At 29.7% G+C, this 43,408-nt stretch carries 59 protein-coding genes and 1 riboswitch (1 of these 60 cut by a window edge); of the genes, 2 read left to right on the top strand and 57 right to left on the bottom strand.

The window, feature by feature from the left end; translation table 11 throughout:
• From ACYUDJ_RS12780 to cdaA, 7 genes are all read right to left on the bottom strand, one after another.
• A protein-coding gene (locus ACYUDJ_RS12780) for a nucleotide-binding protein (protein WP_042384105.1) crosses the window boundary here: on the bottom strand, positions 1 to 70 show its beginning. The gene continues 593 nt to the left of window position 1, outside the view; only the first 70 of its 663 coding nucleotides appear in the window; its start codon is at positions 68 to 70; its stop codon lies off the left edge, out of view.
• 264 nt (positions 71 to 334) lie between these two features.
• Entirely contained in the window at positions 335 to 1,405 is a 1,071-nt protein-coding gene (gene buk / locus ACYUDJ_RS12785; protein WP_003483003.1) for a butyrate kinase, read from the bottom strand.
• A gap of 28 nt (positions 1,406 to 1,433) precedes the next feature.
• The gene (gene ptb, locus ACYUDJ_RS12790; RefSeq protein WP_003483001.1) at positions 1,434 to 2,345 is read right to left on the bottom strand and encodes a phosphate butyryltransferase; all 912 of its coding nucleotides are present in this window, start codon (positions 2,343 to 2,345) and stop codon (positions 1,434 to 1,436) included.
• Positions 2,338 to 3,432, bottom strand: a complete 1,095-nt coding sequence (gene buk / locus ACYUDJ_RS12795; protein ID WP_003482999.1) for a butyrate kinase — start codon at positions 3,430 to 3,432, stop codon at positions 2,338 to 2,340. Before buk (ACYUDJ_RS12795) ends, ptb begins: the two co-directional genes overlap by 8 nt.
• Positions 3,433 to 3,531: 99 nt before the next feature.
• Entirely contained in the window at positions 3,532 to 5,130 is a 1,599-nt protein-coding gene (locus ACYUDJ_RS12800) for an NAD(P)/FAD-dependent oxidoreductase (protein ID WP_043032588.1), read from the bottom strand.
• 1 nt (position 5,131) lies between these two features.
• Positions 5,132 to 6,418, bottom strand: coding sequence for a CdaR family protein (locus tag ACYUDJ_RS12805; protein WP_043032589.1), 1,287 nt, complete (start codon positions 6,416 to 6,418; stop codon positions 5,132 to 5,134).
• On the bottom strand, positions 6,388 to 7,236 hold the full coding sequence (gene cdaA, locus ACYUDJ_RS12810) for a diadenylate cyclase CdaA (RefSeq protein ID WP_043032590.1): 849 nt from the start codon (positions 7,234 to 7,236) through the stop codon (positions 6,388 to 6,390). The genes ACYUDJ_RS12805 and cdaA overlap by 31 nt, the downstream gene beginning before the upstream one ends.
• Positions 7,237 to 7,365: 129 nt before the next feature.
• A riboswitch (cyclic di-AMP (ydaO/yuaA leader) is annotated at positions 7,366 to 7,492 on the top strand.
• On the opposite strand from cdaA, the gene ACYUDJ_RS12815 reads away from it, so the two are divergent.
• Positions 7,491 to 8,024: a cell wall hydrolase gene (locus ACYUDJ_RS12815; protein WP_003482991.1), complete on the top strand. Its 534-nt coding sequence runs from the start codon at positions 7,491 to 7,493 to the stop codon at positions 8,022 to 8,024. It overlaps the preceding riboswitch by 2 nt.
• A 294-nt stretch (positions 8,025 to 8,318) precedes the next feature.
• Here ACYUDJ_RS12815 and ACYUDJ_RS12820 read toward each other — a convergent pair whose 3' ends face one another.
• From ACYUDJ_RS12820 to ptsP, 6 genes are all read right to left on the bottom strand, one after another.
• A complete protein-coding gene (locus ACYUDJ_RS12820; RefSeq protein WP_042384099.1) occupies positions 8,319 to 9,182 on the bottom strand; it encodes an NAD(P)/FAD-dependent oxidoreductase in 864 nt (287 codons plus the stop codon).
• 65 nt (positions 9,183 to 9,247) lie between these two features.
• A complete protein-coding gene (gene trxA, locus ACYUDJ_RS12825) occupies positions 9,248 to 9,565 on the bottom strand; it encodes a thioredoxin (protein WP_003482989.1) in 318 nt (105 codons plus the stop codon).
• A 108-nt stretch (positions 9,566 to 9,673) separates the two neighbouring features.
• On the bottom strand, positions 9,674 to 10,849 hold the full coding sequence (gene iadA, locus ACYUDJ_RS12830; protein ID WP_043032591.1) for a beta-aspartyl-peptidase: 1,176 nt from the start codon (positions 10,847 to 10,849) through the stop codon (positions 9,674 to 9,676).
• 74 nt (positions 10,850 to 10,923) lie between these two features.
• On the bottom strand, positions 10,924 to 12,177 hold the full coding sequence (locus ACYUDJ_RS12835) for a tetratricopeptide repeat protein (RefSeq protein WP_003482985.1): 1,254 nt from the start codon (positions 12,175 to 12,177) through the stop codon (positions 10,924 to 10,926).
• 27 nt (positions 12,178 to 12,204) lie between these two features.
• Positions 12,205 to 12,960: a DUF4652 domain-containing protein gene (locus tag ACYUDJ_RS12840; protein ID WP_043032592.1), complete on the bottom strand. Its 756-nt coding sequence runs from the start codon at positions 12,958 to 12,960 to the stop codon at positions 12,205 to 12,207.
• A 110-nt stretch (positions 12,961 to 13,070) separates the two neighbouring features.
• Positions 13,071 to 14,690 (bottom strand): phosphoenolpyruvate--protein phosphotransferase, encoded by a 1,620-nt coding sequence (gene ptsP / locus ACYUDJ_RS12845; RefSeq protein WP_080333665.1) that lies wholly within the window; start codon positions 14,688 to 14,690, stop codon positions 13,071 to 13,073.
• A gap of 317 nt (positions 14,691 to 15,007) precedes the next feature.
• Here ptsP and ACYUDJ_RS12850 point away from each other — a divergent pair, with 317 nt between their 5' ends.
• Complete coding sequence (locus tag ACYUDJ_RS12850; RefSeq protein WP_003482982.1) at positions 15,008 to 17,017, top strand: sigma 54-interacting transcriptional regulator; 2,010 nt, start codon at positions 15,008 to 15,010, stop codon at positions 17,015 to 17,017.
• 316 nt (positions 17,018 to 17,333) lie between these two features.
• Here the strand turns inward: ACYUDJ_RS12850 and ACYUDJ_RS12855 are convergent, their stop codons facing one another.
• From ACYUDJ_RS12855 to ACYUDJ_RS13070, 44 genes are all read right to left on the bottom strand, one after another.
• Positions 17,334 to 18,047 carry a tetratricopeptide repeat protein gene (locus ACYUDJ_RS12855; protein WP_043032594.1) on the bottom strand — a complete coding sequence of 238 codons (714 nt, stop codon included), beginning with the start codon at positions 18,045 to 18,047 and terminating at the stop codon, positions 17,334 to 17,336.
• A 69-nt stretch (positions 18,048 to 18,116) separates the two neighbouring features.
• Complete coding sequence (locus ACYUDJ_RS12860; RefSeq protein WP_003482979.1) at positions 18,117 to 18,671, bottom strand: Fe-S-containing hydro-lyase; 555 nt, start codon at positions 18,669 to 18,671, stop codon at positions 18,117 to 18,119.
• Between the two features lie 105 nt (positions 18,672 to 18,776).
• A complete protein-coding gene (locus ACYUDJ_RS12865) occupies positions 18,777 to 19,619 on the bottom strand; it encodes a fumarate hydratase (protein WP_043032595.1) in 843 nt (280 codons plus the stop codon).
• Between the two features lie 140 nt (positions 19,620 to 19,759).
• Positions 19,760 to 20,464, bottom strand: a complete 705-nt coding sequence (cwlD, locus tag ACYUDJ_RS12870) for an N-acetylmuramoyl-L-alanine amidase CwlD (protein ID WP_043032596.1) — start codon at positions 20,462 to 20,464, stop codon at positions 19,760 to 19,762.
• 255 nt (positions 20,465 to 20,719) lie between these two features.
• Positions 20,720 to 22,336 (bottom strand): Na/Pi cotransporter family protein, encoded by a 1,617-nt coding sequence (locus tag ACYUDJ_RS12875; protein ID WP_003482973.1) that lies wholly within the window; start codon positions 22,334 to 22,336, stop codon positions 20,720 to 20,722.
• A 303-nt stretch (positions 22,337 to 22,639) separates the two neighbouring features.
• Positions 22,640 to 23,032 carry a 30S ribosomal protein S9 gene (rpsI, locus tag ACYUDJ_RS12880; RefSeq protein ID WP_003482971.1) on the bottom strand — a complete coding sequence of 131 codons (393 nt, stop codon included), beginning with the start codon at positions 23,030 to 23,032 and terminating at the stop codon, positions 22,640 to 22,642.
• A gap of 25 nt (positions 23,033 to 23,057) precedes the next feature.
• Positions 23,058 to 23,492, bottom strand: a complete 435-nt coding sequence (gene rplM, locus ACYUDJ_RS12885; RefSeq protein ID WP_030037224.1) for a 50S ribosomal protein L13 — start codon at positions 23,490 to 23,492, stop codon at positions 23,058 to 23,060.
• Between the two features lie 123 nt (positions 23,493 to 23,615).
• The gene (gene truA / locus ACYUDJ_RS12890) at positions 23,616 to 24,356 is read right to left on the bottom strand and encodes a tRNA pseudouridine(38-40) synthase TruA (protein ID WP_003482967.1); all 741 of its coding nucleotides are present in this window, start codon (positions 24,354 to 24,356) and stop codon (positions 23,616 to 23,618) included.
• A complete protein-coding gene (locus ACYUDJ_RS12895) occupies positions 24,356 to 25,159 on the bottom strand; it encodes an energy-coupling factor transporter transmembrane component T family protein (RefSeq protein WP_003482964.1) in 804 nt (267 codons plus the stop codon). Before ACYUDJ_RS12895 ends, truA begins: the two co-directional genes overlap by 1 nt.
• On the bottom strand, positions 25,156 to 26,022 hold the full coding sequence (locus ACYUDJ_RS12900) for an energy-coupling factor transporter ATPase (protein ID WP_003482962.1): 867 nt from the start codon (positions 26,020 to 26,022) through the stop codon (positions 25,156 to 25,158). Before ACYUDJ_RS12900 ends, ACYUDJ_RS12895 begins: the two co-directional genes overlap by 4 nt.
• A complete protein-coding gene (locus tag ACYUDJ_RS12905) occupies positions 26,007 to 26,855 on the bottom strand; it encodes an energy-coupling factor transporter ATPase (RefSeq protein ID WP_030037230.1) in 849 nt (282 codons plus the stop codon). The genes ACYUDJ_RS12900 and ACYUDJ_RS12905 overlap by 16 nt, the downstream gene beginning before the upstream one ends.
• Before the next feature lie 90 nt (positions 26,856 to 26,945).
• Positions 26,946 to 27,287 carry a 50S ribosomal protein L17 gene (rplQ, locus tag ACYUDJ_RS12910; protein WP_003482958.1) on the bottom strand — a complete coding sequence of 114 codons (342 nt, stop codon included), beginning with the start codon at positions 27,285 to 27,287 and terminating at the stop codon, positions 26,946 to 26,948.
• A gap of 43 nt (positions 27,288 to 27,330) precedes the next feature.
• Entirely contained in the window at positions 27,331 to 28,278 is a 948-nt protein-coding gene (locus ACYUDJ_RS12915; RefSeq protein WP_043032597.1) for a DNA-directed RNA polymerase subunit alpha, read from the bottom strand.
• A gap of 67 nt (positions 28,279 to 28,345) precedes the next feature.
• Positions 28,346 to 28,966, bottom strand: coding sequence for a 30S ribosomal protein S4 (gene rpsD, locus ACYUDJ_RS12920; RefSeq protein WP_003482956.1), 621 nt, complete (start codon positions 28,964 to 28,966; stop codon positions 28,346 to 28,348).
• A gap of 34 nt (positions 28,967 to 29,000) precedes the next feature.
• Positions 29,001 to 29,399 carry a 30S ribosomal protein S11 gene (rpsK, locus tag ACYUDJ_RS12925; protein WP_003482954.1) on the bottom strand — a complete coding sequence of 133 codons (399 nt, stop codon included), beginning with the start codon at positions 29,397 to 29,399 and terminating at the stop codon, positions 29,001 to 29,003.
• A 17-nt stretch (positions 29,400 to 29,416) separates the two neighbouring features.
• Positions 29,417 to 29,788, bottom strand: coding sequence for a 30S ribosomal protein S13 (gene rpsM, locus ACYUDJ_RS12930; RefSeq protein ID WP_003357564.1), 372 nt, complete (start codon positions 29,786 to 29,788; stop codon positions 29,417 to 29,419).
• A gap of 107 nt (positions 29,789 to 29,895) precedes the next feature.
• Entirely contained in the window at positions 29,896 to 30,009 is a 114-nt protein-coding gene (gene rpmJ, locus ACYUDJ_RS12935) for a 50S ribosomal protein L36 (protein ID WP_002509257.1), read from the bottom strand.
• 16 nt (positions 30,010 to 30,025) lie between these two features.
• The gene (gene infA, locus ACYUDJ_RS12940; protein WP_003357316.1) at positions 30,026 to 30,244 is read right to left on the bottom strand and encodes a translation initiation factor IF-1; all 219 of its coding nucleotides are present in this window, start codon (positions 30,242 to 30,244) and stop codon (positions 30,026 to 30,028) included.
• A gap of 7 nt (positions 30,245 to 30,251) precedes the next feature.
• Positions 30,252 to 30,533, bottom strand: a complete 282-nt coding sequence (locus ACYUDJ_RS12945; protein WP_003494919.1) for a KOW domain-containing RNA-binding protein — start codon at positions 30,531 to 30,533, stop codon at positions 30,252 to 30,254.
• Positions 30,534 to 30,547: 14 nt separating this feature from the next.
• Complete coding sequence (map, locus tag ACYUDJ_RS12950; RefSeq protein ID WP_003482951.1) at positions 30,548 to 31,297, bottom strand: type I methionyl aminopeptidase; 750 nt, start codon at positions 31,295 to 31,297, stop codon at positions 30,548 to 30,550.
• Positions 31,297 to 31,947 carry an adenylate kinase gene (locus ACYUDJ_RS12955; RefSeq protein WP_003482949.1) on the bottom strand — a complete coding sequence of 217 codons (651 nt, stop codon included), beginning with the start codon at positions 31,945 to 31,947 and terminating at the stop codon, positions 31,297 to 31,299. The genes map and ACYUDJ_RS12955 overlap by 1 nt, the downstream gene beginning before the upstream one ends.
• 23 nt (positions 31,948 to 31,970) lie before the next feature.
• Positions 31,971 to 33,248, bottom strand: coding sequence for a preprotein translocase subunit SecY (secY, locus tag ACYUDJ_RS12960; protein WP_003482948.1), 1,278 nt, complete (start codon positions 33,246 to 33,248; stop codon positions 31,971 to 31,973).
• Positions 33,249 to 33,689 carry a 50S ribosomal protein L15 gene (gene rplO, locus ACYUDJ_RS12965; protein ID WP_012101129.1) on the bottom strand — a complete coding sequence of 147 codons (441 nt, stop codon included), beginning with the start codon at positions 33,687 to 33,689 and terminating at the stop codon, positions 33,249 to 33,251.
• A 19-nt stretch (positions 33,690 to 33,708) separates the two neighbouring features.
• Positions 33,709 to 33,888 (bottom strand): 50S ribosomal protein L30, encoded by a 180-nt coding sequence (gene rpmD / locus ACYUDJ_RS12970; protein ID WP_003357637.1) that lies wholly within the window; start codon positions 33,886 to 33,888, stop codon positions 33,709 to 33,711.
• Positions 33,889 to 33,901: 13 nt separating this feature from the next.
• The gene (rpsE, locus tag ACYUDJ_RS12975; RefSeq protein WP_003357254.1) at positions 33,902 to 34,399 is read right to left on the bottom strand and encodes a 30S ribosomal protein S5; all 498 of its coding nucleotides are present in this window, start codon (positions 34,397 to 34,399) and stop codon (positions 33,902 to 33,904) included.
• Between the two features lie 17 nt (positions 34,400 to 34,416).
• Entirely contained in the window at positions 34,417 to 34,776 is a 360-nt protein-coding gene (gene rplR, locus ACYUDJ_RS12980) for a 50S ribosomal protein L18 (RefSeq protein ID WP_042384078.1), read from the bottom strand.
• Positions 34,777 to 34,794: 18 nt separating this feature from the next.
• Positions 34,795 to 35,337, bottom strand: coding sequence for a 50S ribosomal protein L6 (gene rplF, locus ACYUDJ_RS12985; RefSeq protein ID WP_043032598.1), 543 nt, complete (start codon positions 35,335 to 35,337; stop codon positions 34,795 to 34,797).
• A 23-nt stretch (positions 35,338 to 35,360) separates the two neighbouring features.
• Positions 35,361 to 35,759, bottom strand: coding sequence for a 30S ribosomal protein S8 (gene rpsH / locus ACYUDJ_RS12990; protein WP_003360201.1), 399 nt, complete (start codon positions 35,757 to 35,759; stop codon positions 35,361 to 35,363).
• A 29-nt stretch (positions 35,760 to 35,788) separates the two neighbouring features.
• On the bottom strand, positions 35,789 to 35,974 hold the full coding sequence (locus ACYUDJ_RS12995) for a type Z 30S ribosomal protein S14 (RefSeq protein ID WP_003357636.1): 186 nt from the start codon (positions 35,972 to 35,974) through the stop codon (positions 35,789 to 35,791).
• 16 nt (positions 35,975 to 35,990) lie between these two features.
• Positions 35,991 to 36,533 (bottom strand): 50S ribosomal protein L5, encoded by a 543-nt coding sequence (gene rplE / locus ACYUDJ_RS13000; protein WP_003357534.1) that lies wholly within the window; start codon positions 36,531 to 36,533, stop codon positions 35,991 to 35,993.
• A gap of 22 nt (positions 36,534 to 36,555) precedes the next feature.
• Complete coding sequence (rplX, locus tag ACYUDJ_RS13005; protein WP_003360199.1) at positions 36,556 to 36,873, bottom strand: 50S ribosomal protein L24; 318 nt, start codon at positions 36,871 to 36,873, stop codon at positions 36,556 to 36,558.
• Positions 36,874 to 36,896: 23 nt separating this feature from the next.
• Complete coding sequence (gene rplN / locus ACYUDJ_RS13010; RefSeq protein ID WP_003357295.1) at positions 36,897 to 37,265, bottom strand: 50S ribosomal protein L14; 369 nt, start codon at positions 37,263 to 37,265, stop codon at positions 36,897 to 36,899.
• A 34-nt stretch (positions 37,266 to 37,299) separates the two neighbouring features.
• Positions 37,300 to 37,554 carry a 30S ribosomal protein S17 gene (gene rpsQ / locus ACYUDJ_RS13015; protein ID WP_003494934.1) on the bottom strand — a complete coding sequence of 85 codons (255 nt, stop codon included), beginning with the start codon at positions 37,552 to 37,554 and terminating at the stop codon, positions 37,300 to 37,302.
• A 21-nt stretch (positions 37,555 to 37,575) separates the two neighbouring features.
• Complete coding sequence (rpmC, locus tag ACYUDJ_RS13020) at positions 37,576 to 37,788, bottom strand: 50S ribosomal protein L29 (RefSeq protein WP_003357691.1); 213 nt, start codon at positions 37,786 to 37,788, stop codon at positions 37,576 to 37,578.
• Positions 37,778 to 38,221 (bottom strand): 50S ribosomal protein L16, encoded by a 444-nt coding sequence (gene rplP / locus ACYUDJ_RS13025; RefSeq protein ID WP_003357619.1) that lies wholly within the window; start codon positions 38,219 to 38,221, stop codon positions 37,778 to 37,780. The genes rpmC and rplP overlap by 11 nt, the downstream gene beginning before the upstream one ends.
• A gap of 17 nt (positions 38,222 to 38,238) precedes the next feature.
• Positions 38,239 to 38,910, bottom strand: a complete 672-nt coding sequence (gene rpsC, locus ACYUDJ_RS13030; protein ID WP_003482933.1) for a 30S ribosomal protein S3 — start codon at positions 38,908 to 38,910, stop codon at positions 38,239 to 38,241.
• Positions 38,911 to 38,927: 17 nt separating this feature from the next.
• Positions 38,928 to 39,263, bottom strand: a complete 336-nt coding sequence (gene rplV, locus ACYUDJ_RS13035) for a 50S ribosomal protein L22 (RefSeq protein WP_003482930.1) — start codon at positions 39,261 to 39,263, stop codon at positions 38,928 to 38,930.
• A 21-nt stretch (positions 39,264 to 39,284) separates the two neighbouring features.
• Positions 39,285 to 39,569: a 30S ribosomal protein S19 gene (gene rpsS, locus ACYUDJ_RS13040; protein ID WP_003494941.1), complete on the bottom strand. Its 285-nt coding sequence runs from the start codon at positions 39,567 to 39,569 to the stop codon at positions 39,285 to 39,287.
• Between the two features lie 68 nt (positions 39,570 to 39,637).
• The gene (gene rplB / locus ACYUDJ_RS13045; RefSeq protein WP_003482926.1) at positions 39,638 to 40,471 is read right to left on the bottom strand and encodes a 50S ribosomal protein L2; all 834 of its coding nucleotides are present in this window, start codon (positions 40,469 to 40,471) and stop codon (positions 39,638 to 39,640) included.
• Positions 40,472 to 40,525: 54 nt separating this feature from the next.
• A complete protein-coding gene (gene rplW, locus ACYUDJ_RS13050; RefSeq protein WP_003482924.1) occupies positions 40,526 to 40,819 on the bottom strand; it encodes a 50S ribosomal protein L23 in 294 nt (97 codons plus the stop codon).
• Entirely contained in the window at positions 40,819 to 41,439 is a 621-nt protein-coding gene (rplD, locus tag ACYUDJ_RS13055) for a 50S ribosomal protein L4 (RefSeq protein ID WP_003482922.1), read from the bottom strand. Before rplD ends, rplW begins: the two co-directional genes overlap by 1 nt.
• A gap of 24 nt (positions 41,440 to 41,463) precedes the next feature.
• Positions 41,464 to 42,093 carry a 50S ribosomal protein L3 gene (gene rplC, locus ACYUDJ_RS13060; protein WP_042384070.1) on the bottom strand — a complete coding sequence of 210 codons (630 nt, stop codon included), beginning with the start codon at positions 42,091 to 42,093 and terminating at the stop codon, positions 41,464 to 41,466.
• A gap of 89 nt (positions 42,094 to 42,182) precedes the next feature.
• Positions 42,183 to 42,491 carry a 30S ribosomal protein S10 gene (gene rpsJ / locus ACYUDJ_RS13065; RefSeq protein ID WP_003357250.1) on the bottom strand — a complete coding sequence of 103 codons (309 nt, stop codon included), beginning with the start codon at positions 42,489 to 42,491 and terminating at the stop codon, positions 42,183 to 42,185.
• Positions 42,492 to 42,892: 401 nt separating this feature from the next.
• A partial coding sequence (locus ACYUDJ_RS13070; RefSeq protein WP_460289644.1) for an EF-Tu C-terminal domain-related protein occupies positions 42,893 to 43,408 on the bottom strand: 516 nt, incomplete at its 5' end.

Here is a 43,408-nt window from a genome sequence, read left to right on the forward strand (position 1 = left end):
TAGCATAATTTATGGCAATTTCTGTTTTTCCACTACCAAAATGTCCTGTAAAGATATTTATTCTACTCATTTTAATCACTCCAAAACAGAGCATTTCTATAGAATGAAACCCTTTTCACATATAGCAAAAAATTTTTTCACACTACATGAAGTAGCTCTTTCATTTTTCATCTTTAAGTAAATTTATAGATGAATTTGTAACTTCATTATATCACAAAAATCCTTATAGTTGTAAAGTAATTTTCTCTTTTTTTTAATTGTTATAATTTTATCATAAAAAAAATTTCTTTATTTTACTAATTATTCTATTTATATCATATATTAAAGTTCTATATTATTTATATTCTTTAGCCTCTTCTTCTCCTTTTAATACTCTTAATCCTCCTTGAGTTAATGCTAATAACTCATCTTCTCCTGGGAATCTAACTACTGGCGCTATAAAAGATACCATTTCTTTTATACCTTCACATATAACTTTACTATATGCTATTCCTCCTGTTAATAATATTGCGTCTACTTTTCCACATAAAACAGCGGCATTTTTTCCTATTTCTTTTGCTATTTGAAATATAAATGCATCAACAATTAATTTTGCATCTTTATCTCCTTTTTCAGCTCTTTCTTCAACTTCTCTAAAATCATTTGTATTTAAATATGCTACTACTCCGCCTTTGCCGCTTATCTTCTTCTTCATTTCTTCATAAGTGTACTTACCACTGTAGCATAATTTCACTAAATCCCCTACTGGAAGACCGCCTGTTCTTTCTGGTGAAAATGGTCCTTCTCCATCTAAAGCATTATTTACATCTACTACCTTTCCTTTTTCGTGAGTTCCTACGGAAGCTCCTCCACCCATGTGTGTGACTATTAAATTAAGCTCCTCATATTTTTTATTGTTTTCTTTTGCATATCTTTTAGCAACTGCCTTTTGATTTAATGCATGAAATATACTTTTTCTTTTTATTTCAGGCATACCTGATATTCTTGCTATATCCTTCATTTCATCAACAACTACAGGATCTACTATAAATGCAGGTATGTTAAGATTTTTTCCTATTTCATTAGCTATTATTCCTCCAAGATTAGATGCATGTTGTCCTTGAACTCCCATTTTTAAATCTTCAATCATGGCGTCATTTACTCTGTATGTTCCACCCTCAATAGGTTTCAAAAGTCCACCTCTACCTACAATAGCATCTAATTCATTTACATCAAAATTTTTCTCTTTCAAAACATTTAATATAACTTCTTTTCTAAATTCAAATTGATCAAATATAGTTTTATAACTTTCAATTTCTTGTGAAGAATGTCTTAATGTTTCTTCTAGTATTTGATTCTCATCTTCATATACTCCTATTTTAGTTGATGTTGATCCGGGATTAATTATTAGCAATTTGTAACCCATTTTGAATTCCTCCCTAAATTTAAGATATTTATTTTTTTAGTTGGCTAGCAACTAATGCTGCTAAAGCTATTGCATTTAGTTTTGATTCATGACTATCACTTCTTGAAGTTAATACAACTGGTGCTGATGTTCCTACTAATAATCCACCATTCTTGCAATCTGCTGCATAAGTTAATGTCTTATACATCACATTTCCTGCTTCTATATTTGGCATTAAAAATATGTTAGCATTACCTGCTACTGGGCTATCTATTCCTTTATGAGCTGCAGCTTCTTCTGATATAGCATTATCTAAAGCTAATGGTCCATCAATTATGCATCCCTTTATTTGTCCTCTATCATTCATTTTAGAAAGTGTAGCTGCATCTAGTGTAGCTGGCATTTTAGGATTAACCACCTCTACTGCACAAATAGGAGCAACTTTTGGATTTTCAATACCAATTGCGTGTGCTACCGTAACTGCATTTTTAACTATATCAATTTTTTCTTCCAATCCTGGATACATATTAAAAGCTGAATCTGTAATCATTACTAATTTTTCTAATTTTTTTACCTCAAATACTGCAATATGAGACATTATTTTTCCTGTTCTTAATCCTATCTCTTTGTTTAAAACAGCTCTTAAAAAATTTGCTGTATCTATTAAACCTTTCATAACCATATCTGCTTTTCCTGATGAAACTATTTCAACAGCTTTTAAAGCAGCTTTCCTGTCATCGTTTTCACTTACTATCTCATAATCTGCTAAATCCATTCCTATTTCTTTTGCTATTTCTTTGATTTTTTCTAAATTTCCTACAAGTATTGCATTAACAAGACCTTGTTCTTTAGCATCTTTTATAGCTTCTAATACATGCTTATCTTGAGCCACCGCTACAGATACGGTTCTTTTTTCTTGGCTCTTAGCCTTTTGTAGTATTTCATCAAAACTTTTAATCATTAAAACACACCTCTTCTTCGTAAATTTTAGCACTTTCTTCTTTATTTAAAATTCTTATTGCCCCTTCAACTAAAGCTAACATCTCCTCTTCTCCAGGTACCAATTCAATTGGAGATATAAATTCAACTCTTTCTTTTATCCAAGTAGTTAATCTTTTATTATAAGCTAATCCCCCTGTAAGAATTATGGCGTCTACATTGCCTTTTAATACTGTAGCCATAGAGCCTATTTCTTTGGCAATTTGATAAGCCATAGCTTCTAAAATAAGCTCAGCTTTTTTATTACCTTCCTCAATTATTCTATCTACAACTCTTCCATCATTTGTATCTAGATATGCTATTAGTCCACCTTTACCCATAATTTTTTTCTTTAACTCTTTGTAAGTATACTTACTACTATAAGCCATTTTTATTAAATCTCCTACAGGTAAACTCCCTGTCCTTTCTGGAGAAAATGGACCTTCTTCATTAGCATTATTTACATCTAATATTTTCCCATTTTTGATTGGGCATACTGATATACCTCCACCCAAGTGTGCTACTACAAAGGAACTATTGAAAAAATCCTTATCAATCTTGTTACAAACTTTTCTTGTTACAGCCTTTATATTCAAAGCATGAACTAAAGATCTCCTTTTTATTTCAGGCATGCCAGATATCCTAGCCTCCTCTAATATTTCATCTACTGCCACCGGATCCACTATAAATGAAGGTATATTTAATTTTTCAGAAATATCATAGGCTATAATTCCTCCAAGATTAGAAGCATGTTGTCCTTGATAACCTATCTTTAAATCTTCCATCATTTTTTTTGTTACCTTGTAAGTACCACCTGGCATAGGGCGTAGTAGTCCGCCTCTTCCTACTATAGCAACAAGTCTATTTAAATCTACACCCTTTTCTTCCAGCCATTCCATTATTATTTTTTCTCTCATACCTTTTTGTTCATATATTGAATCATACTTATTTATTTCCTCTAGTGAATGAAATAAATTATCTGTAATTATAGGATTTTCTTTATTAAATAAAGCAATTTTAGTAGATGTAGATCCTGGATTAATTACTAATATAAGATCATTACCACTCATTTTAAATCTCCCATATTTATATTATTCTTTAGCTTATACTATTCTTTAACTTATATTTTATCAAAATTTATGAACAACGCAATATTTTTTTAAAAGTTTTTATTTTAACGAACTATATGTCTTTATTATATTTTCAGCAACCTTCACTCCATCTACCGCTGCAGAGATTATGCCTCCCGCATATCCAGCACCTTCTCCCGCTGGATATAACCCTTTCAAAGATATGCTTTCTAAATTTTCATTTCTAGTAATTCTCACTGGAGCTGATGTTCTAGTTTCTATTCCTGTTAAAATAGCATCATTGCTAGCAAATCCTTTTATTTTATTATCAAAGCTAGAAAAACCTTCTTTTAATGAATCTACTACATAATTTGGTAAACATTCTGATATATTCTTAAATTCATATCCTGGTTTGTAGGATGGTTTTACTGCTCCTAATTTAGATGAATTTTTATCCTTTAAAAAATCTTCTACCAACTGTACTGGAGCATTATAATTTTCTCCACCTAATTTATAAGCTAGTCTTTCATAGCGTCTTTGGAACTCCATTCCCTTTAAAGGTGTGTTCCCTTCAAAGTCTTCAGGTGTTACAGATACAACTATAGCTGAATTTGAGTTATCTTTGTCTCTTGAATAATAGCTCATACCATTGGTAACTAACAGGCCCTCTTCAGAAGCTGCCGCAACTACCTCACCGCCAGGACACATACAAAAACTATACACTGATCTATTACTATTTTTAGTTGTATAAGTTAATCTATAATCTGCCGCTTTAAGTCTAGGATGACCTGCATATTTTCCATATTGATTTTTATCTATCATTTCCCTTAGATGCTCTACTCTAACTCCTATGGCAAAAGCCTTACTTTCCATAAAAATATTGTTTTTATAAAGCATTTCATAAGTATCTCTAGAACTATGCCCTATAGCTAATATTAAATTTTCACAAGGAATCTCTTCTTTATTTACTATAATAGCATTTACCTTTCCATCTTCAATTATTACATTTTCTAATTTACTATTAAATCTTATTTCTCCTCCTAGAGAATTTATAGTATTCCTTATATTTTTAACTACATTTTTTAATATATCTGTTCCAATATGAGGTTTACCAGAATATATTATTTCCTTGGGAGCTCCTGCTTTAACCATTTCTTCTAATATAAAAGAGCATCTTTTATCCTTTATTCTAGTAGTTAACTTTCCATCAGAAAAAGTACCTGCCCCCCCTTCTCCAAATTGTACATTAGATTCTATATTTAAAACTCCTGTGTTCCAAAATCTCTCTACGGTTTTACTTCTTTCTTCTATAGCTTCTCCTCTTTCTATAACTATAGGCCTGTATCCATTTTTAGCTAGCATAAGACCGGCAAACATGCCTGCTGGTCCCATACCTACTATAACTGGTCTTTCCTTCATCTTTTTAGTTCCAAATACTATTTTTTCTTCATATTCAGCATCTTGAAAAGTTATACTTTTATCTTTTATATTTTTCATTATTCTTTTCTCATCTTCACAGAACACTTCAACCGAATAATTAAACTTTATAGAATTTCTTCTAGCATCTATTGATTCTCTTAATATTTTAAAGTCTTTTATATACTTTGAAGATATATTTAATTTTTCACAAATTTTATTTCTTAATAAACTTAAATCTTCATCTATTTCTAAAGTCACATTATTAATTCTTAATGGCATGCTATTCCTCCTGTTTTTCCTTTACTGTTACTTTTATACTGTCTAAATTAACACTATAATCTATTTTATTATCTCCCATATCTACAATAACTTTTATTATATTTTCTCCTAAATTAACATTTTTTAAATCTACATAGCACTTTATATTATCTACATTTATCTTATCTATAACATCTTTATTGCCTTTCATGTTTATAGTTACATTAGATTGGCTCAATAAAACTTCTTTATCCTTAGGCTCATTTATAATGTTAATATCTTTTGTAGCCTTCTTCTCAATTATTTTATCTTCTTTATTTTCTTCTTTATCTTTATCTTTATTCTTTTCATCTTCCTTTTTGTCTTCTATAACTTTAAATTTAACTTTAAGTTTTATAGTATTATTACCGCTTACTAGTATAGCTCCTTTTGGTACTACTAAATTACTTTCTATATTTTCCTGTCCTATTTTTATAGAATTAATATTTATCATCTCTGTATCTATATATTTTATATTTTGTATAACTTCTTCTTCTCCGGAAATTTCAACTTCACTTTGTAATGGCGTTATAGATTCTATATTTTTATTATTTGATATATCTTCACTAAGTCTCATATTTACTGGTACTCTTTTAATTCTTGTTAAAGGTATCTTTACATACACTTTGGATGGTTCTACTGAAACCTCATTTATTATATCTCCGTCATATGTTTTTGCTTGAAGGGATATATTAGTTTTTATTTCTGAAGATTTTCCATCTATGTTACACTTTCCTACTACCTCTTTTACTTTGTTAATATAAGTCTCTGTCCCATAGATAGTAGCTGTTTCTTCCTTTATGATTGGATTTAAAGCTGCATATCCATCTTTAGGAGTACCTGTTACTTTTATTTTAATTGGTACTGTGTTAGATTTTAACTTATCTAAAGTAATTTTAGTCCATAAATTTTCCTCATTTACTATCTTAATGCTACCAGGACTTTTCTTTACCTTAACAGGTATTTTATTTTCACCTTTCTTTAGCCCAAAAGAATTTAAGTCTGCTTCTACTTTAAAGTCTTCTGCTTTTACGGAATAAATGTCTTTTACATTTCCTTTTATTATCAATGTAACTGTATTAACCTCTTTTGGCATCAAAGCTAATTCAAGTTCATTCATACTTTCCTTATTTACTATATTAACGGGAACTGTTATTTTTTGTTCTTTTATTGGATTTTCTATATTAAATATATATAACCACAAAGCAAAAGAAGCTATTATACAACAAATTTTCACTATTATATTTTCTGTTTTACTTTTTTTGCCCATTCTACCACCTGCCCCCTAAAAGTACTGTCTTCATCAAAGCCTTTTTTTATGATTTTTATCATAATATCCTTTAATTTTTCTTTATCATATCCTCTTGTTAATTGCCCATTAACAGCTAAAGAAATCATTCCTGTTTCTTCAGACACTACTATAGTTATAGAATCTGAATTCTCTGATATACCTATAGCGGCTCTATGCCTCGTGCCTAATTTTTTATTTATGTCTGTATTTTGGGTTAAGGGTAGAAAACATCCTGCAGATATTATTCTATCATTTCTTATAATTGTAGCTCCATCATGTAATGGAGTATTTACAACAAATATATTTTCTAATAGTGCTGATGATACCATAGCATCTAATTTAGTTCCTGTATTTATTATTTCTCCTAATCCAGTAAATTGTTCAATAACTATTAATGCTCCTGTCCTACTTTTTGAAAGATTATCTACTGCTACTATAATACTATCTATGACTTTACCCATTATTTCTTCATCCTGTAGCAAATGTTTGTCCGTAAATGCGCTTCTTCCTATATGTTCAAGAGCTCTTCGTATTTCTGGCTGAAAAATTATAACAAAAGATAATACCCCTATAGTTAGTGTTTTTGTTAATATCCAACTTAACATAGTTAGATGTAACAAACTACTTATGGGTATTAATATTATTATAAGTATTATACCTTTTAATAATTGTTCTGCTCTAGTTTCTTTTATTAACACATAACTTTTATAAAAAATATATGATACTACTAATATATCTAATATAGAATATAAACTAATATTTTTTATAGAATTAACTATCATATCCAAAAATTCCAATTATAAGTCACCCCTTAAAATAACTATATATCTCAATTATACACTATTAAATTATTTTTATATCATAGTTAAAATAATTTTATTATTTTTTTTATATTTTTTTAAGTATTAAAAAATAATTTGGGGTTATACTACTATTAGCCTAAGTTTATTAAAACACGGGGAAACCAAATTTTGGGGTGAATCGTAAAATTACGTAGGTTATACCTTTTCCGAACCCGTCAGCTAACCTCGTAGGCAAAAGGAGTGAGAAAATGAAAAAATATTTTTTATTGAATGTAATTATAGTTTTAACTATAATTATTTTTAGTTCATCTTGGAATAAATCCATAGCTGCTTTTTCTTGTACGCATAATTACAATATTGATAACTCTGAAGATGTTCAGGTTATAAACTATACAAATAAAAAAATATATCTTACAAAAGATGATATATACTTAATGGCTCAAGTAGTTCAAGCTGAAAGTGAATCTGAACCTTTTGAAGGTAAAATAGCAGTAGCTTCTGTGATTTTAAACAGAACTGTAACACCTGGTTTTCCTAAAACTGTAGATAGTGTTATAAAACAAAAAAATGCCTTTTCTTGTTTAAATAAAAATGGATCAATATCCAAAATACCAGACAAAACAAGTTTTGAAGCAGTAGAACAGGCTTTAAAAGGAAAAGATCCTACAAATAACGCTCTTTATTTTTATAACCCTAAAATATCTACCTGTAATTGGATGAACAATGTGTCTAAAAATAATAAAAAAATAATAGGTAATCATGTATTTTTTAAAACTAATTAAAAATTAAATACTTTATATTTTATAAAAAAATCAAAAGGATTTAGTACATAAACAAAATTCGAATTATGTGCTAAATCCTATTTTATTGATTTGTAAAATATATTTATACTTAGTTAGGTGCAAATTTTATTTGAATATAATAAAAAGCTCCCTATTATTTTTGTCTATGAATTAATTTTATCCGATGACTACCCGCTCTAATACTCCCATCTTCTTCAAAGTGGGAGTAAAGAGCGGCTACGTCCCTGGATAACGATTTCTAAGCTCTAGTGGGAGTAAAAACTCCCTCTAAAGCTAAGAACTCTGTTTATCTAAATAAGAAACCGCGCTTAATGCTGCAATTTGGCCTTCTCCTGCAGACTTTATATATTGATATGGTTTTCCAGTACAATCCCCCGCAGCAAAGCATCCTGATATATTAGTTTGCATTTTTCTATCAACTTTTATATGTTCATCTTCCATTTCTAAACCTGGTACTAATTGTGAAGGAGATACACTATCTTTTAAAACAAAAATACCATCTGCTTCTATTTGTGAACCTTTAAGAATTAATTTTTTCACATGTTGTTCTCCTACTATTTCTACAGGTTTATCATTAATAACTTCTACTTTTTCACTTAATTCATAATCTGATCTATACATAGGAATGTAATAAAGTTTTGATGCTAATTCACTTACAAAATTAGCTTCTTCCTCAGCTTCTTTATTATACCCTATTATAGCAACTGTTTTATTTTTATAAAGTGGCGCATCACAAGTAGCACAATATCCTACACCTTTACCTAAAAATTCCTCTTCACCTTTTAATGCTTTGCCATACTCTACCCCAGTAGATAATATAACTGTTTTAGCTTCATACATTTTTTCATTGACCATTAGAGCAAAATATTCTCCCATAGCATAAACATTATTTATTCTCTCAAAAGTTATTTCTATTCCCATTTTATCTATATGATCTACAAACTTATCTTTTAATTCATTACCTGAAACATTATAAAAACCAAGATAATTATTTATTTTAGGAGCTTTTACAAGTTTTGAACTTAACTCCTTATTACCAAATATTATTATGTCCTTATTTCTTATTTTAGCATTTATTGCTGCTTCCAACCCTGCGGGCCCACTACCTATTATAGCTATATCATATCTTTTCCCCATAATATCTCCTCCTAAAAAATGTAAAATTGAGAATAACATTAATGTTATTCTCAATTTATTTTATATTAAATATGCTTTTCTACTGCTGATTTTATAGCTTCTTTTGGTCTAAATCCAACTAATGTTTCTACTGCTTTACCTGCTTTAAATGTCATAAGCGTTGGTATACTAGCTATTTTATATTGTGTTGATATAACTGGATTTTCATCTACATTAACTTTAACAAATTTTACTTTTTGTCCTAATTCTTGAGATATTTCTTCCACTACAGGGGCAAGCATTTTACAAGGTCCGCACCATGTTGCCCAAAAATCTACTACTACAGGAACCTCTGAATTTAATACTTCTTCACCAAATACGTTTTCATTTATTTCTTTAACCATAATTAATCACCCTCCGATATACCCTAATAGGGTATGTGTTTATTTATATTTTAATATATAGCCCTATATTAGTCAATAGTTTTAAAATGTATTATAAAAAATTATTATTTATCCTTCAAACGTACCTTTCTTTAAAACTTTGCCATCTTTAACTAAGTGTTTACCTTTGCAAATAACATGTAATATATCTAAATTTTCCTTATCTAATATTACTATATCTGCATCTTTTTCTTTTTCTATATATCCCTTATTATTTAGCTTCAAATGATCTGCTACATTTGATGTAACTACTTTTAATGCATCTTCTATTTCTATTTTTTCTTTTATAACACAATCTTTAAATTCTCTATATAATGATTGCACTGAACCTATACCTAAACCTACATACTCTCTTTTTTTATTAAATATAGGCAAACTTCCCTGTCCATCTGAAGAAAAGTGAACTCTTTCTGGATCTAAACCACTATCTAATATTCTTTTAAATCCTGAACTAGCTTTTATTTCTCCTTCTTCTAAAAAATTAGGATCGGAACTTGTTGTTAAATCTATAACTCCACCTTTTTTCATATATTCTATCCCCTGATTAAATAAATCTTCATTTCTCCCCATATGAGTAGGTATAATTTGAGATGCAGGTATTTCTGTATCTTTTATTACTTTAAACAAGTAATCTATTCCTCTTTTGCCACTACCAATGTGAACATGAATGATTCCAGGCTTATTAGCTAATAAACCACCTACTCTTCCCTCTGCACAAATTTTTACAAAATCCTCATAACTAGGTTGGGAAGATCTATGATCCGACAAAGCTATTTCGCCTACACCTATAACCTTATCTATTAGCATAATATCAGACTTTGAACAGCCTGTTATATTATTAACTGGTATACTATATGATCCAGTGTATATGTATGTAGTTATACCCTCTTCTTCTAATCCCTTAGCTTTAGCTAGTAATGATTCCATACTTCTACATATACCATCTGTTCCTAAGCAACCTACTACAGTAGTTATACCAGAACTTATTATATGTGATAATTGTATTTCAGGTGTTCTAGTGCTAAATCCACCCTCACCACCGCCACCTATTAAATGAACGTGAGAATCTATAAATCCTGGTATAACTATATTTTCCTTAGCATCTATAACTTTTATTTCACCAAATTCCTTTGGTATATCTAAGTTATCATATACCCCTTCTATATTGCTAGAAACTATTAAAACATCTTTTTTCCCTAAAAATTTAGGGGAATATACATATCCATTTTTTATAATTGTTATCATCTTTATTCTCTCCTGTAAAACAACATTAATACTAATATTATTGTTTTACATTATAAATAAAATATTCTAAAATATTAGTTGTTATTTATAATTCTCTTTATATTAGAATTATTGTACATAGACTGAGGGTATATTTGTGATAACTTTTTAGCATAGTTCTTAGATTTAACATCATCTATTTTTTCATTTAATGTTGCAAGTTTGTATAATACCAAATCTCCATAATCACTTTTCACAAAGCTATTAACATATATTTCATAATATCTTATAGCTTCACTTATATTATTTAATACTTCATAATTTGTAGCTAATAAATATATTATATGTGGGTATAAATAATTCACATTACCTAAACTATATGCTTTTAAGAGAAAATCATTACTTTCTTTATATTTTTTATTATTAGCATTTACCATAGCAGTATTATAAAAATATTCTATACCTTCTTCTTTTAACAGTTTTTCTGCTTTTACTAATGCACTTTTGCTATTAACATCCAAATTTTTATTTTTATAATTTGAATATATATTATATAATTGAATGTAATTTTTCTTTTCTATATAATTATTTAAATTTTGTATATCTATTTTTTCTTCCTTTTTTATTTCTTGTTTTTTTCTCTCTGCTTTTTTTACTTCTTCTTTTTTAGGTATATTGGAATTATTTTTATTTTCTTTTGATGTTATTTTATTATTTTTTATTTCACCAATATTTTTCGGTTTATTAAATTTATTAAATAAATATATAGAAGCCAAAGATACAATGCTAATGACTAATATCGATATTAATATTTTTTTACCTTTGTGCTTTTTTATTAGACCCTTTTTATATAATTCCTTTTTTATATTTATAGATATATCATTATTCTTATCTATAGATAAGGCCTTTTGATAATATTCTAAAGCATTATTATATTTACCTAATTTAATATAACACATAGCTAAATTATTACATACATTTATACGATTAAAATCCGTTTTTTCACATTGCTTTAATAAATCTTTAGCTCCTTCTATATCATTATTTTTAATTAATGCAATAGCATTTGCATATTTTTTTAAAAATTGTTCATCTAATTTGGCATCTTGTAAATATTTATAAGATACCGCATCTTTATTTGTATGATAATTCATTTTCCATAAATTTTTACAACTTATTAAATCACCTTTTAAATAATACAATAACCCCTTCAAATTTATGGCAGAATTATTTTTTAAATCCATTGATATACTTTTTTCACACAAATCTAGAGCCTTATCTATATTTCCATTATTAAAATTGTCTAAAGCCTTAGCGTATATTTTTCTAGATTTAGCTTCATTATTCATTTGAATTTCCTCTCTTAGCTATAGTTCTTATTTAATAAATTCTTTTACTTTATCATTAGAAATAGTAATTTTTTCTTTATGTGATTTAATAAAATTATCATCTTCATATACATTTAATGTTAATATTAAGCTTCTTTCTCCTGAATTATCCTTTACCTTTTCTACAGATACTACTTCATGTTTATCATCTTTTGCTTCATATACTGGAGTAATAGTATCATTCTTTACATTTATACAATATAAATTTCCACCTTTAGAAACTGTTCCATAGCCATGACCAATAATAACTAATAAATTTTCATTATCTACCCAATATAAAAATTTAGGGCTCTTTTGATCTTTTATTTCATTGATTTTTAACAACCATAATTTATTAGTATTGTTTTCTTTTAAATAGATTTTGCCTATGCCTTCTTCTTCCCCATTATTCCCTTTACCTTCTACAATAGCTGAGTATTTTTTTTGCTCACTCTCTTTCCATTCAGTATTATTTTCCCCTTGAAATTTTTTATCTACTATCTCTTGTTTTTCTATCTTAGAAAACTTTGTTTTTTCTGAAACCTCTTTTTCATCTTTTTTTTCATCTTTTTTTTCTTCATTTTTAGTTTCAGTATTATCTTTCTTATCTTTCTCTTCTTTATCATTATTATTATTAGATTCTACCTTTTGTTCTTCTTGCTTAGTATTTTCAACTGAGGATTTATTCTCCTTAGTACATCCTATTGAAAAACTAAAAATTATTAGGGTAATTAGTATTAGTCCTATCTTCTTATTTTTTAACATATTATCCCCTCCATAAAAAAATATAGATATATATCTAATTATATCTAAAAATATCAGTTGTGTAAAAAAAAACTCCATGAAAACATAAAGTTAACATGAAGTTTTTTTTATTAAGAATTCATAATTATTTTTTTGGCTGTTAAGATAGAAGATGCACTCATAGAATACTCATCTAATCCATATTCTACAAGAGTTGCTATAGCATTTTCATCTCCAGCCATTTCTCCGCACATTCCACACCATTTTCCTTCTTTGTGTGCTGCATCTATAGTCATCTTTATTAATCTTAATACTGCTGGATGCATTGGATCATAAAGATATGATATTTTTTCATTCATTCTATCTGCAGCTAATGTATATTGTATTAAATCATTAGTACCTATACTAAAGAAATCTACATGTTTAGCAAGTTCATCTGCACATATAGCAGCTGCTGGTATTTCTACCATTATACCGGTTTCTAGATTTTCATTAAATTCTTTTCCCTCTGCTTTTAACTCATTCATACATTCTTTTAACAATTCTTTAGCAGCCTTAAATTCAGATAAAGATGATATCATTGGAAACATTATTTTTAAATTTCCAAAAGCTGATGCTCTAAGTAATGCTCTTAATTGAACTTTAAATAGCTCTTTTCTGTCAAGGCATAATCTTATAGCTCTATATCCTAAGAAAGGATTCATCTCTTCTGGCATTTCTAAATATGGAAGTTTTTTATCTCCACCTATATCTAAAGTTCTTATAACTACAGGTTTTCCTTCCATTTTTTCTACTGCATATTTATAAGATTCAAATTGTTCATCTTCTGATGGCATATTATCTCTATCCATATATAAAAATTCTGTTCTAAAAAGGCCTACACCTTCTCCTCCATTTTCTAATACTTGATGAACATCTTGAGGTTTTCCTATATTTCCACAAACTTCTACTCTTTTTCCTGCTTTAGTAACTGTTTCAACATTTATAAGTTTCTTTAATTCTTCTTTTTCTCTTAAGAAAGATTCTTTACTTTTTTCATACTCTTCTATAGTTTCTTTATCTGGATTTATTATTACTACACCTTCAGTTCCATCAACTATTACTACATCATCATTCTTAACAGATTCAGTTATATCTTTCATACCAACTATAGCTGGTATTTCTAATGTTCTAGCCATTATAGCACTATGAGAAGTCCTTCCACCTATATTAGTTAAAAAAGCTATTACTTTGTCTTTATCTAATTGAGCAGTATCAGATGGAGTTAAATCTTGGGCTACTATTATGGTATCTTTATCTAAATCGTCCATACTATTTACCGATTTCCCCATAATATTTAGCATTATTCTCTTACCTACGTCCTTTATGTCTGCTCCTCTTTCTCTCATGTATTCGTCTTCCATAGAAGCAAATATAGAACTATACATATCAATTACTTCTTGAAGTGCTTTTTCTGAATTAACTTTATTAGATTCTATATTCATTTCTACAGCTCCAGCAAATTCTGGATCATCTAATAACATAATATGACTATCAAAAACTGCTGCTTTTTCTGCTCCTACTTCCTTTTGCGCCTTATCCTTTATTCTTTCAAGTTGCTCTCTGGTATTGCTTAAGGCACTTTTAAATCTTTCTTTTTCTTTCTCTGTGTCATCTATACTCTTTTCTACAACTTCTATATTTATGTCTTCCTTAATAAAAATCTTTCCTATAGCATATCCCTTTGAAGCAGCTATACCTTTTTTCATCATTTTTCCTCCTTATTAATAACCAATACATATAATTTTTTTATTTAAAATATAACCATATAATAATTTAATTAGCAAAAACCATGCCATAAAAATATAAATTTTTTGTGTATTCTTCATAATTATTTCTAATATACTATCAATTATAGTATGCTCTTTTTTATATTTTTTAGATATTCATAAAATCATTGATATTTTTTATCAACTTAAACAGCTGTATATTTATTATATTTTATAGTATATAATTATAGTGTTAATAAGTTGATATTTTTTAGCATATTATAATATTTTTTGATATTTTTTATCAAGGAGATGTTTTCATGTATAAAAACAATATAGTAGTTCCTATTAATAATGGCATACATACAAGAATAGCTGCTATGATAGTTCATAAAGCCACAGAAATAAAAAACAAATATGGCCTAGACCTCTATATAAAAAGAATGGATTCTAGAGAACCTTTAGCTATTAGTATGTTAGCTTTGATTTCTTTAAAAATAAAGAAACATGAAATAATAGAAATATCCTGTAATAGTACTTCTTCTAAAGCTGAAAGTGCAGTTTTAGAATTATGTGATTTTATTAATTATGATATATCAAAGGAAAACCCTACATCAAAGCTAGATGATATTATAGAAGAAAATACTATAGCCTATGATCAAATATTTACTAATATTCCTATAGGCATATTAGTAATAGATAAAAATAGTAAAATTACTATGGCTAATGACTATTCTTTAAAAATTATAGGTTATTCTTTAAAAGATATATTAGGTAAAAATATCAAGGATATAATACCAAGTTCTGAGTTACCTGATATAATTAAAAATAAATGCTATCATAAAGGTAAAACCCAATACATGGACAATAGAATATTGATAACTAATAGATCTCCTATATATTTTAACGATAAAATTTTAGGTGCTATAAGTGTATTTCAGGATATTTCTGAGCTTGTAGGCATAAAAGAGTTAAACGAAAAATTCAAAAAAATATTAGAAGCTTCCCACGACTTAATTTGTTTTGTAGATGAGAACGGTAAAATAATATATGTTAATCCTTCTTACAAAAAACATTTTTCTATAAATTCTAAAGACATTATTGGTAAAGATATAAAAGAGTCTTCACCAAACAGTCTTATAATGGAAGTATTTAATACTAAAAAGCCAAAGGAAAATGTAATCTATAATAAAGATAATATAAATATTATATCTACTATAGAACCTATTTTTATTGATAATGAATTTAAAGGTGTAATCTCTATATCGAAAACTGTAGATGAGTTAAGAGATCTGACATTAAAACTAACAGAATCTGAAGAGAAACTTATGTACTATAAAAATGAATTAACCCGACATCTACCCTTAAGTTCTTCCTTTAAGTCTATAATAGGCTGGAATAGCTCTCTAAAAGATTGTTTATCTATAGCAGAAAAAGCCTCTAAATCAACTTCTACTGTTCTTGTTAGAGGGGAAAGTGGTACCGGCAAAGAAATCATAGCTAATGCTATACATGATAATAGTTCTAGAAAAAATAAACCTTTTGTTAGAGTAAACTGCGCAGCCATACCGGAAAATCTTTTAGAAAGTGAACTTTTTGGTTTTGAAAAGGGAGCCTTTACAGGGGCCATAAAAAAGAAACCTGGTAAATTTAATATTGCAGATGGAGGTACAATTTTTTTAGATGAAATAGGTGATCTACCTATTTCCATGCAAGTAAAACTATTAAGAGTTCTTCAAGAAAAAGAGTTTGAAAGTGTGGGAGGAATTAAAACTCAAAAGGTAGATGTTAGAATAATTGCTGCTACTAATAGGAATTTAGAAGATATGATTAAAGATAATACCTTCAGAGAAGATCTTTATTACAGACTAAATGTTTTAAATATATCTTTGCCACCTCTTCGTCATAGAAAGCAAGATATAAATCTTTTGGTAGAACACTTTATAAATAAAATTAATCCTAAACTTAATAAAAACATAGCAGGTATAAATAAGGGCGCTCTTTTAAAACTACAACAATACGATTGGCCTGGAAATATCCGTGAATTAGAAAACATCGTGGAAAGGGCTATGAATATGTGTGATAAATCCATAATAACTGTTAAAGATTTACCCTTTTATATATCCAATAACTCTTTTGATGATAGTTATAACTTTACTATAAATGAAGACAACTTAAAAACACTAGAAGAATATGAAAAAGAAATCATTAATTTAGCTATGAAAAAATATAAAAGTTTTAATAAGGCAGGTAAAGCCTTAGGTATAACTCACAGAACAGTGTCTCTAAAATGTAAAAAGTATAATATAAACCCGGAAATTTATAAATAGCATTCTTATCATAAAAGTGAGCTTTCTCAAAATAGATTTAATCTTAATATAGTAAAGATAAAAAATGCCTGTAATAAGCTTTAATAGTTCTAACTCTAGCGAAATGAATTAATTTATGAAATTTATTTTTTATCTTTGCGGTGTTAAAATTAAATCTATTTTATTTTGAGACATACTACATTATGTTCTATTAAATAATAAGTTTTTTATAAAAACACTTAAAATAAATTTTAAATTTATTAATTTTTAAACCCAACTATATCTTTATACTAATAAAATTTTAAATAATACTTGATTTAACTATTAAAAGTTCAGACTATTTTATTAAAGCTTTAAATTCCTCGGAATTTTTTACTGGTTCAAAATCTTCTTCATGTTTAGCTTCTTCTTTTACTCCTGGAGAAATCTCTATAGCTTTTTTCAAGCATTCAACTGTATTCTTTACGTCCCCTCTTCTTCCATAAATACTTGCTTTGCCATAATAACTCCATTCATATTTTTCTATGTCTAAAGCTTTATCATACCATTTTAAAGCTTCGTCAAACCTTTCATATAATTCATAAGCTAAAGCTTTATTAAACCTAGCATATCCATAATCAGGATTTATATCTAATGATTTATCTATATTTTTCATACCTTCTTCAAAATTTCCACTATAACATAATGCTATCCCTTTTATGTTATATGCCTTATAAAAATTACTGTCTTCTTTTATAACTTCATCTTGAACTTTTATAGCTTCATCATATTTTTTATCAAAAAATAGTTTCTTACCTTTTTCACATTTTTCCTCTAATTCTTTATTAATTTTACTTTTACTATCTTTATTATTTTTTTTATCTTTACTTTCTAATTTTATAGAAGTGTTATTCTCTGTGTTTTTATTAATATTATTATTTTGAGATTGTTTTAAATTATTGTAATAAATACTAAATATAGCTACTATAGATAATATTATAAATATACTTAATTTAGTCTTTGTTGAGAATTTACTCCAAAAACCCTTTCCAAATTTATTGTCTTTTCTCATTACATTCCCCTCTATTCTATATTTGAAAAGTAAATATTTAATATTATTAATCTTTAAATTTCTATACTATTATAAACTTTTTAAATAATTTTCTACCCCGGCTTCATATAAATTATTTCCTTTAGAATCTATTATAACAGTAACGGGTAAATTTTCTACTTCTAACTTTCTAATAGCTTCTGAATCTAAGTCTTCATAAGCTATAACTTCTGATTTTTTTATACTTTTAGATATTAAAGCTGCTGCTCCACCTATTGCTCCAAAATACACTGCTTTATTTTTTACTATAGATTCTATAACCTGTTTAGACCTTTTACCTTTACCTATCATACCTTTTAATCCTAAATTCAATAGTTTGGGCGTATATGTATCCATCCTATAACTTGTAGTTGGTCCTGCTGCTCCTATTTCCATACCAGGCTTAGCTGGAGTAGGCCCAACATAATATATTATTGAATTTTTCACTTCGAAGGGTAAATTCTTCCCTTCTTCTAAAGCACTAACTAATCTTTTATGTGCTGCATCTCTAGCTGTATATATTGTACCTGTAATTAAGACCATATCTCCTGCTTTTAAGCCTTTGATTTTATCCTCAGTTAATGGAGTATTTATTTTTATTTTCATTAAAATCACCTGCTCTTTATATCTCCCTTAGAATATACTAAAGGGACTTATATTTACTTATTTTATACATAGAATATATAAACGATATAATATAAACTATAATTTTTATATTATTTCCTCTTTATGTCTAGTAACATGACAGCTTACATTTACTGCTACTGGTAAACCTGCTATATGAGTTGGGAAAGTTTCTATATTAACTGCCAATGCTGTAGTTTTTCCACCAAAACCTTGAGGCCCTATACCTAAACTATTAATTTTTTCTAACAATTCTTCCTCTAAATCCTTATAAAATTTATTTTTATTTCTTGAATCTATAGGTCTTAAAAGTGCCTTTTTAGACAAATAAGCACATTTGTCAAAAGTTCCTCCTATGCCAACTCCTACAACTATAGGTGGACATGGATTAGGGCCTGCTTCTTTAACCACATCTAAAATAAAATTTTTTATACCTTCTAATCCATCTGCTGGTTTTAACATAGCTATCTTACTCATATTTTCTGATCCAAATCCCTTTGGAGCTACGGTTATTTTTATTTTATCCCCTTGAACTATATTATAATATATTACTGCTGGAGTATTATCTCCTGTATTTATTCTTTCTATAGGGTCACTAACTACAGATTTTCTTAAATATCCTTCCTTGTACCCTTCTGCTATACCTTCATTAATAGAATCTTGTAGAGACCCTCCAATTATATGAACATCTTGCCCTATTTCAATAAATATACATGCCATACCCGTATCCTGGCATAAAGGTATATTTTCTTCTTTAGCTATATGTATATTTTCTTCTATAGTTTGTAAAACTTCTCTAGATATATTCCAAGTTTCTTCTTCTCTACATTGTACTATTTTGTCACTTACATCTTTAGGCAAATAATAATTAGCTTCTATACATAATTTTTTCACTACTTTTTTTATAGTATTTACTGATATTTCCCTCATTTTATCCTCCAAAATACAATATTTTAAAACACGTACTTATGAATATTATAGTTTAATTATATGCTTTTTTCTACATCAATTTACAGGAATATTTATAAAAATAGGCTCATATATTTCCTTGGAAATATATGAGCCTATTTTTACTCTTTATCATTGAAATAATCATCTACCGATTTAACTATAGCTTTTGATATCTTCTTTTGATAATCGGTACTTTTCAATTTATCTAATTCCATAGAATTAGATAAAAAACCACATTCTACAATAACTGAAGGCATTTCATCATTATTCCTTAATATTTTATAACTATTTTTTGCTGCTTTTTCTTTTCTTTTATTGTTTTCGTCTAATTCTTTCCTTAAATTATTTTGTAGTATATGTGCAAATCTTTTACTATCCTCATTATTTGAATACCATACTTGAGCCCCATAATATTGTCTTTGATCAAACATATTTAAATGTATGCTTATAAACATGTCACACTCACTAGTTTTTTTAAGTTCACATCTTTTATTCAAGTCCTCTATTTTTTTCTGTCTAACTCTTTGTCCTTTATCTTCTGAATATAGACCGCTATCATCTTCTCTTGTCATTACAACCTTATAACCTTCTTTTTTAAGATTTTTCTTTAATATTTTACTTATCTCTAAATTTATTTCCTTCTCTAAAGTACCATCTCTAGCTACTGCTCCTCCATCCATTCCACCATGACCTGGATCTATAAGAATAATCTTTTTTTCTTTAATACCATTTAAGCTGCTAAAAGCATTAATCCTTATTATAAAACCAAGACTTATAAATATTATAAGGGTTGCTAATACTAATTTCTTATTATAAATCTTCAAAGTTTCCTCCTTATATATTAGTATTTCATTTAATATTATGCTATATGATTGAAATTTATAATAGGATTAATATAGTTTTATATTAAGCTTATAAAAAATTATTTCAATATCTCTAAATAGAAGTGTAAAAATTTCATTTTAAATTATTAATTATTATCATAAAAAACTCCACCTAATTAGGCAGAGTTTTTTACAATCTAATGTTAACCTTAAACTAATATTTTTAATGTAACTTTTTAATTGAATTATTATATATTATCTGTTTATAACAGTTTGTGCTATATTTGTACAATGATCTCCAACTCTTTCAAAATTGTTTATAATATCTAAAAATATAGCACTAGCATTGGCATTACAAGTTCCCTTGTTTAATCTTCTTATATTAGTTTCTCTTAACTGTTCTTCTAAATTATCTATTTTTTCTTCAACATACATAACACTTTGAGATCTTTCCACATCGTTACTTTCAAAACCTTCAATAGTTCTTGTTAAAGAATCTAATGTATAATTAAATAAATGTTTTATATCATATGTAGCATCATCTGAAAATTGAATCCTTTTTTCTATTTTTTCACTAGTTAAATCTATTATGTTTTCCGCATGGTCTCCTATTCTTTCTATATCATTTACCACATGAAACATAGAACCTACTAAATTTAACTGTTTATCAGATAATTTTAAGTTATTCAATTTAACCAAATATGTAGTTATACTCTTGTTTAGTATATTTATAAGTTTTTCATTTTCATATACTTTACTTACTAATTCTAAATCATTTTTTTCAAATGCATCTATGGATAATTGCAAATTTTCTTTAGCTTTATTCGCCATTCTTACCACTTCTTTTATGGTTTGATTGATAGCTATTGTAGGATTTTCTAATAATCTTTCGTCTATGTACTTAGGAGCCATCTTTTCATATGGATCACTGCCCGGTATCATCTTATTAACAAATGCAACAATATATTTTATAAACCATATTTGTATAAATGTGTTAACTAAATTAAATATGGTATGTGCATTAGCAATTTGTCTTCCTACATCTCCTGGAGTTAGGTTAGTAACTACTCTAACAAAAGGAGTTAATGGAACTAAAATAAATGCAAATATTACTGTTCCTATAACATTAAAAGTTAAATGAAATAAAGCTGCTTTTCTTGCATTTTTAGATGCACCAATACTAGCTAATAATGCTGTTACGCAAGTACCAATGTTATCTCCAAATAATATTGGTAATGCTGCTGATAATGGAAGTACCCCATTACTTGATAAAGCTATTAATATACCTATAGTAGCAGAGGAACTTTGAACTATAGCTGTCATTCCCATACCTACAACTATTCCTAAAAATACATTATGTGATAATGATAAAGCTAAACTTTTAAAGGCTTCGCTTTGCCCTAATGGAGCCATAGCTTCTTTCATTATTTCCATTCCCATGAATAATATACCAAAACCTAGTATTATATTACCTATTTCTTTAGTCTTTTTCTTTTTAGCAAATAAAACTATTGCAGTTCCTACACCTACAAATAATGGAGCTCCAGCAGTAACATTAAAAGCTACTAGTTGTCCTGTAACTGTAGTCCCTATATTAGCTCCCATAATAACCCCTGCTGCTTGTGTTAAAGTCATTAAACCTGCATTTACAAATCCAACAACCATAACTGTAGTAGCACTACTACTTTGAATTACGCCTGTTACTACTACGCCTGTTAATACACCTTTTACAGGGTTAGAAGTTACTTTTTCAAAAAAAACCTTTACTTTTTCTCCTGCTACATTTTGCAATCCATCTCCCATTAAGTTCATGCCATAGATGAATAAACCTAACCCACCAATAAGACCTGTTAACATAGCAAATACATTCATATTTGTCCTCCTAATTTAAATATTGTCATCCCATACCTTATTATTATAGTAGATATTAAGATAATTTAAAATAGTTTTAACATAGAATTAACATAGAAAACTTTTCTATATTAAAAATTATATTTGTTTTTCATCTTTATTTTCAATTTTAATATTTATATTAATAATGGAATTAAATATTAAATGAGTTTAAATCACTCTTATTGTTATAAAAAATCCTGTGGATAATAAAATCTTATTTTAATGTAATTTTATGTAATAAAAAAGGAAAGACAAAATATAGTCTTTCCTCTTGATTCCATATTATCTCTTTGAGAATTGTGGAGATCTTCTTGCTTTCTTTAATCCATATTTCTTTCTTTCTTTCATTCTTGGATCTCTTGTTAAGAAACCTGCTTTCTTTAATGATGGTTTCATATTTTCATCAGCTTTTACAAGAGCTCTAGATATACCATGTCTTACTGCTCCTGCTTGACCTGTAAATCCACCGCCGTGAACATTTACTAATACATCATATTTGTCCTTTGTTTCTGTTAACACTAATGGTTGGTTAACTATTACTCTTAATGTTTCTATTGGAAAATAGTTTTCTATATCTCTGTTATTTATTATTACTTTTCCATCTCCAGCTACAAGTCTTACTCTTGCTACTGATTTTTTTCTTCTTCCAGTTCCAAAATACTGTACTTTAGCCATTTTTTATCCTCCCTTCAGCCTGCAATTAGTATCTTAATTCTAATACTTCTGGTTTTTGAGCTTCTTGATTGTGTTCTGCTCCTTTATAAGCCTTTAATTTCTTTAACATTTTTCTTCCTAAAACTCCGCTTGGAAGCATTCTTCTAACTGCTTCTTCAAATACGAACTCAGGTTTTTTAGCTATTGCTTCTCTGTATGGTATTTCCTTTAATCCACCTGGATATAATGAATGATGTCTTAATAATTTTTGATCTAATTTTTTACCTGTTAATACCACTTTTTCAACATTTATAACTATTACATTATCACCTGTATCAACATGTGGTGTATATGTAGGTTTATGTTTACCTCTTAATATTGATGCAACTTGGCTAGCTACTCTTCCTAATGGCTTACCAGCAGCGTCCACTATATACCATTTTCTTTCAACTTCATGTGGTTTAGCTATATATGATTTCATCATTTTCCCTCCCTAACTATTTTACATAAAACGTTCTTCTATATAAAGATCCGGGGCTAGTGAATCTATTATACTATACAAACAAAGTTATTATAATACAATCTGCCCGGTGTGTCAATAGTATTAATAAAATACTTCCTTTAAACACAGCCCAGATGAAGGCACACATTTACCTGCTTTCCTTCTGTCTTTTGATTTTATAACATACTCTATATATTCTGGTTCTCTTTTATTTAATCCAATTTCTATCAATGTACCTACTATTATTCTTACCATGTTATAAAGAAAACCATCACCTGTAATTATAAACTTTATAAGATCACCGCTTTTATTTATTTCAAATTTACTTATGGTTCTCACTGAGGTTTTCACACTACTTCCTTTTGTTTGAAATGCAGAAAAATCATGTGTTCCTATAAAATATTTTGATGCTATTTTCATTTTATCTATATCAAGTTTATATTTAAAATGGAAAACATAATTTCTTCCTATAGCTATAGGTTCAGATTTATTTAAAATTGTATATTCATAAGTTTTGCCCTTACTACAAAATCTAGAATGAAATTCACTACTAACTTCTTCTGAACTTAAAACTACTATATCTGGTGGTAAATTATTATTAATTACTCTTTGTAAATTTTCAGGCGGTATTCTAGAATTAGTAAAAAAATTACACATATATCCTTTAGCGTGAACCCCTGAATCAGTTCTACTTGCTCCTGTAATTTCTACTTTTTCTTTAGTTATATTACTTATAACCTTCTCTAACGTACCTTGTAATGTAATAAATTTTTCATTTTTTTGTTTTTGCCATCCACAATAATTTGTTCCATCATATTCAAGTTTTAACTTTATATTTTTCACTAAGTCCACATCCTGCTCCAAATAGATAGTATAACTAAAATCAAAGTAAATGCTGTTGCTACATAATCTCTTGAAGAAAAGGAAAGTTCTTTCATCCTAGTTCTTCCCTCTCCTCCCCTATAGCATCTTGCTTCCATAGCCATAGCTAGTTCATCTGCTCGTCTAAATGAACTAATAAAAAGTGGGACTAGTAGTGGTATTAAATTTTTAGCCCTTTGTATTAGATTACCTGACTCAAAATCTGCACCTCTAGCCATTTGTGCTTTCATAATTTTATCAGTTTCATCCATAAGTGTTGGTATAAATCTTAAAGCTATAGTCATCATCATAGCAAGCTCATGAGCTGGAACTCCTATTTTTCTTAATGGATTTAGTAATTTTTCTATTCCATCTGTAAGTTCTATAGGCGATGTTGTTAGCGTTAATAATGATGTTCCTATTATTAAAAATACTAATCTTAGGACCATAAATATAGCTAATCTTACCCCTTCCTTATATATAGTAATAAACTTCCACTTAAATAATAATGTATCTCCTGGTGTTAAAAACAGGTTTAAAATAGCTGTTATTATCACTAATATAAGTATAGGTTTCAGTCCCTTATATATATATTTAAATTTTATTTGAGAAATTAATATAGCTACTAAAGTAAATAGCACTATAAATATATAGCCTTTAAAATTATTAACTATAAAAAGGTCAATTATATATATAAGGGATATAATTATCTTAACTCTTGGATCTAACTTATGCACAAAAGAATCTCCTGGTATATATTGTCCTATTGTTATATCCTTTATCATTTAATAATTCCCTCACTTTTAAGTGATTTTAATAATTCTTTTTTAGCTTTTTCTATAGTATAAATATTATCTGGCAAATTAAAACCTTTTTTTCTTAATTTTTGTACTAAATAGGTAACTTCTGGTGCTGCTAATCCTATACTTTCAAGAGCATCGATCTCTTTAAATACTTCACAAGGCTTTCCTTGTAGTACACATTTTCCTTTATGCATAACTAATATTTTATCCGCAAACTTAGCAACATCCTCCATGCTATGTGAAACAAGAATTATAGTCATATTATATTCTTTTCTTAATGCTTGAATTTTACTATATATATCATCTCTAGCTTTAGGGTCCAAACCCGCTGTAGGTTCATCTAATATTAATATTTTAGGTTCCATAGCTACTACTCCTGCTATAGCTACTCTTCTCTTTTGACCTCCACTTAATTCAAATGGAGATTTATCCTTATAGACTTCATAATCTAATCCTACTATATTCATTGCTCTTTTTACTCTATTTAAAATTTCTTCTTGATTTAAGCCTAAATTAATAGGTCCAAAAGCAATATCTTTCTCTATGGTTTCTTCAAATAGTTGATACTCAGGGTATTGAAATACAAGTCCAACTTTTTTTCTTATAGAACTTAATTTTACCCCTTTATCTGCTATATTTACATTATCTATTATAATATTTCCTGATTTAGGTTTTAGCAACCCATTTATATGCTGAATTAATGTAGACTTACCTGAACCGGTATGCCCAATTAAAGCAACAAATTCTCCATCTTCTATGGTTATATTTATATTATCTATTGCCTTCTTCTCGAAAGGTGTTCCTTCCATATATACATGTGTTAAATTTTCTATTTTAATTGACATAATTCATCCACCATTTCATCTATAGTTAATATATCTGATGGTATTTCCACATTGTGCTGTCTCAAATAATAGGCTATTTCTGTCATTTGAGGTACATCTAACCCTATTTCTTTCATCATTTCTACTTCTTTAAATATTTCCTTAGGAGTTCCTTCTTTTATTACTTTAGCAGAATCCATTACTATAACTTTATCTGCTTCTACTGCTTCCTCCATAAAATGAGTTATAAGAACTATTGTTATACCATATTTTTTATTTACTTCCTTAATGGTATTAACTACTTCTAATCTTCCTGAAGGATCTAACATAGCTGTAGGTTCATCAAATATAATACATTCTGGTCTCATAGCTAATACACCAGCAATGGCTACTCTTTGCTTTTGTCCTCCAGATAGTAAATGCGGTGCATGTCTTCTATAGTCATACATATTTACCTTCTTAAGTGACTCATCTACCCTAGATCTTATTTCCTGTTGAGGAATTCCTAAATTTTCTGGTCCAAAGGCTACATCCTCTTCTACTATAGTAGCTACAATTTGATTATCTGGATTTTGAAAAACCATTCCAGCTTTATTTCTTATATTCCATGTGTTTTCCAAATTTCCAGTATCCAAATTGTCTACATACACTTTACCTTCTGAAGGTATTAAAAGAGAATTCATGTGCTTAGCTATAGTTGACTTGCCTGATCCATTTCTACCTAAAATAACTACAAAATCACCTTTTTTTATAGTTAAATTAACATTATCTAATGCAATTTTTTGAGTATTTTCATCCTCTTTATTAGATTCATACTTATATGTAACATTATTACATTTAATCATCTCATTCATACCAAACACCTCAAATATGAAGCTATAAATTAAAGTTTATATTATAGCAAAATGGGGACTAAGTTAACTTTATACTTAATCCCCAAACAATTATACTAATTCTAGTATAACTACTTCAGCTCCGTCGCCTCTTCTTGGGCCAACTTTATATATTCTTGTGTATCCACCATTTCTTTCAGCATACTTAGGAGCTATTTCTTCAAATAGTCTTTGTACTACTGCTTCTTCTGTTACAAAAGAAAGTACTTGTCTTCTTGCATGAAGATCTCCTCTCTTTGCAAGGGTTATCATTTTTTCAGCAATACTTCTAGTTTCTTTAGCTCTAGTTTCTGTAGTTTCTATTTTACCATGCTTTAAAAAACTAGTTACAAGATTTCTAAGCATTGCTTTACGTTGATCAGTTGGACGACCTAATTTACGATATCCTGCCATCTCTCCTATACCTCCTTACCTTAAACTGCCTATATTAACTTTACTAATCTTCACTTTTTCTTAAACCTAATCCTAAAGCTTCTAACTTTTGTTCTACTTCTTCTAAGGACTTTTTACCAAGGTTTCTAACTTTCATCATATCATCCATGCTTCTTTCGCATAGTTCTTGAACTGTATTTATTCCAGCTCTCTTTAAGCAGTTATAACTTCTTACTGAAAGATCTAGCTCTTCAATTGTCATTTCTAGAACCTTTTCTTTCTTATCTTCTTCTTTTTCAACCATGATTTCCATATCATCTGCATGATCAGTTAAAGTCATAAATAACTTAAAGTGCTCTATAAGAATTTTAGCTGATAAACTTACAGCTTCTTCTGGTCTTATAGTTCCATTAGTCCAAACTTCTATAGTCAATTTATCATAGTCTGTTATTTGGCCAACTCTAGTATTTTCAACGGAAAAGTTAACTCTTTTAACAGGTGTATAAATTGAATCCACTGCTATACTTCCTATTGACATATCCTTAGTTTTGTTTTTATTTTGAGTTACATAGCCCCTACCACGATTAACGTTGATTTCCATATACATTTTACCATTTTCGTCAAGGGTTGCTATATGTAAATCTTTGTTTATTACTTCAACATCTCCGTCTGTTTTGATATCAGCTGCTGTAACTTCTTTAGGTCCAACTTCATCTATATATATAGTTTTTGGACCCTCTCCATTCATAGTAAGTGCTAAACATTTGATGTTAAGAATTAATTCTGTAACATCCTCTTTTACACCTTGTACTGTTGAAAACTCATGAAGAACACTATCAATTTTTATATGGTCTGCAGCAACTCCAGGTAATGATGATAAAAGAATTCTTCTCAAAGCATTACCAAGAGTTATTCCATAACCTCTTTCTAATGGTTCAATGACAAATTTACCATAGGAACCATCTTCAGCATTTTCAACACATTCTATTTTTGGCTTTTCTATTTCTAACATTCTTAACCCTCCTCATTTATTAATATTTATACTTTTTGAGGGCAACTGATCTAAATAAAATTATTTATTATTTGCTGTATAACTCAACTATTAATGTTTCGTTAACAGGTACATCTATATCTTCTCTTGCTGGTTGTCTTTCTACTTTTCCTTCAAAGCCTTCAACATTTCCTGATAACCATGCTGGTAATGTTTTTGGATTTTCTGCAAAAGTTTTGAATTTTTCTGTTGCTTTACTCTTATCACATACTGTTATAACATCATTAGCTGAAACTTGGTATGATGGTATATCTACCTTTTTACCATTAATTAAAAAATGTCCATGAGTAACTAATTGTCTAGCTTCTGTTCTTGAGTTGCCATATCCTAATCTAAATACTACATTGTCTAATCTCATTTCTAAAAGTCTTAACAAGTTTTCACCTGTTATTCCTCTTCTTCTATCAGCTTCTTCATAATATCCTCTAAATTGACGTTCTAAGATACCATAAATTCTCTTAGCTTTTTGTTTTTCTCTTAATTGTAATCCATAGTTAGATACTTTTTTTCTACTTTGACCATGTTGTCCTGGTGCGTATCCTCTTCTAGCGAATGCGCATTTATCTGTATAACATCTATCTCCCTTAAGGAATAGTTTTAATCCTTCTCTTCTGCAAAGTCTGCAAGTTGCTCCAGTATATCTAGCCATTAAATTTTACACCTCCTATTACTATATTATATTACTATACTCTTCTTCTCTTTGGTGGTCTACAACCATTATGTGGTATTGGAGTTACATCCTTTATTAAAGTAACTTCTAGACCTGCTGCTTGTAAAGATCTTATAGCAGCTTCTCTTCCTGAGCCCGGTCCTTTTACATAAACTTCTATGCTTTTTAATCCATGTTCCATAGCCGCTTTAGCTGCTGTTTCTGCAGCCATTTGTGCCGCAAATGGTGTGCTTTTTCTTGAACCTCTAAAACCTAATCCACCTGCACTTGCCCAAGACAAAGTATTACCAACACTGTCAGTAATTGTAACTATTGAATTGTTGAAAGTTGATTTTATATGTGCACAACCATGTTCAACATTTTTTCTTTCTTTTTTTCTTCTACTTCTTTTAGCTTTTATTCCTGCTGCCATGCCTTTCCCTCCTTACCTTATTTTTTCTTCTTTCCACCTATAGCTCTCTTTGGACCTTTTCTTGTTCTAGCGTTAGTCTTAGTCTTTTGACCTCTAACTGGAAGGTTTCTTCTATGTCTTATTCCTCTATAAGATCCAATTTCAACTAATCTCTTTATGTTAAGTTTAATTTCTCTTCTTAAGTCACCTTCAACTTTTACATTTTTATTAACGTAATCTCTGATTGCATTAACTTCTTCTTCTGATAAGTCTTTAACTCTTGTATCTGGATTTACTCCAGTAGCTTTTAATATTTCTTGAGAAGTTGGTAAGCCAATTCCGTATATATATGTTAGACCGATTTCTACTCTTTTTTCTTTTGGTAGGTCTATACCTGAAATTCTTGCCATTAAAGTTTACACCTCCTGAATACCTACTTATTAATTTATATTTATATCAAAGTTTTAGGCCAATGGTATATTTTTATACCATAGTCAGCCGCTCCTAAAACCATTTATTAGCCTTGTTTTTGTTTGTGTTTAGGATTTTCACAAATAACCATTACTTTACCTTTTCTTTTTATAACCTTGCATTTTTCGCATATAGGTTTAACTGATGGTCTTACTTTCATCAATAACCCCTCCTTATTATTTGGCTCTCCAGGTTATTCTTCCTCTGGTTAAATCGTATGGAGAAAGTTCTACAGTTACTTTATCACCTGGTAAAATTCTTATGAAATTCATTCTTAATTTTCCTGATATATGTGCAATTATTTTATGACCGCTTTCTAATTCTACTTCAAACATAGCATTAGGTAGAGATTCTAAAACAGTACCTTGCATTTCAATTACATCATCTTTTGACATAAGGTATTCAAACCTCCTTATTAACTTGATGAGACTGTATAAATTTTTTTATTACAGAATTTTTAATGTTGTTACCTGTTGCCTTTAGATTTATTATATCTTCACAAATAATATTGGTAAATATCAAATGTTTATTTTTTTTCTTTTTAGGTTTATCTAAAGTATGAATATCTCCATCACAAATATACACATAATTTTCATCTAGTATATCTATTATAATGAAACTATTATCTTTATCCCTACCTGATTTTGATAAAACTAATCTACCAATCTGGCACTCTTTAGCCAATATATTCACCTCTATTAAATTAAAGTGGTTATTTTAGGTCCATCATTTAGTATAGCCACAGTATTCTCATAATGAGCAGATAAACTACCATCTACAGTAACTACAGTCCATTTATTTGGTTCAACTTTTACATTGAAGTCTCCTATATTAACCATAGGCTCAATAGCTAAACACATTCCTTTTGACAATTTAGGTCCCCTGCCTGGTCTACCAAAGTTAGGTACTTCTGGATCCTCATGCATATTCTTTCCTATGCCATGACCTACATAATCCCTTACAATAGAAAATCCATAACTTTCAACATATTCTTGAATAGCTGCAGATATATCAGTTAATCTATTGCCAACTTTAGCTTTTTCTATACCTTTGAAAAAACTATTTTTTGTAACTTCTATTAACTTAGCAGCTTCTTCTGACACATTTCCTACTGGAAATGTTCTTGCTGCATCACCCTGATATCCATTTAGAACAGCTCCACAATCTATACTAATTATGTCTCCTTCATTTAGAATTCTATCTTTATTTGGTATTCCATGAACTACTTCATTATTCACAGATGCACATATAGAAGCTGGGAAACCATAATATCCTTTAAAAGATGGTTTGGCATTTCTGCCTAATATAATCTCTTCTGCGATTCTATCTAACTCTCCAGTGCTTATTCCTGGCTTTACATATTTTTCTAAAGTGTCTAAGGCTTCAGCAACAACTCTTCCTGCTTTTAACATGTATTCTATTTCAGAATCAGTTTTTATTGTTATCATTATTTATCTCTCCCTAAGATATTTGAAATATTACCAAATACCTCATCAATTGATTCAGTCCCATTAACCTCTGAGATTATACCATTGTCTTTATAATAATTTATAAGCGGATAAGTTTGTTTGCTGTAAACTTCTAATCTTTCTTTTACTGTTGCTTCTGTATCATCTTTTCTTTGAATTAATTCATTATCACATATATCACATTTTCCTTCTATTTTAGGAGGATTAAATCTTATGTGATAACTTGCACCACAAGATGTGCAAACTCTTCTACCAGTCATTCTTTCCAAGATAAATTCTTCAGGCACCTTAATTAATAGTGCCACATCTAAATCCTTATTTATGCCCTTTAAAAATTCATCTAAAGCTTCTGCTTGAGCAACTGTTCTTGGAAAACCATCTAAAAGGAAACCATTATCACAATCATCTTTTGTTAATCTATCTTTAACTATTCCTATAGTTACCTCATCTGGTACTAATTGACCATTATCTATATATCTTTTTGCTTCTATTCCTAAAGGAGTTTTCTCCTTTATGTTTGCCCTAAATATATCACCTGTTGATATATGAGGAATAGAAAATTTTTCACTTATTAATTTTGCTTGAGTTCCTTTACCTGCTCCTGGAGGACCTAACAAAATTACACGCATCCATAATCATCTCCAAAACATTTTTATTTTAAGAAACCTTGATAGTGACGCATAACTAATTGAGATTCCATTTGTCTTATAGTATCTAATGCAAATCCAACCATAATTAGCATACTTGTTCCTCCAAAGGATATACCTTGAAACTTACTATATGTTGCCATAATTATTGGGAATATTGCTATAATAGCTGCAAAAGTTCCACCAATTATAGAGCTCTTTGTTATTACTCTTTCTATATATTCCGCTGTAGGTTCCCCTGGTCTTATTCCTGGTATAAATCCAGATGACTTATGCATATTTTCTGCCATTTCATCAGGTTTAAAAGTTACCACTGTATAAAACCAAGTAAAGAACACTGTTAATACAAAATATAACACAATATAAGCAATACTTTTATCTCTAAAAGGACTGTACTTATTTAAAGTAATAAACTTATAAAAAGCTGATTCTGGCCAAAATTGACCAATAGTAAGTGGAAATTGCATTACTGATATAGCAAATATAATACCTATAACCGCAGAGGAATTAACATTTATTGGTATGTGTGTAGATTGACCCTTATAAATTTTATTTCCTACTGCTCTTCCAGCATATTGGACAGGTATCCTTCTTTCACCTAAATTCATTATTACAACCAATAAGAACAATGCTAAAGCTATTACTATAAACATTATAACTTCCACAAAATTTACTGTTTCAGCCTTTTGAAGTCCTACTATGCTATATATAGTTGATGGAAATCTAGACACTATGTTAACAAATATTATTAGTGATATTCCGTTACCTATACCTTTTTCTGTTATTTTATCACCGAACCACATTAAAAAAGTTGATGCAGTAGTTAATGTTATTATAATTATGAATAAATTTAACTTTGATCCATCTCTAAGTGCTCCAGCACGAGCAATTATCGCATATGTACTGAATGCTTGAATAACACCAAGTATAACTGCACCATACCTAGTATATTGTTGAATTTTTTTTCTTCCCTCTTCTCCTTCTTTTGAAAGACTTTCCAAAGAAGGTAACGCAATTGTAAGTAATTGCATTATGATTGAGGAATTAATATACGGTACAACACCCATAGCAAATATGCTAAATCTACTAAAAGCTCCTCCAGATATTAAATCATAAAACCCAAATAATGATCCATTTTGCGTGAGGTTAGCTAATTTAGATGTATCAATTCCAGGAACTGGGATATAATTTCCCATCCTGAAAATTGCTATCATAAATAAAGTAAAAATTAATCTTTTCCTTAAATCAGGAACTTTCCAAGCATTACGTAGGGTTGATAGCATTTATATCACCTCAACTTTTCCTCCTGCTGCTTCGATCTTTTCAATAGCTGATTTAGAGAACTTTGCTGCTTTAACAGTTAATTTTTTTTCTATATTACCATTTCCTAAAATTTTAACTCCATCTTTAACTTTTTTTACTACTCTTTTTTCAACTAAAAGTTCTGGAGTTACAACTGTTCCATCTTCAAAACAATTTAATCTATCAAGATTTATTGCTGCATATTCTTTAGCAAATATGTTTTTGAAACCTCTTTTTGGAAGTCTTCTATATAAAGGCATTTGACCACCTTCAAAGCCTGGTCTTACTCCACCACCGCTTCTAGAGTTTTGTCCGTTTTGACCTTTTCCGCTTGTTTTGCCTAGTCCAGAGCCTGTTCCTCTACCTACTCTTTTTGATGCTTTATTTGCACCTTCAGCTGCTTTTAATTCGTGAAGTTTCATCTAATTACACCTCCTCTTACTATGCTTCTTCTACTTTTAATAAGTAACTTACCTTTTTTATCATTCCACTTATTTGAGGAGTTTCCTCATGTTCAACTATGTTACCAATCTTTTTTAGTCCAAGAGCATTAACAGTAGCTATTTGATCTTTTTTTCTACCTATTAAGCTCTTAACTAATGTTATTTTAACCTTAGCCACGGCCAGTTACCTCCTAACCTAAAATCTCTTCTACAGTCTTACCTCTAAGTTTAGCTATATCTTCAACTGTTCTTAATCTTGCTAATCCATCTATTGTAGCATTAACCATATTTGTTGGATTATTAGAACCTTTTGATTTAGCTCTAACGTCCTTTAATCCAGCAAGTTCAAGTACGGCTCTAACAGGACCACCTGCTATAACTCCTGTACCTTCTTTAGCTGTCATTATAAGAACTTCTCCCTTACCGAATTTTCCGATTATATCATGTGGTACAGTAGTTCCTACTGTTTTAACTTCAACTATGTTCTTTTTAGCATCTTCTATTGCTTTTCTTATTGCTTCAGGTATTTCTATAGATTTTCCTGTACCAACACCAACGTGTCCTGCTTCGTCTCCAACAACAACTAGTACGCTAAATCTAAAGTTTCTACCACCTTTAACAACCTTAGCAACTCTGTTTATATGAACAACTTTTTCTTTTAAATTTAAAGTGCTAGGATCAATTCTCATTTATTTCCCTCCTTTTTTTAAAAATCAAGACCTGCTTCTCTTGCACCTTCTGCAAGTTCTTTAATTCTTCCGTGATATATGAATCCGCCTCTGTCAAATACAACTTTTTTTAATCCCTTTTCTAACGCTTTCTCAGCTACCATTTTTCCAACTAATTTAGCGCCTTCTTTGTTGCTTCCTAAACCATCGAATCCTTTTTCTGCACTTGAAGCAGCAACTAATGTCTTTCCTTCTACATCATCTATTAATTGAGCATATATATGTTTTTCACTTCTATATACTGATAGTCTTGGACGTTCAGCTGTTCCGAAAATCTTTTTACGAACTCTCATATGACGTCTTTCTCTTGATTGAGATCTATCATTCTTCTTAAACATAGGTTTCACTCCTTTCCGTTATTTCTTACCAGTCTTACCTTCCTTACGTCTTATAACTTCATTTTCGTATTTAATTCCTTTTCCTTTGTAAGGTTCAGGTTTTCTCCATTTTCTTATGTCTGCTGCTACAGCACCTACTAATTCTTTATCTATACCTTTAACTTTTACCTTAGTTCCACCTTCAACTTCAAATTCTACTCCTGAAGCTGCTTCCATTTCAACTGGATGTGAGAATCCAAGGCTAAGTACTAATTTCTTTCCTTGTAATTGCGCTCTATAACCAACACCTATTAATTCTAATGTTTTAACGTATCCTTCATTAACTCCTGTTACCATGTTGTTTATTAAAGCTCTTGTTAAACCATGAAGAGCTCTTACATCTTTATGATCATTGTCTCTAGTTACAACTACTGAATTATCTTCTACAGCTATGTTTATTTTGTTACTCATAGCTTTTACTAACTCTCCCTTTGGTCCCTTTACAGTAACAACGTTATCTGGTGTTACTGTAACAGTTACTCCATTAGGGATAGCTACTGGAAGTTTTCCTACTCTTGACATTTATTGCACCTCCTATTCTCCAATTACCATATGTAGCAAAGTACTTCTCCGCCAACGCCTAATTTTCTTGCTTCTCTATCTGTAACAATTCCTTTAGAAGTAGAAACTACAGCTACTCCTAGTCCGTTTAAAACTTTAGGAGTTTCATCTTTTCTACAATAAACTCTTAAACCTGGTTTTGATATTCTTTTAAGACCAGTTATTATTCTCTCTTTGTTTTGTCCGTATTTCATTGAGATTCTTAGCATATCTACAGAACCATCTCTATATTCTTCTAAATCTCTTATATAACCTTCTGTAAGCATTATATTTGCTATGGCTTTTTTTATGTTAGATGAAGGAACTTCTACTACTTCATGTCTAACTACATTTGCGTTTCTTATACGTGTTAATAAATCTGCTATTGGATCAGACATTACCATTTATTTTGCCTCCTTTCGCTTTTCGAATATTACCAGCTGGCTTTTTTGCATCCAGGTATTTCACCTTTGTAAGCAAGCTCTCTAAAACATATACGACAGATACCGTATTTTTTTAATACCGCATGTGGTCTTCCACAAATTCTGCATCTTGTATAAGCTCTAGTTGAATGTTTTGGTGTTTTATTCCATTTTTCTATTAAAGCTTTACGTGCCATAGATTTCCCTCCTTAATTAACGAGCAAATGGCATTCCAAGGAATCTTAATAGTTCTCTTGCTTCCTCGTCAGTCTTTGCAGTTGTTACAAAAATTATATCCATACCTCTAATTTTATCAATCTTATCAAATTCTATTTCTGGGAATATTAATTGTTCTTTTATTCCTATAGCATAGTTTCCTCTTCCATCAAATGATTTACTTGAAACTCCGCTGAAATCTCTAACTCTAGGTAAAGCCACATTTATTAATTTATCTGCAAATTCATACATGTTTTGTTTTCTTAATGTAACTTTACAACCTAGTGGCATATCTTCTCTTATTTTAAAGTTAGCTACTGATTTTTTAGCTTTAGTTAATATTGGTTTTTGACCAGTTATTTTAGCTAAATCTTCTACTGCCGCTTCAAGAGATTTTTGATTCTCTTTAGCTTCACCAACACCCATATTGATAACTATTTTTTCAAGTTTTGGCACTTCCATTATATTTTTATATCCGAACTTATCCATTAAAGCTGATACTACTTCTTTTTCATACTTTTCTTGTAATCTTGGCATCATCCTTTATACCTCCTTTCAAGAATTAAAATGTTTCTCCGCACTTTTTGCATATTCTTACTTTTGTTCCATCTTCTAAAATCTTATTACTGATTCTAGTAGCTGATTTGCACTTATCACAATATAGCATTACTTTTGAGCTAAATATTGGGGCTTCTTTATGTATTATTCCACCCTGCATATTTTCTCTATTTGGTTTTTGATGTTTAGTTACTACATTTACATCTTTAACTATTACTTTACCTTTTTTAGGTAATACAGATAAAACTTCTCCAATTTTGCCTTTATCTTTACCAGATATAACAACAACTGTATCTTTTTTTCTTACATGTATTTTGCTCATTATTTAGCCACCTCCTTGTATTATTATAAAACTTCAGGTGCTAATGATAGTATTTTATTGAACTCTTTATCTCTTAGCTCCCTTGCAACTGGTCCAAAAATACGAGTTCCTTTTGGGTTTTTATCATCTTTTATTATAACTGCTGCATTTTCATCAAATTTTATGTAAGAACCATCTGCTCTTCTTAATCCTTTAACTGATCTTACTATAACAGCCTTTACAACTTCACCTTTTTTAACAACACCGCCTGGTGTTGCACTTTTAACACTAGCAACTATTACATCTCCGATATTTCCCCATTTTCTGTGGGAACCACCTAAAACTCTTATACACATAATTTCCTTTGCTCCGGAATTATCTGCTACCTTTAATCTTGTTTGTTGCTGAATCATGTAAAATACCCTCCTTTCGGCTTTTTGCTACAAACTATTTAGCTTTTTCTACTACTTCAACAAGTCTCCATCTTTTTTGTTTTGATAATGGTCTTGTTTCCATTATTAATACTTTATCATTTATATTAGCTGTATTATTTTCATCATGAGCTTTAAACTTAGTAGTTCTGTTCATTATTTTACCATATAATGGATGACGAACCTTTGTTTCTACTGCAACTACTATTGTCTTATCCATTTTATTTGAAACTACTCTACCCATTCTTGTCTTTCTATTTGATCTTTCCACAGGATTTACCTCCCTTCAGTTTTACTGTTGATATGCTCTTATCTCTTCTTCTCTTAAGATAGTTTTAATTTGAGCTATTGATTTTTTTACTTCTCTAATTCTCATTGGGTTTTCTAACTGACCTGTAGCTAATTGAAACCTTAAATTGAATAATTCCGCTTTTAGATCATTTAACTTTGATTGTAACTCTTGTGGGCTGCTTTTTCTTAATTCTTGTAATTCTCTAGCCTTCATTTACTTCACCACCCATTTCTTCAAAATCTCTTCTTGTTACAAACTTAGTTTTAACTGGTAGTTTGTGTGAAGCAAGTCTCATAGCTTCTCTTGCAACTGTTTCACTTACACCAGAGATTTCAAATAAAACTCTACCTGGTTTTACAACAGCTACCCAGTATTCTGGTGAACCTTTACCAGAACCCATACGTGTTTCTGCTGGCTTTTCTGTTACAGGCTTATCTGGGAAGATTTTTATCCAAACCTTTCCTCCTCTTTTAACGTATCTGTTGATAGCTATTCTGGCAGCTTCTATTTGGTTGCTTGTAATCCAACCACATTCAGTTGCTTGTATTCCGAAATCACCGTATGCTATGAAGTTACCTCTTGTAGCTTTACCCTTCATTCTGCCACGTTGTACTTTACGACGCTTAACTCTTTTAGGCATTAACATATGTTATTCCTCCTTCCTTATGCGTTAGCTTCTTCCTTTTCATTTATATTCTTTCTAGCTGGAAGAACTTCTCCTTTATACACCCAAACTTTAACACCGATTTTACCATAAGTAGTATTAGCTTCAGCAAATCCATAATCAATATCTGCTCTTAAAGTTTGTAGTGGAATTGTTCCCTCATTATAGTGTTCTGTTCTAGCTATTTCTGCTCCAGCAAGTCTTCCTGAACAAGCTGTTTTTATACCTTTAACACCTGTTCTCATTGCTCTTTGTATAGATTGTTTCATAGCTCTTCTGAAAGCTATTCTTTTTTCTAATTGCTGAGCTATATTTTCAGCTATTAATTGAGCATCTGCTTCAGGTCTTTTTACTTCTACTATATTAATTAAAATATTTTTGTTTGAAACGATTTTTTGAAGTTGGTTTTTTAGTGATTCAATTCCTTGACCACCTTTTCCTATAATCATACCTGGTTTAGCAGTATATATATTTAATTTTATTCTTTTTGCTGCTCTTTCAATTTCTATTCTTGATACACCAGCTGCATAAGAATTTTTTTTAACAAAATTTCTTATTTTGTGGTCTTCTACTAAGTTATCAGCAAAATTTTTCTTATCAGCATACCATTTAGCATCCCATTCTTTAATTACGCCGACTCTTAAGCCGTGTGGATGTACTTTTTGACCCATCGAATTCCCTCCTCTTCTTAAACTCTTTCTTTAACAACTAAAGTTAAATGACTTGTTCTCTTTCTTATTCTAAACGCTCTACCTTGAGCATGTGGTTGATATCTTTTTAATGTTGGTCCTTGACCTACATATGCTTCTGATATATATAAACTATTAACATCTAAATTTAAATTGTTTTCTGCATTTGCAACAGCTGATTTTAAAGCTTTGTAAATTACTTCCGCTGCATCCTTTGGAGTGTATTTTAATATAGCAAATGCTTCATTAACATCTTTACCTCTTACTAAGTCAAGAACAACCCCAATTTTGCTTGGAGACATTCTTACATATCTAACTATAGCCTTAGCTTCCATTCAATTTTACCTCCTTCCAGCTTATCTTAAACGAGATGATTTTTCTGACTTGTCATCATGTCCTCTATATGTTCTAGTAAGAACAAACTCTCCTAACTTATGACCTACCATGTCTTCAGTTATGTAAACAGGGACATGTTTTCTTCCATCATGAACAGCAACAGTATGGCCGATCATTTGTGGGAATATTGTTGAACTTCTTGACCAAGTCTTTAAAACTTTCTTTTCTCCATTTTTGTTCATTTCGTTTATTCTTTTTAAAAGTACCTCTTGAATATATGGTCCTTTTTTAACTGATCTACTCACTATATTTGCCTCCCTTCGCGTAATCATATGATTACAAGATTGAAGAGAATATTAATATTCTCTTCAAACTATTTATCATTTCTTCTCTTAACAATAAATCTATCAGAGTATTTCTTATTCTTTCTTGTTTTGTATCCAAGTGCTGGTTTACCCCATGGAGTACGTGGACTTGGATGTCCGATAGGAGATCTACCTTCACCACCACCGTGTGGATGGTCATTAGGATTCATTACAGAACCTCTTACTGTAGGTCTTACTCCCATATGTCTCTTTCTTCCTGCTTTACCTATGTTAACAATTTCGTTTGTTTGGTTAGATACAACACCTATAGTTGCTCTACATTCAATTCTTATATATCTAACTTCTCCACTAGGTAATCTTACTTGAGAATAGTCTCCTTCTTTAGCCATAAGTTGGGCTGAGTTACCTGCTGATCTAACAAGTTGTGCTCCTTTTCCAGGTGCTAACTCTATATTATGAATAACTGTACCTACTGGTATATTTCTTATAGGTAAGCAGTTACCTACTTTTATATCTGATTCTGGTCCAGATACTACTGTATCTCCAACTTTTAATCCAACTGGTGCAATCATATATCTCTTTTCACCATCAGTATACACTACAAGAGCTATAAATGCTGTTCTATTTGGATCATATTCTATACTAACAACTTTAGCTGGAATATTATCTTTATTTCTCTTAAAATCTATTACTCTATATTTTCTTTTAGCTCCGCCACCAATATGACGAACTGTTATTTTACCATTTGCGTTTCTTCCACCACTTTTCTTTAATGAAACAAGAAGTGATTTTTCTGGTGTACTTGTTGTTATTTCTTCAAAAGTACACATAGTCATTTCTCTTCTTGTAGGGGTGGTAGGTCTAAAACCTTTAACAGCCATTTGTTTCCCTCCTTCTTTAGCTTATCTGGCTCTCGCCAATAACGGCTTTATTGTTTATAGTCCTTCGAAGAATTCAATTGTTTTACTATCTTCTGTTAACTTAACAATAGCTTTTTTATAATCTGATCTTTTTCCTATATGGACACCAACTCTTTTAGTCTTTCCCATAATTCTAGCTGTTTTAACATCGTCAACTTTAACGTCAAATATTGTTTCAATAGCATTTTTAATTTGAGATTTGTTAGCATGTATATCTACTACAAAGGTGTACTTTTTGTCAGCCATTGAAGCCATTGTTTTTTCAGTAATAAGAGGTCTTCTTATTATATCGTAGTTAGTTAGCTTCATTATGCATACACCTCCTCAATTTTGGATACAGCATCCTTAGTTATAACAACTTTATCATACTTTAATACATCATATACGTTAATGTTGTTTACTGGAATAATCTGTACTCCTTCAATGTTTCTTGCTGATTTATAAACATTTTCTTCAGAATTATTTGTTATAATTAAAGTTTTCTTTGCATCAAATGCATTAAGCATTTTAACTACTTCTTTAGTTTTTGGTGTTTCTAATTTTATATCATCAACAACTACCATTAACTTTTCGTTAACTTTTGAAGTTAATGCTGATTTTATAGCAACCTTCTTCATTGATTTAGGGATTGACATTCTGTAGTCTCTTGGCTTTGGCGCAAAAACAATACCACCATGTATCCATTGTGGTGCTCTTATTGAACCTTGTCTTGCTCTACCTGTTCCCTTTTGTCTCCAAGGCTTTATTCCGCCTCCTGAAACTTCAGCTCTTGTTTTAGCTGATTGAGTTCCTTGTCTTTTATTTGCTAGCAATGCTTTTACTACTTGATGCATAGCATATGTATTTACCTCTACACCAAATACGCTATCTGCTAATTGTAAATCTCCAACTTTTTCTCCGTTTTGGTTAAATAAATCTACTTTAGGCATTCTGCATCCTCCTTTCTATTTAAATTAAGCCTTAACTGTATTTCTTATTTGTACTAAACCTTTATTTGGTCCTGGTACTCCGCCTTTTATTAATATTAGATTCTTTTCAGGTATTATTCTAACAACTTCAAGATTTAAAACTGTTGTGTTAACGTTACCCATATGTCCTGGCATTCTCTTGTTTTTAAATGTTCTTGATGGATCTGAAGAAGCACCCATTGAACCAACTGCTCTATGGAATTTTGAACCGTGAGTCATTGGTCCTCTGTGAGCATTCCATCTTCTGATTGTTCCTTGGAATCCCTTACCTTTTGAAACTCCTGATATATCAACTCTTTCTCCAGCTTCAAAAACATCTGCTTTTATTTCTTGACCTACTTCTAAGCTATTTGAATCTTCTAATTTAAATTCTTTTATATGTCTTTTAACTGAAACACCTGCTTTTGCAAAGTGTCCTTTTACTGGTTTGTTTCTTAATTTTTCTCTTATATCACCGAAAGCAACTTGTATTGCTTCATAGCCGTCCTTTTCTACAGTTTTCTTTTGGATAACTGTACATGGACCTGCTTCTATTACAGTAACTGGTATAACTTTACCATTTTCATTAAATATTTGAGTCATACCAAGCTTTTTACCTAATATAGCTTTTTTCATTTCTTTGCACCTCCTCAACATATTAGCGGATCACATCTATTTATGCAATCATAATAGTTAGCAATAGATTTCTCTATTACTTAAATAAATTATAGTTTGATTTCTATATCTACTCCAGCTGGTAAATCTAATCTCATTAATGCATCAACAGTTTTTGGTGATGGACTAATTATATCGATTAGTCTTTTATGAGTTCTTATTTCGAACTGTTCTCTAGCGTCCTTGTATTTATGTGGAGCTCTTAAAATAGTAACAATATCTTTTTCTGTTGGTAGAGGTACTGGACCTGCAACCTTAGCTCCTGTTGTTTTAGCAGTTTCTACGATTTTTAAAGCTGATTGATCTAATAAACTATGATCAAAGGCTTTTAATCTTATTCTTATTTTTTGTTTTGCCATTTAATGTTCCCTCCTTTTCTGGTACGTTTCACTTATTACGCACAACAGCGGAAATATTCTGTAAACTGCTCCGGGTGTTGCATATTTTTTTATGAACACACCATTAGAATTATGATTACTAGAATAACCGTCGCTAGGTTCTAGACCTTAGCTTGCTTAATCAAGAATTTCCCATAAGTGTGGCAACCTCTTGAATCATCGCTGTTATTACATTACAACTTCTATAGTATACACTATTTTTTTTATTTTGACAAGTATTTTTAATTTTAAACTTTTAAAAATAAATTTATAAATTTATTTATAAATTTATATGTATTAAACTTATTTTTATAAACAAAAGGAAAGAGCGTCCTCTTTCCTTTTAGATATTATATATTTATATGTTAGCCTAACTATTTAAATTATTCAGATATTGTTGTAACAACTCCTGAACCTACTGTTCTTCCACCTTCTCTGATAGCGAATCTTAAGTTTTCGTGCATTGCTACTGGTGTAATTAATTCTACTGCCATATCTATATGGTCTCCAGGCATTACCATTTCTACTCCTTCTGGTAAGTTGATTGATCCTGTAACGTCTGTTGTTCTGAAGTAGAATTGTGGTCTGTATCCATTAAAGAATGGTGTATGTCTTCCACCTTCTTCTTTCTTTAATACGTATACTTGACCTACGAATTTTTTGTGTGGTGTTATTGAACCTGGTTTTGCTAATACTTGACCTCTTTGGATGTCGTCTCTTTGAACACCTCTTAATAATGCTCCTATGTTGTCTCCTGCCATTGCTTCATCAAGTATTTTTCTGAACATTTCTATTCCTGTACATACTGTCTTTGATATTTCTTCTTTCATTCCTATTAATTCTACTTCGTCTCCAGTATGTAGAATTCCTCTTTCAACTCTTCCTGTTGCAACTGTTCC

This window comes from Clostridium sp. CTA-6 (assembly GCF_054768115.1).

Bases quoted from the DNA above. Each gene is read 5' to 3' on its own strand.
- rplX (WP_003360199.1), bottom strand. From the start codon at position 36,873: ATGAGCAAAATACATGTAAGAAAAAAAGATACAGTTGTTGTTATATCT.
- buk (WP_003482999.1), bottom strand. From the start codon at position 3,432: ATGAGTGGTAATGATCTTATATTAGTAATTAATCCAGGATCTACATCT.
- rpsE (WP_003357254.1), bottom strand. From the start codon at position 34,399: ATGAGAATTGATCCTAGCACTTTAAATTTAAAAGAAAAAGTTGTTCAT.
- ACYUDJ_RS12905 (WP_030037230.1), bottom strand. From the start codon at position 26,855: ATGAATGAGATGATTAAATGTAATAATGTTACATATAAGTATGAATCT.
- rplE (WP_003357534.1), bottom strand. From the start codon at position 36,533: ATGATGCCAAGATTACAAGAAAAGTATGAAAAAGAAGTAGTATCAGCT.
- rplF (WP_043032598.1), bottom strand. From the start codon at position 35,337: ATGTCAAGAGTAGGAAAACTTCCAGTAGCTATCCCTAATGGAGTAACT.
- rpsD (WP_003482956.1), bottom strand. From the start codon at position 28,966: ATGGCTAGATATACTGGAGCAACTTGCAGACTTTGCAGAAGAGAAGGA.
- rpsM (WP_003357564.1), bottom strand. From the start codon at position 29,788: ATGGCAAGAATTTCAGGTATAGACCTACCAAAAGAAAAAAGAGTAGAA.
- ACYUDJ_RS12955 (WP_003482949.1), bottom strand. From the start codon at position 31,947: ATGCGTGTAATTTTGTTAGGTCCTCCAGGAGCAGGTAAAGGAACTCAA.
- ACYUDJ_RS12895 (WP_003482964.1), bottom strand. From the start codon at position 25,159: ATGATAAAGGATATAACAATAGGACAATATATACCAGGAGATTCTTTT.
- rplN (WP_003357295.1), bottom strand. From the start codon at position 37,265: ATGATTCAGCAACAAACAAGATTAAAGGTAGCAGATAATTCCGGAGCA.
- ACYUDJ_RS12855 (WP_043032594.1), bottom strand. From the start codon at position 18,047: ATGAGAAAAGACAATAAATTTGGAAAGGGTTTTTGGAGTAAATTCTCA.
- rpsI (WP_003482971.1), bottom strand. From the start codon at position 23,032: ATGGCTAAAGTACAGTATTTTGGAACTGGAAGAAGAAAAAAATCAGTA.
- rplC (WP_042384070.1), bottom strand. From the start codon at position 42,093: ATGAAAAAAGCTATATTAGGTAAAAAGCTTGGTATGACTCAAATATTT.
- ptsP (WP_080333665.1), bottom strand. From the start codon at position 14,690: ATGATGAAAAAAGGTATAGCTGCTTCAAAGGGATATGCTATAGGAAAG.
- rpsJ (WP_003357250.1), bottom strand. From the start codon at position 42,491: ATGGCAAAACAAAAAATAAGAATAAGATTAAAAGCCTTTGATCATAGT.
- ACYUDJ_RS12850 (WP_003482982.1), top strand. From the start codon at position 15,008: ATGTATAAAAACAATATAGTAGTTCCTATTAATAATGGCATACATACA.
- rplQ (WP_003482958.1), bottom strand. From the start codon at position 27,287: ATGGCAGGATATCGTAAATTAGGTCGTCCAACTGATCAACGTAAAGCA.
- ACYUDJ_RS12915 (WP_043032597.1), bottom strand. From the start codon at position 28,278: ATGTTAGAAATAGAAAAGCCAAAAATAGAATGTGTTGAAAATGCTGAA.
- ACYUDJ_RS12875 (WP_003482973.1), bottom strand. From the start codon at position 22,336: ATGAATGTATTTGCTATGTTAACAGGTCTTATTGGTGGGTTAGGTTTA.
- rplM (WP_030037224.1), bottom strand. From the start codon at position 23,492: ATGAAATCATATATAGCTAAACCACATGAAGTTGAAAGAAAATGGTAT.
- trxA (WP_003482989.1), bottom strand. From the start codon at position 9,565: ATGGTTAAAGAAATAAATGAAAACGTATTTGGTGAAGAAGTATTAAAT.
- rplP (WP_003357619.1), bottom strand. From the start codon at position 38,221: ATGTTAATGCCTAAAAGAGTTAAGCGTCGTAAAGTACAACGTGGCAGA.
- ACYUDJ_RS12995 (WP_003357636.1), bottom strand. From the start codon at position 35,974: ATGGCACGTAAAGCTTTAATAGAAAAATGGAATAAAACACCAAAACAT.
- ACYUDJ_RS12815 (WP_003482991.1), top strand. From the start codon at position 7,491: ATGAAAAAATATTTTTTATTGAATGTAATTATAGTTTTAACTATAATT.
- ACYUDJ_RS12820 (WP_042384099.1), bottom strand. From the start codon at position 9,182: ATGGGGAAAAGATATGATATAGCTATAATAGGTAGTGGGCCCGCAGGG.
- ACYUDJ_RS12900 (WP_003482962.1), bottom strand. From the start codon at position 26,022: ATGTCAATTAAAATAGAAAATTTAACACATGTATATATGGAAGGAACA.
- map (WP_003482951.1), bottom strand. From the start codon at position 31,297: ATGATAACAATAAAAACTGATTCTGAAATAGAATACATGTTAAAAGCA.
- ACYUDJ_RS12840 (WP_043032592.1), bottom strand. From the start codon at position 12,960: ATGTTAAAAAATAAGAAGATAGGACTAATACTAATTACCCTAATAATT.
- rplD (WP_003482922.1), bottom strand. From the start codon at position 41,439: ATGCCTAAAGTAGATTTATTTAACCAAAACGGAGAAAAAGTTGGAGAT.
- rpsK (WP_003482954.1), bottom strand. From the start codon at position 29,399: ATGGCAGCAGGAATAAAAGCTAAAAGAAGTAGAAGAAAAAAAGAAAGA.
- rplB (WP_003482926.1), bottom strand. From the start codon at position 40,471: ATGGCTGTTAAAGGTTTTAGACCTACCACCCCTACAAGAAGAGAAATG.
- secY (WP_003482948.1), bottom strand. From the start codon at position 33,248: ATGCTATCAACCCTACGTAATGCTTGGAAAGTTCCTGATTTAAGGAAA.
- rpmC (WP_003357691.1), bottom strand. From the start codon at position 37,788: ATGAAGGCTAGAGAATTACAAGAATTAAGAAAAAGCAGCCCACAAGAG.
- ACYUDJ_RS12835 (WP_003482985.1), bottom strand. From the start codon at position 12,177: ATGAATAATGAAGCTAAATCTAGAAAAATATACGCTAAGGCTTTAGAC.
- rplO (WP_012101129.1), bottom strand. From the start codon at position 33,689: ATGAAACTTCACGAATTAAAAGCAGCTGAAGGTGCAAATAAAGCATCA.
- iadA (WP_043032591.1), bottom strand. From the start codon at position 10,849: ATGATAACAATTATAAAAAATGGATATGTATATTCCCCTAAATTTTTA.
- infA (WP_003357316.1), bottom strand. From the start codon at position 30,244: ATGTCAAAAGATGATGTAATTGAAATGCAAGGTACTGTTTTAGAATCT.
- rplW (WP_003482924.1), bottom strand. From the start codon at position 40,819: ATGAAGCTAACTAACTACGATATAATAAGAAGACCTCTTATTACTGAA.
- rpmJ (WP_002509257.1), bottom strand. From the start codon at position 30,009: ATGAAAGTAAGACCATCAGTTAAACCTATATGCGAAAAATGCAAGGTT.
- rplR (WP_042384078.1), bottom strand. From the start codon at position 34,776: ATGTTTAAGAAGAATGATAGATCTCAATCAAGAGAAAGACGTCATATG.
- ACYUDJ_RS12805 (WP_043032589.1), bottom strand. From the start codon at position 6,418: ATGGGCAAAAAAAGTAAAACAGAAAATATAATAGTGAAAATTTGTTGT.
- buk (WP_003483003.1), bottom strand. From the start codon at position 1,405: ATGGGTTACAAATTGCTAATAATTAATCCCGGATCAACATCAACTAAA.
- rplV (WP_003482930.1), bottom strand. From the start codon at position 39,263: ATGGAAGCTAAGGCTATAGTTAGATATGTAAGAATGTCTCCAAGCAAA.
- ptb (WP_003483001.1), bottom strand. From the start codon at position 2,345: ATGATTAAAAGTTTTGATGAAATACTACAAAAGGCTAAGAGCCAAGAA.
- ACYUDJ_RS12800 (WP_043032588.1), bottom strand. From the start codon at position 5,130: ATGCCATTAAGAATTAATAATGTGACTTTAGAAATAGATGAAGATTTA.
- rpsH (WP_003360201.1), bottom strand. From the start codon at position 35,759: ATGGTAATGTCTGATCCAATAGCAGATTTATTAACACGTATAAGAAAC.
- rpsC (WP_003482933.1), bottom strand. From the start codon at position 38,910: ATGGGTCAAAAAGTACATCCACACGGCTTAAGAGTCGGCGTAATTAAA.
- ACYUDJ_RS12860 (WP_003482979.1), bottom strand. From the start codon at position 18,671: ATGAAAATAAAAATAAATACTCCATTAACTGAGGATAAAATCAAAGGC.
- ACYUDJ_RS12865 (WP_043032595.1), bottom strand. From the start codon at position 19,619: ATGAGGGAAATATCAGTAAATACTATAAAAAAAGTAGTGAAAAAATTA.